Source organism: Enterobacter sp. (assembly GCF_977039595.1).
In genome coordinates this window covers 1-57,671 of sequence record NZ_CDRQYH010000001.1, presented here as the reverse complement: position 1 = coordinate 57,671, position 57,671 = coordinate 1, and the positions used below count along the sequence as shown (strand labels likewise).

Annotated in this window: 49 protein-coding genes and 1 pseudogene; 34 read left to right on the top strand and 16 right to left on the bottom strand. The window is 55.6% G+C overall.

What is annotated here, in order from left to right; genetic code table 11:
* Positions 1-30: 30 nt before the first annotated feature.
* The 4 genes from gluQRS to thpR form a co-directional block, all read right to left on the bottom strand.
* Positions 31-921: a tRNA glutamyl-Q(34) synthetase GluQRS gene (gene gluQRS, locus ACWYRJ_RS00250; protein WP_149367699.1), complete on the bottom strand. Its 891-nt coding sequence runs from the start codon at positions 919-921 to the stop codon at positions 31-33.
* Positions 922-980: 59 nt separating this feature from the next.
* Positions 981-1,436, bottom strand: coding sequence for an RNA polymerase-binding protein DksA (dksA, locus tag ACWYRJ_RS00245; RefSeq protein WP_001155232.1), 456 nt, complete (start codon positions 1,434-1,436; stop codon positions 981-983).
* A gap of 176 nt (positions 1,437-1,612) precedes the next feature.
* Entirely contained in the window at positions 1,613-2,317 is a 705-nt protein-coding gene (gene sfsA, locus ACWYRJ_RS00240; protein ID WP_023310436.1) for a DNA/RNA nuclease SfsA, read from the bottom strand.
* Positions 2,307-2,861 carry an RNA 2',3'-cyclic phosphodiesterase gene (gene thpR / locus ACWYRJ_RS00235; RefSeq protein WP_455507229.1) on the bottom strand — a complete coding sequence of 185 codons (555 nt, stop codon included), beginning with the start codon at positions 2,859-2,861 and terminating at the stop codon, positions 2,307-2,309. The genes sfsA and thpR overlap by 11 nt, the downstream gene beginning before the upstream one ends.
* A 73-nt stretch (positions 2,862-2,934) precedes the next feature.
* Here thpR and hrpB point away from each other — a divergent pair, with 73 nt between their 5' ends.
* From hrpB to fhuB, 6 genes are all read left to right on the top strand, one after another.
* On the top strand, positions 2,935-5,364 hold the full coding sequence (hrpB, locus tag ACWYRJ_RS00230) for an ATP-dependent helicase HrpB (RefSeq protein WP_455507228.1): 2,430 nt from the start codon (positions 2,935-2,937) through the stop codon (positions 5,362-5,364).
* A gap of 144 nt (positions 5,365-5,508) precedes the next feature.
* A complete protein-coding gene (mrcB, locus tag ACWYRJ_RS00225; protein ID WP_455507227.1) occupies positions 5,509-8,034 on the top strand; it encodes a bifunctional glycosyl transferase/transpeptidase in 2,526 nt (841 codons plus the stop codon).
* A 235-nt stretch (positions 8,035-8,269) separates the two neighbouring features.
* Positions 8,270-10,525 carry a ferrichrome porin FhuA gene (gene fhuA / locus ACWYRJ_RS00220; protein WP_111964006.1) on the top strand — a complete coding sequence of 752 codons (2,256 nt, stop codon included), beginning with the start codon at positions 8,270-8,272 and terminating at the stop codon, positions 10,523-10,525.
* Between the two features lie 50 nt (positions 10,526-10,575).
* Entirely contained in the window at positions 10,576-11,373 is a 798-nt protein-coding gene (gene fhuC / locus ACWYRJ_RS00215; protein ID WP_455507226.1) for a Fe3+-hydroxamate ABC transporter ATP-binding protein FhuC, read from the top strand.
* Positions 11,373-12,263, top strand: a complete 891-nt coding sequence (fhuD, locus tag ACWYRJ_RS00210) for a Fe(3+)-hydroxamate ABC transporter substrate-binding protein FhuD (RefSeq protein WP_455507225.1) — start codon at positions 11,373-11,375, stop codon at positions 12,261-12,263. The genes fhuC and fhuD overlap by 1 nt, the downstream gene beginning before the upstream one ends.
* Positions 12,260-14,242, top strand: a complete 1,983-nt coding sequence (fhuB, locus tag ACWYRJ_RS00205) for a Fe(3+)-hydroxamate ABC transporter permease FhuB (protein ID WP_455507224.1) — start codon at positions 12,260-12,262, stop codon at positions 14,240-14,242. The genes fhuD and fhuB overlap by 4 nt, the downstream gene beginning before the upstream one ends.
* Positions 14,243-14,331: 89 nt before the next feature.
* Here the strand turns inward: fhuB and hemL are convergent, their stop codons facing one another.
* On the bottom strand, positions 14,332-15,612 hold the full coding sequence (hemL, locus tag ACWYRJ_RS00200) for a glutamate-1-semialdehyde 2,1-aminomutase (protein WP_223581275.1): 1,281 nt from the start codon (positions 15,610-15,612) through the stop codon (positions 14,332-14,334).
* Positions 15,613-15,789: 177 nt separating this feature from the next.
* On the opposite strand from hemL, the gene clcA reads away from it, so the two are divergent.
* Together clcA and erpA are read left to right on the top strand one after the other, a co-directional pair.
* The gene (clcA, locus tag ACWYRJ_RS00195; protein ID WP_136195597.1) at positions 15,790-17,190 is read left to right on the top strand and encodes a H(+)/Cl(-) exchange transporter ClcA; all 1,401 of its coding nucleotides are present in this window, start codon (positions 15,790-15,792) and stop codon (positions 17,188-17,190) included.
* Positions 17,191-17,269: 79 nt separating this feature from the next.
* Positions 17,270-17,614 (top strand): iron-sulfur cluster insertion protein ErpA, encoded by a 345-nt coding sequence (erpA, locus tag ACWYRJ_RS00190; RefSeq protein ID WP_008501923.1) that lies wholly within the window; start codon positions 17,270-17,272, stop codon positions 17,612-17,614.
* A 92-nt stretch (positions 17,615-17,706) separates the two neighbouring features.
* On the opposite strand, the gene ACWYRJ_RS00185 is transcribed toward erpA, so the two are convergent.
* Genes ACWYRJ_RS00185 through mtnN form a run of 3 tightly spaced genes read right to left on the bottom strand, consistent with a single transcriptional unit; the run spans position 17,707 to position 19,849 of the window.
* Positions 17,707-18,330: a TRIC cation channel family protein gene (locus ACWYRJ_RS00185; RefSeq protein ID WP_115876409.1), complete on the bottom strand. Its 624-nt coding sequence runs from the start codon at positions 18,328-18,330 to the stop codon at positions 17,707-17,709.
* Positions 18,331-18,357: 27 nt separating this feature from the next.
* A complete protein-coding gene (gene btuF / locus ACWYRJ_RS00180) occupies positions 18,358-19,158 on the bottom strand; it encodes a vitamin B12 ABC transporter substrate-binding protein BtuF (RefSeq protein WP_111963999.1) in 801 nt (266 codons plus the stop codon).
* Positions 19,151-19,849: a 5'-methylthioadenosine/S-adenosylhomocysteine nucleosidase gene (gene mtnN, locus ACWYRJ_RS00175; protein ID WP_111963998.1), complete on the bottom strand. Its 699-nt coding sequence runs from the start codon at positions 19,847-19,849 to the stop codon at positions 19,151-19,153. Before mtnN ends, btuF begins: the two co-directional genes overlap by 8 nt.
* An 82-nt stretch (positions 19,850-19,931) precedes the next feature.
* On the opposite strand from mtnN, the gene dgt reads away from it, so the two are divergent.
* The 3 genes from dgt (at position 19,932) to cdaR (ending at position 24,318) form a co-directional block, all read left to right on the top strand.
* The gene (gene dgt, locus ACWYRJ_RS00170) at positions 19,932-21,446 is read left to right on the top strand and encodes a dGTPase (protein ID WP_111963997.1); all 1,515 of its coding nucleotides are present in this window, start codon (positions 19,932-19,934) and stop codon (positions 21,444-21,446) included.
* Between the two features lie 131 nt (positions 21,447-21,577).
* Positions 21,578-23,014: a serine endoprotease DegP gene (gene degP, locus ACWYRJ_RS00165; protein ID WP_111963996.1), complete on the top strand. Its 1,437-nt coding sequence runs from the start codon at positions 21,578-21,580 to the stop codon at positions 23,012-23,014.
* A 146-nt stretch (positions 23,015-23,160) separates the two neighbouring features.
* On the top strand, positions 23,161-24,318 hold the full coding sequence (cdaR, locus tag ACWYRJ_RS00160) for a DNA-binding transcriptional regulator CdaR (protein WP_045327810.1): 1,158 nt from the start codon (positions 23,161-23,163) through the stop codon (positions 24,316-24,318).
* Between the two features lie 92 nt (positions 24,319-24,410).
* Here the strand turns inward: cdaR and ACWYRJ_RS00155 are convergent, their stop codons facing one another.
* From ACWYRJ_RS00155 to map, 4 genes are all read right to left on the bottom strand, one after another.
* Positions 24,411-24,797: a DUF3461 family protein gene (locus ACWYRJ_RS00155; protein WP_014168696.1), complete on the bottom strand. Its 387-nt coding sequence runs from the start codon at positions 24,795-24,797 to the stop codon at positions 24,411-24,413.
* 111 nt (positions 24,798-24,908) lie between these two features.
* Positions 24,909-25,733, bottom strand: a complete 825-nt coding sequence (dapD, locus tag ACWYRJ_RS00150) for a 2,3,4,5-tetrahydropyridine-2,6-dicarboxylate N-succinyltransferase (RefSeq protein ID WP_008501915.1) — start codon at positions 25,731-25,733, stop codon at positions 24,909-24,911.
* Between the two features lie 32 nt (positions 25,734-25,765).
* A complete protein-coding gene (gene glnD / locus ACWYRJ_RS00145; protein ID WP_455507223.1) occupies positions 25,766-28,441 on the bottom strand; it encodes a bifunctional uridylyltransferase/uridylyl-removing protein GlnD in 2,676 nt (891 codons plus the stop codon).
* 63 nt (positions 28,442-28,504) lie between these two features.
* Entirely contained in the window at positions 28,505-29,299 is a 795-nt protein-coding gene (map, locus tag ACWYRJ_RS00140) for a type I methionyl aminopeptidase (RefSeq protein WP_455507222.1), read from the bottom strand.
* A 321-nt stretch (positions 29,300-29,620) separates the two neighbouring features.
* Between map and rpsB the strand changes: the two genes are divergently transcribed.
* From rpsB to tilS, 20 genes are all read left to right on the top strand, one after another.
* Positions 29,621-30,346, top strand: a complete 726-nt coding sequence (gene rpsB, locus ACWYRJ_RS00135) for a 30S ribosomal protein S2 (RefSeq protein ID WP_003856207.1) — start codon at positions 29,621-29,623, stop codon at positions 30,344-30,346.
* 117 nt (positions 30,347-30,463) lie between these two features.
* Positions 30,464-31,315 (top strand): translation elongation factor Ts, encoded by an 852-nt coding sequence (gene tsf, locus ACWYRJ_RS00130; RefSeq protein WP_014882627.1) that lies wholly within the window; start codon positions 30,464-30,466, stop codon positions 31,313-31,315.
* A gap of 150 nt (positions 31,316-31,465) precedes the next feature.
* Positions 31,466-32,191, top strand: coding sequence for a UMP kinase (gene pyrH / locus ACWYRJ_RS00125; RefSeq protein ID WP_008501910.1), 726 nt, complete (start codon positions 31,466-31,468; stop codon positions 32,189-32,191).
* Between the two features lie 167 nt (positions 32,192-32,358).
* Positions 32,359-32,916: a ribosome recycling factor gene (gene frr / locus ACWYRJ_RS00120; RefSeq protein WP_008501909.1), complete on the top strand. Its 558-nt coding sequence runs from the start codon at positions 32,359-32,361 to the stop codon at positions 32,914-32,916.
* Positions 32,917-33,009: 93 nt separating this feature from the next.
* On the top strand, positions 33,010-34,209 hold the full coding sequence (gene ispC / locus ACWYRJ_RS00115; RefSeq protein WP_111963995.1) for a 1-deoxy-D-xylulose-5-phosphate reductoisomerase: 1,200 nt from the start codon (positions 33,010-33,012) through the stop codon (positions 34,207-34,209).
* Between the two features lie 186 nt (positions 34,210-34,395).
* Positions 34,396-35,154, top strand: a complete 759-nt coding sequence (ispU, locus tag ACWYRJ_RS00110) for a (2E,6E)-farnesyl-diphosphate-specific ditrans,polycis-undecaprenyl-diphosphate synthase (protein WP_024907522.1) — start codon at positions 34,396-34,398, stop codon at positions 35,152-35,154.
* A 12-nt stretch (positions 35,155-35,166) separates the two neighbouring features.
* Positions 35,167-36,024 (top strand): phosphatidate cytidylyltransferase, encoded by an 858-nt coding sequence (gene cdsA / locus ACWYRJ_RS00105; protein ID WP_455507221.1) that lies wholly within the window; start codon positions 35,167-35,169, stop codon positions 36,022-36,024.
* A gap of 11 nt (positions 36,025-36,035) precedes the next feature.
* The gene (gene rseP / locus ACWYRJ_RS00100; RefSeq protein ID WP_111963994.1) at positions 36,036-37,388 is read left to right on the top strand and encodes a sigma E protease regulator RseP; all 1,353 of its coding nucleotides are present in this window, start codon (positions 36,036-36,038) and stop codon (positions 37,386-37,388) included.
* A 29-nt stretch (positions 37,389-37,417) separates the two neighbouring features.
* Entirely contained in the window at positions 37,418-39,835 is a 2,418-nt protein-coding gene (gene bamA / locus ACWYRJ_RS00095; RefSeq protein WP_111963993.1) for an outer membrane protein assembly factor BamA, read from the top strand.
* Positions 39,836-39,957: 122 nt separating this feature from the next.
* A complete protein-coding gene (skp, locus tag ACWYRJ_RS00090; protein WP_045907838.1) occupies positions 39,958-40,452 on the top strand; it encodes a molecular chaperone Skp in 495 nt (164 codons plus the stop codon).
* Positions 40,453-40,455: 3 nt separating this feature from the next.
* On the top strand, positions 40,456-41,481 hold the full coding sequence (gene lpxD / locus ACWYRJ_RS00085) for a UDP-3-O-(3-hydroxymyristoyl)glucosamine N-acyltransferase (RefSeq protein ID WP_111963991.1): 1,026 nt from the start codon (positions 40,456-40,458) through the stop codon (positions 41,479-41,481).
* A 102-nt stretch (positions 41,482-41,583) separates the two neighbouring features.
* On the top strand, positions 41,584-42,039 hold the full coding sequence (gene fabZ, locus ACWYRJ_RS00080) for a 3-hydroxyacyl-ACP dehydratase FabZ (RefSeq protein ID WP_010426706.1): 456 nt from the start codon (positions 41,584-41,586) through the stop codon (positions 42,037-42,039).
* Between the two features lie 3 nt (positions 42,040-42,042).
* Positions 42,043-42,831, top strand: a complete 789-nt coding sequence (gene lpxA, locus ACWYRJ_RS00075; protein WP_023310462.1) for an acyl-ACP--UDP-N-acetylglucosamine O-acyltransferase — start codon at positions 42,043-42,045, stop codon at positions 42,829-42,831.
* The gene (gene lpxB / locus ACWYRJ_RS00070) at positions 42,831-43,979 is read left to right on the top strand and encodes a lipid-A-disaccharide synthase (protein WP_455507220.1); all 1,149 of its coding nucleotides are present in this window, start codon (positions 42,831-42,833) and stop codon (positions 43,977-43,979) included. Before lpxA ends, lpxB begins: the two co-directional genes overlap by 1 nt.
* A complete protein-coding gene (rnhB, locus tag ACWYRJ_RS00065; protein ID WP_008501897.1) occupies positions 43,976-44,572 on the top strand; it encodes a ribonuclease HII in 597 nt (198 codons plus the stop codon). The genes lpxB and rnhB overlap by 4 nt, the downstream gene beginning before the upstream one ends.
* Before the next feature lie 38 nt (positions 44,573-44,610).
* Entirely contained in the window at positions 44,611-48,093 is a 3,483-nt protein-coding gene (gene dnaE, locus ACWYRJ_RS00060) for a DNA polymerase III subunit alpha (RefSeq protein WP_455507219.1), read from the top strand.
* Positions 48,094-48,105: 12 nt separating this feature from the next.
* A complete protein-coding gene (accA, locus tag ACWYRJ_RS00055; protein ID WP_111963988.1) occupies positions 48,106-49,065 on the top strand; it encodes an acetyl-CoA carboxylase carboxyl transferase subunit alpha in 960 nt (319 codons plus the stop codon).
* Between the two features lie 100 nt (positions 49,066-49,165).
* Positions 49,166-51,298 (top strand): lysine decarboxylase LdcC, encoded by a 2,133-nt coding sequence (locus ACWYRJ_RS00050; RefSeq protein WP_455507218.1) that lies wholly within the window; start codon positions 49,166-49,168, stop codon positions 51,296-51,298.
* 65 nt (positions 51,299-51,363) lie between these two features.
* Complete coding sequence (locus ACWYRJ_RS00045; protein WP_023334583.1) at positions 51,364-51,753, top strand: VOC family protein; 390 nt, start codon at positions 51,364-51,366, stop codon at positions 51,751-51,753.
* A 58-nt stretch (positions 51,754-51,811) separates the two neighbouring features.
* Positions 51,812-53,101 carry a tRNA lysidine(34) synthetase TilS gene (gene tilS, locus ACWYRJ_RS00040; RefSeq protein ID WP_455507217.1) on the top strand — a complete coding sequence of 430 codons (1,290 nt, stop codon included), beginning with the start codon at positions 51,812-51,814 and terminating at the stop codon, positions 53,099-53,101.
* A 28-nt stretch (positions 53,102-53,129) separates the two neighbouring features.
* On the opposite strand, the gene rof is transcribed toward tilS, so the two are convergent.
* A complete protein-coding gene (gene rof / locus ACWYRJ_RS00035; RefSeq protein WP_008501890.1) occupies positions 53,130-53,390 on the bottom strand; it encodes a Rho-binding antiterminator in 261 nt (86 codons plus the stop codon).
* Positions 53,377-53,577, bottom strand: coding sequence for a YaeP family protein (locus tag ACWYRJ_RS00030; protein ID WP_008501889.1), 201 nt, complete (start codon positions 53,575-53,577; stop codon positions 53,377-53,379). The genes rof and ACWYRJ_RS00030 overlap by 14 nt, the downstream gene beginning before the upstream one ends.
* A 196-nt stretch (positions 53,578-53,773) precedes the next feature.
* Between ACWYRJ_RS00030 and ACWYRJ_RS00025 the strand changes: the two genes are divergently transcribed.
* The 3 genes from ACWYRJ_RS00025 to nlpE are packed head-to-tail and all read left to right on the top strand — an operon-like array spanning position 53,774 to position 55,471.
* Positions 53,774-54,319, top strand: a complete 546-nt coding sequence (locus tag ACWYRJ_RS00025; RefSeq protein WP_023310470.1) for a YaeQ family protein — start codon at positions 53,774-53,776, stop codon at positions 54,317-54,319.
* Positions 54,316-54,738, top strand: a complete 423-nt coding sequence (gene arfB, locus ACWYRJ_RS00020; protein ID WP_032649720.1) for an alternative ribosome rescue aminoacyl-tRNA hydrolase ArfB — start codon at positions 54,316-54,318, stop codon at positions 54,736-54,738. Before ACWYRJ_RS00025 ends, arfB begins: the two co-directional genes overlap by 4 nt.
* Positions 54,739-54,772: 34 nt before the next feature.
* Entirely contained in the window at positions 54,773-55,471 is a 699-nt protein-coding gene (nlpE, locus tag ACWYRJ_RS00015) for an envelope stress response activation lipoprotein NlpE (protein ID WP_111963985.1), read from the top strand.
* 48 nt (positions 55,472-55,519) lie between these two features.
* On the opposite strand, the gene proS is transcribed toward nlpE, so the two are convergent.
* Positions 55,520-57,238: a proline--tRNA ligase gene (gene proS / locus ACWYRJ_RS00010; protein WP_111963984.1), complete on the bottom strand. Its 1,719-nt coding sequence runs from the start codon at positions 57,236-57,238 to the stop codon at positions 55,520-55,522.
* A gap of 112 nt (positions 57,239-57,350) precedes the next feature.
* Positions 57,351-57,671, bottom strand: a pseudogene (locus tag ACWYRJ_RS00005) (tRNA (N6-threonylcarbamoyladenosine(37)-N6)-methyltransferase TrmO); the annotation flags it as partial.

The following is a 57,671-nucleotide window of genomic DNA, read 5'->3' as shown; positions in this document are numbered from 1 at the left end:
AGTGTGTTTTGTTATGAAAAAAGCGGCTAATCATAGCTCAGCGCAACGCATTTGAGAATGCTGGATTTTTGGCACTGCCGCGAGCGTCCAGTTGGCAACGGCCATTTTCAGCAGTTCGTCAATACGCAGATCCTGCCATTCGTTGGTTACATTCTGGTTGAGAAACCGCAGCGCGTCGATCAAAACAGGGCGCGGATCGCCCTCTGGCAGGGCCGGGGCGTGGTTCTGCTTTGACAATTTTAAGCCCTGCGCATTAACCGCCAGCGGCAGATGAATGTAATCCGGCGCCGTCCAGCCAAACTGGTGATAAAGCGAAATTTGTCGCACGGTGGGCTCGACCAGGTCCGCCCCGCGCACAATCTCCGTCACGCCCTGAAAACGATCGTCGACGACCACGGCCAGGTTGTAGGCGAAAAGGCCGTCACGACGGTGAATAATAAAATCCTCACGCGCCAGACGTTCATCGGCATGAATCTCACCGGAGAGGAGATCGTTAAAGCGCGTCACCGGGGAGCGCTGCTTGATGCGCACGGCGGCATTTTCCGGGGGAAGGTTGAGCGTACGACAGTGGCCATCATAGACCCCTCCTACGCTCTGGATACGGGCGCGGGTGCAGGTGCAGTTATAGGAAAGCCCCCGATCTCGAAGCCAGGCCAGACGTTCCCGATAAGCATCGTGACGTTTTGACTGCCAGAGAACCTCGTCATCCCAGTGAAGACCGTAATGTTCCAGCTGACGCAGAATAGTCTCTGCTGCACCGGGAACTTCACGCGGAGGGTCAATATCTTCAATGCGGACAAGCCATTTTCCCAGGCGGGCGCGAGCCTGCAGGTAGCTGCCGAGCGCGGCAATTAATGAGCCGAAGTGTAATTCACCGGAAGGAGATGGCGCGAAGCGCCCAATATAGTGTGATTCAGACATATCAACAGTAACAAGGCGGGAGAGACTCCCGCCTTTGGAGTGTGTAAACAGCGCTGGTGTTAACCGGCCATCTGTTTTTCGCGGATTTCGGCCAGCGTTTTACAGTCGATGCACAAATCGGCGGTTGGACGCGCTTCCAGGCGACGAATACCGATTTCAACACCGCAGGATTCGCAGTAGCCAAAATCTTCGTCTTCGACTTTTTTCAGCGTTTTCTCGATCTTTTTGATCAGTTTGCGTTCGCGGTCACGGTTACGCAGTTCGAGGCTGAACTCTTCTTCCTGAGCGGCACGGTCTACCGGATCCGGGAAGTTGGCAGCTTCATCCTGCATATGAGTAACGGTGCGATCGACTTCATCCCTGAGTTGATTACGCCATGCTTCAAGAATACGCTTGAAGTGCGACAGCTGGGCTTCGTTCATATACTCTTCGCCCGGCTTCTCTTGATACGGCTCCACCCCAGCGATGGCGAGAATACTCAGGGACGATGTTTTACGGTTTTGCCCTTCTTGCATGTTGCTTCTCCTTAACACGCACTATCGATCCCCGTGTTGGGGGAAAAATCAGGTCGCTATAAATAGCAGATGCTTTTCCGTATGGCAATTATCTAAACGTAACACTTGACAAGCCTGTGAGGAAAAGCGTATTTGCGCACGCGGCCAGAACACTTATTCGTCAATCGTCTAATCCCTTATAAGACAATGGGAAGAGAGGATCTCAGAGTCATATTATCGGCAGAAAGTTCCGCTTTATAAGCGAAAACCTCTACCCCCTGCTTTTGTGCCTCATTCAACAATTGCGCGTATTTAGGGTCAATATGGCGGGCAGGGGAGAAACGTTCAATGGCTGAATGCAACACCGCAAACAGCAATACGGCGCGTTTGCCCGCCGCCGCAACACTCATTAGCTCTCGCAGATGCTTCTGGCCACGTAGCGTTACCGCATCCGGGAAGTAGCCATTTTCCTGTTCCGCTAACGTCACTGATTTCACTTCAATATAGCACTCCGGCCTGTCTTCCGCCTGTAACATGAAGTCAATTCTGCTGCCCTCATCGCCATATTTCACTTCACTTTTATGCGTGCCATATCCCACCAGTTCGGGGATTGTGCCAAGGGTCAGCGCTTCCTTAACCAGCTGATTGGCGCGCTGGGTATTAACGCAAATAAATGCCCCGTTTTGAGTTTCGGTCATTTCCCAGGTATGGGCATATTTCCGTTTACTATTTTCTGATGTGGAATACCAGACCCTGTCACCCGGCGTCGCACATCCCGTCATGGCACCGGTATTGGGGCAGTGCAGGGTGAGCTGAACCCCTTCGGGGGTAATCACATCGGCGAGGAAGCGTTTGTAGCGTTGGATTAACGTGGCGTGCTGCAGAGGAGGACTAAACTTCATCAGAATTCCTTTCGGTGTTGCCCAGCGTCCAGCGCTGTAGCGGCGTATAGCGGGTGCGTCCCTGTGCAAAGACGGATTCATAAAGCGCGAATGTGTTGACCGGAAACGCCCAGTGAAAACCCGGCGGCGGGATGGCAATGGCCTGACCGGCATCGCGCAGCAGCGTGATATGCGGATGAAACGGCTGTGGGCTCTGATAACAGCCGCTGCGCGCCGCCTGCGCGCGCAGCATGTTCGCCAGCTGCAATAATCCGCGCGGCGGCTGGCGCGTTCCCAGCCAGACCACGCGCGAACGCAGCCACTGACCCGCGTCGTCAAGTTGCAGCGTAAATTCCGGCTGGGCAATACGCCCGGCCATTGCGGCTAATGCCCGCTGTTTTTCGGCGCTGACGTCGCCCAAAAAGGCCAGCGTCAGGTGCAGGTTAGCCGCCGCAACAGGACGGCCCGCTTCCGGCGCGAAGTTGTCAGCACGCCAGCGAACAATTTGACGCTGTATCGTGGTGGGCAATTCAATGGCAAAAAACAGCCGTTTCGACTCAGGCATACGGAGAACTCGGTAATGATATGCGCCGATGCTACAATGTACGCCGACTAATGTTAACCCTCTGGAGCTGTTAGTGTCCTCATTGCCGGTCGCCGCCGTTCTTCCTGACCTTCTCGCTGCCTTACGCCACTCCCCGCAGGTTTTGCTGAATGCCCCGACGGGGGCGGGTAAGTCCACCTGGCTGCCGCTGCAGATTCTGAAAGACGGGAACATCAGCGGGAAAATTATCCTGCTGGAGCCGCGCAGGCTGGCCGCGCGCAACGTGGCGCAGCGCCTGGCGGAGCTGCTGAATGAAAAACCGGGCGAAACGGTAGGTTACAGGATGCGTGCCGAGACCTGCGTTGGCCCGACCACGCGTCTTGAAGTGGTCACCGAGGGCATTCTTACCCGTATGCTGCAAAACGATCCGGAGCTGAACGGCGTTGGGCTGGTGATCCTGGATGAATTCCACGAGCGCAGCCTGCAGGCGGATCTGGCCCTCTCGCTGTTGCTGGACGTTCAGCAGGGGCTGCGCGACGATCTCCGGCTTTTGATAATGTCGGCCACGCTGGACAATGAGCGGCTACGGCAGGAGCTACCCGATGCGCCTGTTATCAGCTCTGAAGGGCGGGCGTTTCCCGTTGAACGCCGCTATCAACCGCTTCCGACCCATCAGCGTTTTGACGAAGCGGTCGCCATCGCAACCGCAGAACTGCTGCGTCAGGAACCCGGCTCGCTGCTTCTGTTTTTGCCGGGTGTCGGTGAGATCCAGCGCGTGCAGGAACAGCTTTCTACCCGCGTAGGCGGCGATGTGCTGCTTTGCCCGCTTTACGGCGCGCTGTCGCTGCAGGATCAGCGTAAAGCTATCCTTCCTGCCCCGGTTGGGCAGCGCAAGGTGGTGCTGGCAACCAACATTGCTGAAACCAGTTTGACCATTGAAGGTATTCGCCTGGTGGTGGATAGCGCGCAGGAGCGGGTAGCAAGCTTTGACCCGCGTACCGGGCTGACTAAACTCCTGACGCAGCGCATCAGCCAGGCGTCGATGGTGCAGCGCGCTGGCCGAGCGGGGCGTCTTGAGCCGGGTATCTGCCTGCATTTGACCAGCGCGGAACAGGCTGAACGTGCTGCACAGCAAAGCACGCCAGAAATTTTACAAAGTGATTTGTCTGGTCTGGTGATGGATCTGCTGCAGTGGGGCTGTCCGGATCCTGAACAGCTTACCTGGCTTGATTCTCCCCCTGTCGTTAACCTCGCCGCTGCGCGCACGTTGCTGACGCAGCTTGGCGCGCTGGAAGGCGAGCGTCTGACGGCGCGCGGCCAGAAAATGGCAGCGCTGGGCAACGATCCGCGTCTGGCCGCGATGCTGGTGGCTGCGCAAGGGGAAGATGAAATTGCCACGGCGGCAAAACTGGCGGCTATTCTTGAGGAGCCGCCGCGTGGAGGCAACAGCGATCTGGGGCAGGCTTTTTCGCGCAATCAGGGAAACTGGCAGCAGCGGGCGCAGCAGTTGTGCAAACGCCTGAATAGCCGGGGAGGAGCGCCTGACAGCGATAAGATTGCCTTCCTGCTGGCCCAGGGCTTCCCTGACAGGATTGCGCGTCGGCGCGTGCTGGACGGTCGCTACCAGCTGGCAAACGGCATGGGTGCGATGCTGTACAGCGATGACGCCCTGACGCGTCATGAGTGGCTGATTGCGCCGCTCCTGCTGCAGGGCAGCCATTCTCCGGATGCGCGTATCCTGCAGGCGATAGCCGTAGATATTGACGCCCTGACGCGTACCTGTCCGCAACTGCTTCAGCAATCTGATACCGTGGAGTGGGATGACGCCCAGGGCACGCTTAAGGCGTTTCGTCGCAGCCGGATTGGAAAGCTGACGCTTGGAACGAAGCCGCTGGCGAAGCCGTCGGAAGAAGAGCTCCATCAGGCCATGCTGAACGGCATTCGGGAAAAAGGGCTGAACGCCCTGAACTGGACGCCGGAAGCGGATCAGTACCGCATTCGTCTGCACTGCGCCGCGAAGTGGCTACCGGAATACGGTTGGCCTGCGGTGGATGACGAGACGCTGCTTGCTACGCTTGAGCGCTGGCTGCTGCCGCAAATGAGCGGCGTACACTCCCTGCGAGCCCTTAAGGCGCTTGATGTTAAGACCGCGTTACAGAATTTACTGGACTGGTCATTACGTCAACGTCTGGATAGTGAACTGCCAGGGCATTACACTGTGCCGACCGGAAGCCGGATTGCCATCCGTTATCATGAGGATAATCCGCCGGCGCTGGCGGTTCGGATGCAGGAAATGTTTGGTGAAGCCACCACGCCGTCCATTGCGGAAGGGCGCATGCCGTTAGTGCTTGAGCTGCTGTCCCCTGCGCATCGTCCATTGCAAATCACCCGAGATTTGGGGGCGTTCTGGGCGGGAAGCTACCGTGAAGTGCAGAAAGAGATGAAGGGGCGATACCCCAAACATGTCTGGCCGGACGATCCGGCGAATACGGCGCCGACGCGGCGAACAAAGAAATATTCGTGAAAGGGGAGTGCGGCCTGATGCCCTCACCCCGCCCCTCTCCTGCGGGGAGAGGGAGAAAACACATTTTGAGAGATTTCTTCTTTCACAGGCCTGTGAAAGAAAAGAAAATCTGGCCTTTGCGCCTGAAAGTTGCGGAGAAAAAGCATGGCGGGGAATGACCGCGAGCCAATAGGACGTAAGGGAAAACCAGCGCGTCCGGCGAAAGAAAAGGTAAGCCGTCGTCGCCTCAGAGATGAGGACTATGACGATGACTATGAAGACGATTATGAGGATGAAGAACCGATGCCGCGTAATGGAAAAGGCAAAGGGCGTAAGCCTCGGGGCAAGCGCGGCTGGTTCTGGCTGCTGCTGAAGCTGTTTATTGTTTTTGTCGTGCTGATGGCGATTTACGGCGTGTATCTCGATCAGAAGATCCGCAGCCGTATCGACGGTAAAGTCTGGCAGCTACCTGCGGCAGTGTATGGCCGTATGGTGAACCTTGAGCCAGATATGTCCATCACTAAGAACGAGATGGTTAAACTGCTGGAAGCCACCCAGTATCGTCAGGTGTCAAAAATGACGCGCCCTGGCGAATTTACCGTGCAGTCGAACAGCATTGAGATGATCCGTCGTCCGTTTGATTTCCCGGACAGCAAAGAGGGTCAGGTGCGCGCGCGTCTGACCTTTGACGGCGATCGTCTGGATACCATCGAGAACATGGATAACAACCGTCAGTTCGGTTTCTTCCGTCTCGATCCGCGTCTGATCACCATGCTTTCGTCAGCAAACGGCGAGCAGCGTCTGTTCGTGGCGCGTAATGGCTTCCCGGATCTGCTGGTCGATACCCTGCTGGCAACCGAAGACCGTCACTTCTACGAGCACGATGGCATCAGCCTCTACTCGATTGGTCGTGCGGTGCTGGCTAACCTGACTGCCGGTCGGACCGTGCAGGGGGCGAGTACGCTGACCCAGCAGCTGGTGAAGAACTTGTTCCTCTCCAGCGAACGCTCTTACTGGCGCAAAGCGAACGAAGCCTACATGGCCGTGCTGATGGATGCGCGCTACAGCAAGGATCGTATCCTTGAGCTGTACATGAACGAGGTCTACCTCGGTCAGAGCGGCGATAACGAAATCCGCGGCTTCCCGCTGGCGAGCCTGTACTACTTTGGTCGCCCGGTGGAAGAGCTGAGCCTGGACCAGCAGGCGCTGCTGGTGGGCATGGTGAAAGGGGCGTCCATTTATAACCCGTGGCGTAACCCGAAACTTGCGCTGGAGCGTCGTAACCTGGTGCTGCGTCTGCTGCAACAACAGCAGGTGATCGACCAGGAGCTGTACGACATGCTGAGCGCGCGTCCACTCGGGGTTCAGCCGCGCGGTGGGGTGATCTCGCCTCAGCCTGCGTTTATGCAGCTGGTGCGTCAGGAGCTGCAAAGCAAGCTTGGCGATAAGGTCAAAGATCTCTCCGGCGTGAAGATCTTCACCACCTTTGACTCCGTGGCGCAGGATGCGGCAGAAAAAGCAGCGGTAGAAGGCATTCCGGCGCTGAAGAAACAGCGTAAGCTCTCCGATCTGGAAACCGCGATGGTGGTGGTTGACCGTAACACTGGCGAAGTTCGCGCGATGGTGGGCGGTGCCGAGCCGCAGTTTGCTGGCTATAACCGCGCCATGCAGGCGCGTCGCTCAATCGGTTCTCTGGCAAAACCAGCAACCTATCTCACTGCCCTGAGTCAGCCAAATCAGTATCGCCTGAATACCTGGATTGCGGATGCGCCGATCTCCCTGCGCCAGCCCAACGGCCAGGTCTGGTCACCGCAGAACGATGATAAACAGTTCAGCGGGCAGGTCATGCTGGTGGATGCGTTGACCCGTTCCATGAACGTGCCAACGGTGAACCTGGGCATGTCGCTGGGACTGCCAGCGATTGTCGATACCTGGCAAAAACTTGGCGTGGCGAAAGATCAGCTGCACCCGGTACCGGCGATGATCCTGGGCGCGCTTAACCTGACGCCGATCGAAGTGGCGCAGGCGTTCCAGACCATTGCCAGCGGGGGTAACCGCGCGCCGCTGTCTGCCCTGCGTTCGGTGATTGCCGAAGATGGCTCCGTACTGTATCAGAGCTTCCCTCAGGCGGAGCGTGCAGTTCCTGCTCAGGCCGCCTATATGACGCTGTGGACGATGCAGCAGGTAGTGCAGCGCGGTACCGGGCGTCAGCTGGGTGCGAAGTATCCGGGCCTGCATCTGGCAGGTAAGACCGGGACCACCAACAATAACGTCGATACCTGGTTTGCCGGGATTGATGGCCGTGAAGTGGTGATCACCTGGGTAGGCCGCGATAACAACCAGCCGACCAAGCTGTACGGGGCGAGCGGGGCGATGTCGATTTACCAGCGCTATCTGGCAAATCAGTCCCCGGTGCCGCTGAACCTTGTCGCGCCGGAAGATATCGTCGATATGGGCGTGGACAGCTCCGGTAATTTCGTCTGCGGCGGCGGGATGCGTACGCTCCCTGTCTGGACCGCAAACCCGGACTCGCTGTGCCAGCAAAGCCAGCCAGAACAGCCAACGGGTAACCCGTTCGACCAGTCTTCTCAGCCACAGCAGCCGCAGCAGCAACAGCCGCAGCAGCAGAATGAGAAGAAAGAAAGCGACGGTGTTGCGGGCTGGATTAAAGACATGTTCGGCGGTAACTAACCTTGTAAAGCCCTCTTCCCCGGAAGGGGGTTTTTTTTACCCGTAGACCTCATTTCGTTAACCCTCGTTTTAACTCTGATTAACCCTTCGTTTTCTCTTGATGATTTCTTAAACCCTTAATTCTCATAGGGCCGCTTACTGCTTGCTATGCAACCAGCGTTTCGCATATTATTCTGGCGCTCATAATAATAATTCTCGTTTACGTTATCATTCACTTTCACATCAGAGATTCAACATGGCGCTTTCCAATACTGCTCAGCCAATGAACACGTCGCTGCGTAAACTCGCGGTCGTCGTCGCTACAGCGGTTGCCGGCATGTCAACTTATGCACATGCTGCCGAAACCCCGAAAAAAGAAGAAACCATTACGGTAACAGCAGCTCCTGCGGCACAGGAAAGTGCCTGGGGCCCTGCTGCTACCATCGCCGCAAGGCAATCCGCGACCGGAACCAAAACGGATACCCCTATTCAAAAGGTTCCGCAGTCTATTTCTGTCGTCACTGCCGAAGAGATGGCGCTGCATCAGCCGCGCTCGGTGAAAGAAGCCCTGAGCTATACGCCGGGCGTTGCGGTAGGCACGCGCGGTGCGTCTAACACCTATGACTATCTGATTATTCGCGGCTTCGCAGCCGATGGTCAGACGCAGAATAACTACCTCGACGGCATGAAAATGCAGGGGAACTTCTATAACGACGCGGTGATTGATCCGTATATGCTGGAGCGCGCCGAGATCATGCGCGGTCCGGTTTCCGTTCTGTACGGCAAAAGCAGCCCTGGCGGGTTGCTGAACATGGTCAGTAAGCGCCCAACAACCGAGCCCCTGAAAGAGATCCAGTTCAAAGTGGGCACGGACAGCCTGTTCCAGACCGGGTTCGACTTTAGCGATGCAATCGACGATGACGGCGTTTACTCTTACCGTTTAACGGGCGTTGCGCGTTCTAATAATTCCCAGCAGGAAGGTAAGGGCGAGCAGCGTTACGCCATCGCGCCATCGTTCTCCTGGCGTCCGGATGATAAAACCACCTTCACGTTCCTCTCCTATTTCCAGAACGAGCCTGAAACGGGCTACTACGGCTGGCTGCCAAAAGAGGGAACGGTTGATCCGCTGCCGAACGGCGATCGTCTGCCGACGAACTTCAACGAAGGCGCGAAGAACAATACCTATTCCCGTAACCAGAAAATGGTGGGATACAGCTTCGACCACGAGTTCAACGATACCTTTACCGTGCGTCAGAACCTGCGCTATGCGCAGAATAAAACTTCCCAAAACAGCGTCTACGGCTACGGCATGTGTTCCGATCCGCTCTACTCGAGTAATCCGGCATCCAGCCCTTGCGCGAGCGTTCCTCAGTCGCAGTGGGGTCATACGCTGACTCGCCAGTATGTGATCGATAATGAGAAGCTGGAAAACTTCACTGTTGATACGCAGTTGCAGAGCAAGTTCGCGACAGGTTCACTCGATCATACTCTGCTGACTGGGGTGGATTTCATGCGCATGCGTAATGACATCGACTCGTGGTTCGGCTATGCCGGTTCCGTTGCGCCATCTGATATCTATAACCTCGATCGTAGCGATTTCGATTTCGGTTCACATCCTGGACCGTCAGGTGCCTATCAGGTGTTGAACAAGCAAAAACAGACCGGCGTTTACGCTCAGGATCAAATTGAGTGGGACAAAGTCCTGGTAACCCTGGGCGGTCGTTATGACTGGGCCGATCAGGAATCCTACAACCGCGTGACGAACACCACCTCCAAACGTGATGATACCCAGTTCACCTGGCGCGGTGGCGTTAACTACCTGTTTGATAACGGTGTAACCCCGTACTTTAGCTATAGCGAGTCGTTTGAACCGGCTTCTCAGACCGGAGCGAACGGCAACGTCTTTGCACCGTCTAAAGGCAAACAGTACGAAGCGGGCGTGAAATACGTGCCGAACGATCGTCCGATCGTCGTCACCGGTGCGTTGTACCAGTTGACCAAAACCAACAACCTGATGGCGGACCCGGCGGGCTCCTTCTTCTCGGTACAGGGCGGTGAAATCCGCGCGCGTGGCGTAGAGGTGGAAGCGAAAGCGGCCCTGTCTGCGAGCGTTAACCTGGTAGGTTCTTATACCTATACCGATGCCGAATACACCACAGACACCACTTATAAAGGCAACACGCCTGCTCAGGTTCCAAAACACATGGCATCGCTGTGGGGTGATTACACGCTGTTTGACGGTGCGCTGTCTGGCCTGACGCTGGGTACCGGCGTGCGTTACACGGGTTCAAGCTATGGCGATCCGGCGAACTCCTTCAAAGTAGGCAGCTACACCGTTGTCGATGCGCTGGTCAGATACGATCTGGCACGCGTTGGCATGGCTGGCTCAAACGTCGCGCTACACGTGAACAACCTGTTCGATCGTGAGTACGTTGCCAGCTGCTTTAATACTTACGGCTGCTTCTGGGGTGCTGAACGTCAGGTTGTTGCCACCGCGACCTTCCGCTTCTAATCTCTCTTCGGGCACGGTTCGCCGTGCCCTTTTTATTTAAGTTGGCTGATATGCAGGATAATCAAACGCAACCCGACACCACCTTTACGCTTAACCATCTCTCCTTTCGCGTACCCGGGCGCACCTTGCTGCATCCGCTCTCTTTGACGTTTCCCGCAGGTAAAGTCACTGGCCTGATTGGTCATAACGGTTCCGGTAAATCTACGCTGCTCAAGATGCTGGGGCGCCATCAGCCGCCTTCTGAAGGCGATATTCTGCTGGATGACCAGCCGCTGGAAAGCTGGAGCAGCAAAGCGTTTGCCCGCAAAGTGGCCTATCTGCCGCAGCAGCTGCCGCAGGCGGAAGGGATGACGGTGCGTGAGCTGGTGGCAATTGGGCGTTATCCCTGGCACGGGGCGCTTGGGCGCTTTGGCGTTGCTGACAGAGAGAAAGTGGAAGAGGCGATTGCGCTGGTCGGGCTGAAACCGCTGGCGCACCGTCTGGTGGATAGCCTGTCCGGCGGCGAACGCCAGCGCGCGTGGATTGCGATGCTGGTGGCGCAGGACAGCCGCTGCCTGCTGTTGGATGAGCCAACCTCCGCGCTGGATATCGCCCATCAGGTCGACGTCCTGGCGCTGGTGCATCGCCTGAGCCAGCAGCGTGGCCTGACGGTCATTGCGGTCCTGCACGATATCAACATGGCCGCCCGCTATTGTGACTACCTCGTCGCGCTGCGCGGGGGCGAGATGATTGCCCAGGGTACACCATCCGATCTGATGCGCAGCGAAACGCTGGAACATATTTACGGTATTCCGATGGGTATTCTGCCTCACCCGGCCGGGGCTGCACCGGTGAGCTTTGTCTACTGATGCTGAATAACACACGCATTAGCCGCCGTCGCCTGCTGACGGCGATGGCCCTTTCACCGCTGCTGTTAAAAATGAATACGGCGCGTGCTGCCACCGTCGATCCGCACCGTATTGTGGCCCTGGAATGGCTGCCGGTCGAACTGATGATGGCGCTCGGCGTCACGCCCTACGGCGTCGCGGACATTCCCAACTATAACCTCTGGGTGAACGAGCCGAAGCTGCCGGACTCGGTGATCGACGTCGGCCTGCGAACTGAGCCAAATCTCGAACTGCTCACCCAGATGAAACCCTCGTACCTGTTCTGGTCTGCGGGCTACGGTCCCTCAGAGGAGGTCATGGCGCGCATTGCGCCCGGGCGCGGATTCGCTTTCAGCGACGGTAAAAAACCGCTTGCCGTAGCGAAAAATTCGATTAACGAGATGGCGCATTTCCTCAACCGCGAGGCGGAGGCCAAAAAACACCTCGACGAATTTGATGCCCTGATCGACTCCCTGAAGCCGCGCTTTGCTCACCGGGGCGATCGTCCGCTGCTGATGGTGACGCTGCTGGATGCCCGCCATATGCTGGTCTTCGGTAAAAACTGTCTGTTCCAGGAGGTGCTGGACAGCTTCGGCATTCGTAATGCCTGGGAAGGGGAGATGACGTTCTGGGGCAGTACCGCCGTGGGTATCGACCGTCTGGCGGCGTTTCGCGACGTGGACGTGCTGTGTTTCGACCACGGCAACGAACGCGACATGCAAACCCTGATGGCGACTCCGCTCTGGCAGGCGATGCCGTTTGTGCGCGAGAAGCGCTTCCAGCGCGCTCCGGCGGTCTGGTTCTACGGCGCGACGCTGTCGGCCATGCATTTTGCCCGCGTGCTTGATAACGCTCTGGGAGGTAAAGCATGAGTACGCGTATCGCCCGTTTCCCGGCGCTTCTGCTGATGCTGATTTTTCTTGCCGCGCTGGCGTTAACCGGGTTCAACCTCTCTACAGCGTTACCACGCGCGCAGTGGGGGGCCGCTCTGGCCTCGCCGGATATCGACAATATTCAGCAGATGCTGTTCCACTACAGCCTGCTGCCGCGTCTGGCAATCTCCCTGTTAGTCGGTGCCGGTTTAGGGCTGGTGGGCGTGCTGTTCCAGCAGGTTTTACGTAACCCGCTGGCAGAGCCAACCACGCTCGGCGTCGCGACCGGCGCGCAGCTTGGGATCACCATCACCACGCTGTGGGCGCTGCCGGGAGCGTTAACCTCGCAGTTTGCAGCACTCGCGGGGGCGTGCGTGGTGGGCGCGCTGGTCTTTGGCGTGGCCTGGGGCAAACGCCTTTCTCCCGTGACGCTTATCCTGGCCGGGCTGGTGGTGAGCCTGTACTGCGGGGCGATTAACCAGCTGCTGGTGTTGTTCCATCACGATCGGCTGCAAAGCATGTTCCTGTGGAGTACCGGCACGCTCACCCAGACCGACTGGAGCGTTGTGCTGCGCCTGTGGCCGCAGCTGGCTGGCGGTGTCGTGCTGACGCTGCTGCTCCTGCGCCCTCTGACGCTCATGGGGCTGGACGATGGCGTGGCGCGCAATCTCGGTCTGGCCCTGTCGCTGGCTCGTCTGGCGGCGCTGACGCTGGCGATCGTATTGAGCGCCCTGCTGGTGAACGCGGTCGGCATTATCGGGTTTATTGGCCTGTTTGCGCCGCTGCTGGCGAAAATGCTCGGCGCGCGTCGCCTGCTGGCGCGTCTGATGCTGGCGCCGCTCATTGGGGCGCTGATCCTCTGGCTTTCCGATCAGCTCATTCTCTGGATGGCGCAGGTATGGAGGGAAGTGTCTACTGGCTCTGTGACCGCGCTTATCGGGGCGCCGCTGCTGCTGTGGCTGCTCCCGCGCCTGCGCAGCATGAGCGCACCGGCGATGGACGCTGGCGACAAAGTCTACGCTGAACGTCAGTCGGTGCTGTGGTTTAGCCTTGCCGGTCTGGCGGTGCTGATTATCGCCTCGTTCGCGGCGCTATCATTCGGCCGCGATGCCTCGGGCTGGCACTGGGCAACGGGCGATTTACTCAACGACCTGCTGCAGTGGCGCTGGCCGCGTATCTTTGCTGCGCTGATCGCAGGGGTAATGCTGGCGGTAGCGGGGTGCATTATTCAGCGTCTTACCGGCAACCCGATGGCGAGTCCGGAAGTGCTTGGGATCAGCTCTGGCGCCGCCTTTGGCGTGGTGCTGATGCTGTTCTTTGTGCCGGGCAATGCGTTTGGCTGGCTGATGCCTGCCGGCAGTCTCGGTGCGGCAGTTACGCTGCTGATTATCCTGATTGCCGCCGGTCGCGGCGGGTTTTCACCGCACCGCATGCTGCTGGCGGGAATGGCGCTCAGCACCGCGTTCACGATGCTGCTGATGATGCTGCAGGCGAGCGGCGATCCGCGTATGGCGAAGATTCTGACCTGGATTTCCGGCTCAACGTATGGCGCCACCGGCAGCCAGGTGATCTGGTCCGGGATGGTGATGGTCGTGCTGCTGGCGATGGTGCCGCTGTGCCGACGCTGGCTGACTATTCTGCCGCTCGGCGGCGAAAGCGCGCGTGCGGTGGGAATGGCGCTGACGCCAGCGCGTGTGGCCTTGCTGCTGCTGGCGGCGTGCCTGACGGCGACGGCAACCCTGACGATTGGACCGCTGAGCTTTGTCGGGTTAATGGCGCCGCACATTGCCAGAATGATGGGATTTCGCCGGACGATGCCGCATATTGTTATGTCGGCCCTGACGGGCGGGGTCATGCTGGTGTTTGCGGACTGGTGCGGAAGAATGGTGTTGTTCCCGTATCAGATCCCGGCGGGTCTGCTGTCGACCTTTATCGGTGCGCCGTACTTTATTTATCTGTTGAGAAAGCAGAGTCGGTAATAAAAGCAAACGGCAATCTTTAGATTGCCGTTTTAGTGTTTGCTCCCTCTCCCCGTGGGAGAGGGGGGGAGGGCATCAAGCCGCACATCTTACAGCTTCGCAAACACCTTACGCGCGGCGTCGATGGTGTTGTTGATATCATCTTCGCTGTGCGCCACGGACATAAAGCCCGCTTCGAACGCTGACGGTGCCAGATACACGCCTTCTTCCAGCATCAGGTGGAAGAAGCGCTTGAAGCGCTCAACGTCGCACTTCACCACGTCCTGATAGCAGGTCACGGTTTTCGCGTCGGTGAAGAAAATCCCGAACATCCCGCCTACGTGGTTAACCACCAGCGGAATGCCGGCCTCTTCTGCCGCTTCCAGCAGGCCGTTTGCCAGCTGCGTGGTACGGTCGGTCAGGGTTTCGTGAATGCCTGGCTGAGCCACTTCGGTCAGGCATGCAAAGCCCGCCGCCATGGCGATTGGGTTACCGGAGAGCGTGCCCGCCTGGTAAACCGGGCCGGTTGGCGCCAGAGCTTCCATCACGTCCTTACGACCACCGAATGCGCCGACTGGCATGCCGCCGCCGATGATTTTGCCGAGGCAGGTCAGGTCCGGCTCGACGTCGTAGTAAGACTGGGCACCCGCCAGCGCCACGCGGAAGCCGGTCATGACTTCATCGATGATCAGCAGCGCGCCGAACTCGTCGCACAGGGCACGCAGACCCGGCAGGAAATCAGGCTGCGGTGGAATGCAGTTCATGTTGCCCGCAACTGGCTCAACGATGATGCAGGCGATCTCCTGCGGATACTGCTCGAACGCCGCGCGAACGGTGTCCAGATCGTTGTAGGTGCAGGTCAGGGTATGCTTCGCGAAATCTGCCGGTACGCCCGGGGAGTTCGGCTGGCCGAGCGTCAGCGCGCCGGAACCGGCTTTCACCAGCAGGCAGTCCGCATGACCGTGGTAACAGCCTTCAAACTTGATGATTTTATCGCGGCCGGTAAAACCGCGCGCCAGGCGGATGGCGCTCATGGTGGCTTCGGTACCGGAGTTCACCATACGCACCATGTCCATGGTAGGCACCAGTTCGGTAACCAGCTCCGCCATTTTCACTTCCATTTCGGTTGGCGCACCGAAGCTCAGGCCGCGCTGGGCGGCTTCAATTACCGCGTTACGAATTGCCGGGTGGTTGTGACCCAGCACCATCGGGCCCCAGGAGCCGACGTAATCGATATAGGCTTTGCCATCGACATCATACAGATACGCGCCGTCAGCACGTTCGATAAACAGCGGCGTACCGCCCACGCCGGTGAAGGCGCGCACAGGTGAGTTCACGCCACCCGGAATAAGCTCGCGGGCTGCACTGTAGAGGTTTTCAGACTTGCTCATGGCGTCGTTCCTGGTTCGTATAAAATGGTTAAGCCCACTATTCTAAGTGATTCGGGGTAGGTTATGAAATTTTTAGCCGGGTAATGCTTTAAGATTTGTTAAGTAATTTTCAGGAGACGGTAGGGCAGTCTCTGGTAAAATCCTCGCGGCTTTTTGTATGACGAATAAGAACAGGACATGAAATCAGATTCTCCGTCTTTTGAAGAACAACAGTTTACGCGCGCCCAGCACCGAATCAGCATTCGGCGGCTGCTTAACCGCGATAAAACGCCGCTGGCGATCCTGCTGGCTGCTGCCGTGGTGGGAACACTCGCCGGGCTGGTGGGCGTGGCTTTTGAAAAAGCGGTTAATGCCGTGCTCAACTGGCGAGTGGGCACCGTGGCCGGTTTCGCCAATAGCGAATGGCTGGTCTGGGTGTGGGCATTCGGGCTGTCTGCGCTGTTTGCCATGGTGGGGTATTTTCTGGTGCGTAAATTCGCGCCGGAAGCGGGGGGATCGGGCATCCCGGAAATTGAAGGCGCGCTGGAGGAGCTGCGTCCGGTGCGCTGGTGGCGTGTGATTCCGGTTAAATTCATCGGCGGCATGGGAACTCTGGGCGCGGGCATGGTGCTTGGGCGGGAAGGACCCACGGTACAGCTGGGGGGAAACGTCGGCCGCATGGTAGGCGATCTGTTTCGGATGCGCAGCGCCGAAGCGCGCCATACGCTGCTGGCAACCGGCGCGGCGGCGGGGCTTTCAGCCGCGTTTAACGCGCCGCTGGCGGGCATTTTGTTCATCATCGAAGAGATGCGCGCGCAGTTTCGCTACAACCTGATCTCGATTAAAGCGGTGTTTACCGGCGTCATTATGTCGAGCATCGTGTTTCGCATTTTTAATGGCGAGGGCGCGGTTATTGAGGTGGGTAAACTGACCAACGCGCCGGTCAACACCCTGTGGCTTTATCTGATCCTCGGCATGATTTTTGGCGTGGTGGGTCCGCTGTTTAACACCTTTATCCTGCGCGCTCAGGATATGTTCCAGCTCATTCACGGCGGCAACACGACGAAATGGGTGCTGATGGGGGGGCTGCTGGGCGGCATGTGCGGCGTGCTTGGGTTCATCGAGCCGAATGCCGCGGGCGGCGGGTTCGGGCTGATTCCCATTGCGGCTGCGGGGAATTTCAGCGTGGGCCTGCTGCTGTTTATGTTTATTTCAAGAGTCATCACGACGGTGCTGTGCTTCTCCTCCGGCGCGCCCGGCGGGATTTTCGCCCCGATGCTGGCGCTGGGTACGCTGCTCGGGACCGCGTTTGGTATGGCGGCTGAAGCGGGGTTTCCCGCCTATCATCTTGACGCCGGGACGTTTGCCATCGCCGGAATGGGGGCGCTGCTGGCCGCGTCCCTTCGTGCGCCGTTGACCGGGATCGTGCTGGTACTGGAGATGACGGACAATTACCAGCTCATTTTGCCAATGATCATTACCTGTCTCGGCGCGACACTATTAGCCCAGTTCCTGGGTGGAAAACCGTTATACTCCACCATCCTTGCGCGTACCCTGGCGAAACAAGAGGCGGAGCGGGCCGCCGCGCAGAATACTTGAATGAATTACCAGGGTATTAGATAATGACGAAAAGAATTGGGTGAATTTTACCCAATAGCAGTATTCATGGGAGCATAAGATGAGTGATGACGTAGCTGTGCCGCTGGAATTTACCGAAGCAGCAGCCAATAAAGTGAAAACCCTGATTGCCGACGAAGACAATCCGGATCTGAAACTGCGTGTTTATATTACCGGTGGTGGCTGCAGCGGCTTCCAGTATGGTTTTACCTTTGACGACCAGGTTAACGATGGCGATATGACTATCGAGAAACAGGGCGTCGCGCTGGTGGTTGACCCGATGAGCCTGCAATATCTGGTGGGCGGTTCGGTGGATTACACCGAGGGTCTGGAAGGTTCGCGCTTTGTGGTCACTAACCCGAATGCGACAAGCACCTGTGGGTGTGGATCTTCGTTCAGTATCTAAGAGAGTGCGGGCTGATGCCCTCACTCCGGCCCTCTCTCACAGGGAGAGGGAGAAATACTAAAAACGGTAACCTGACGGTTACCGTTTTGCTTTTATCTTGCATTATCATCCAGCGCAAACGTCGGCAGCTTCAGGTGCCAGCGTATCGCCGCTAAACGTATCACCAGCGTCACGACCATCCCCAGCATTGCGGCGTTTTCCAGCGGAATTGCAAAGGTGTAGTACGCGGTCGCGTGGACAATGCCGCCCGCAATACAGGCCGTCGCGTAAATTTCAGTACGCAGGATCATCGGCACTTCACGCGCCAGAATGTCGCGAATGATGCCGCCGCCCACGCCGGTTAATACGCCCATGCAGATTGCCACCATCGGACCGGTGCCCGCATTAAACGCCTTATTGACGCCAATACCGACAAACACGGCCAGACCGACGGCATCCAGTACCGGCAATATCCATTTTGGTAATCGGCGGGGCTGGCGAACCAGCACAATGGTTAACAGGCAGGTGACCATTGCGACCACCAGATCGGTCGGATCTTTCACCCAAAACACCGGCCCATTCGCCAGCGCCATATCGCGGATAGTCCCGCCGCCGACGGCGGTCACAACGCCCAGCACCAACACGCCAAACGGATCCATGCGTAGTTTTCCGGCGAGCAGGACGCCGGAGATAGCAAAAACGGCTGTGCCAAGAATATCCAGCCAATAAACGAGCATCGTTAAATCCTCGAAAAGGGTCTTATGTTAGTGACTCTCTGCCAGCGCGGCACAGAGCTGTTTTGCGGCGAGGATAATACGCGGGCTGGCGCGTTCAAACCAGTCGCTGTTGAGAGGTATCACCGGTATTTTTAGCTGCCTTTGCCAGAATTGCTCAATTTTGGGAATTTCGCTCGCATTTCCGACCACGACGATGGCCTGTGGCTGGCGCGCCAGAACCTGCTCACGGCTTACCTGAGGCCACGGCACCCGGCTGGCTGCAAAGATGTTTTCACCGCCACAGACTTCCAGCACCTGGTTCTGAATCGACCCTTTCCCGGTGGTAAACAGCGGCTGGCTGCCAAACTGAAGGAAGATGCGCTTTTTAACAGGGGTATCGTATCGGGATTTCAGCGCCGCATAGTCGCTCAGCATCTGTTTTGCCGCGGCCTCTGCTTTTTTGGGCGTAGGGCTATAGGGTGCCAGGGCGCGGAGCGCCTGAGCGACCTGCTCAATGCTGACGGCATCTATCCACATCACTTTTATGCCGAGGGAAGTGAGCTGGTTGACCTGCCGCTCGGCGTTGCCGCCACGCCAGGCCAGCACGAGATCCGGTTTAAGCGCCACGATGCGCTCAAGGTTCATCCCCTGCCAGGTTGCTACTTGTTCAATACCCGCGGCCTGCGGTGGGTAATCCGAAAAGCTGCTCACGCCAACGGGGGTGATCCCGGCGGCAAATGCCAGTTCCGTATTCGCGGGAGAGAGGGTAATTACGCGCGGTAGCGCATAGAGCCACAGCGGTGCGAAAAGAAGCAGGGCGGCAAGCGCCCTGAGGGTATGTTTAGCCACGTGCCAGATTCTGCACCAGGCGTTCCACCATCACGGTGGACTGTTTTGCCGCAACGGTCAGAAACTCGTCGAAGCTGATGTGGGACTGCTGGTCTGCCACGTCAGAGATGGCGCGAACCACCACAAACGGTACGCTGAAGTTATGGCAAACGTGAGCAATCGCGGTCGCTTCCATCTCAACGGCTACCGCCTGAGGGAAGTTATGACGGATTTTCGCCAGACCCACGGAACCATTGATGAACGCATCACCGCTGACAATCAGACCGCGTACCGCGTTGAGGTTGAGCTCTGTAATGCAGGTCTCTGCCGCCGCAATCAGTTTGTCGTCAGCCTTAAATCCTGCCGGGCAGCCAGGAAGCTGGCCGTACTCGTAACCGAACGCGGTGACGTCCGCATCGTGATAGCGCGCTTCGTCGGAAACAACGATATCACCCACCTTCAGCGTCGGCGCCAGGCCGCCCGCAGAGCCGGTATTAATGATTACGTCCGGCTTGCAGCGCTCAAGCAGCAGGGTGGCACCCAGCGCCGCAGCGACTTTACCGATGCCTGATTTCAGCAGAGCCACGTCAACACCGTTTAGCTGACCGGTATAGATCTCACAACCACCCAGAGAGAGGGTCTGACGGTTCTCAATTTTGTCACGCAGGAGCGTAACTTCTTCTTCCATTGCACCAATAATGCCGATTTTCATAGATTTACTCGCGATGTGCCTTGTTAAGATGCATAGTCTATCATGCGGTTAAGGGGAAACGCATTCTCATGCGGGGGAGCACATGTCACCAATCGATTTTCGCACCAAAATTAACTGGCACCGACGTTTCCGTTCGCCGCAGGGCGACAAGAGCGAACATGAGATCCTGCGTATCTTCGAAAGCGATCGCGGGCGGATCGTTAACTCGCCCGCCATCCGCCGTCTGCAGCAAAAGACCCAGGTCTTTCCGCTGGAACGTAACGCCGCGGTGCGCACGCGTTTAACCCACTCCATGGAGGTGCAGCAGGTCGGGCGCTACATTGCGAAGGAGGTTTTGAGCCGTCTTAAAGAGCAGCGTTTACTAGAAACCTATGGTCTGGACGAGCTGACGGGGCCTTTTGAGAGCATCGTTGAGATGGCCTGCCTGATGCATGACATCGGCAACCCGCCTTTCGGTCACTTTGGTGAGGCGGCTATCAATGACTGGTTTAAACAACGGCTTTACCCTTCGGATGCGGTGAGCCAGCCGCTGAGCGACGATCGCTGCATCGTACGCGATTTACGCCTGCGTGAAGGCGAAGAGGGGCTGAACGATCTGCGCCGCAAGGTACGTCAGGATCTCTGTCATTTTGAGGGCAACGCGCAGGGGATCCGTCTGGTCCACTCCCTGATGCGCATGAACCTGACCTGGGCACAGGTCGGCTGCATTCTAAAATATACGCGCCCCGCGTGGTGGATGGGGGATCCCCCCGCGTCCCACAGTTATTTAATGAAAAAACCGGGCTATTACCTTTCCGAAGAGGCCTATATTGAGCGGCTGCGTAAAGAACTTTCATTGACGCCAAACGGTCGTTTTCCATTGACCTGGATTATGGAAGCCGCCGATGATATCTCCTATTGCGTGGCCGATCTGGAAGATGCCGTTGAGAAAAGAATTTTCAGCGTCGAGGAGCTTTATCAGCATCTTTATGCGGCCTGGGGTACTCACGAAAAAGGCTCGCTGTTTGCGCAGGTTGTAGAAAATGCCTGGGAAAAATCGCGGTCAAATACATTAAGCCGCAGTACGGAAGACCAGTTCTTTATGTATTTGCGGGTCAATACATTAAATAAACTGGTGCCATACGCGGCGTCGCGCTTTATTGATAATTTGCCGCTCATTTTCAGCGGGGAATTCAACCACGCGCTGCTGGAAGATGACAGCAGTTTCAGCCAGCTCCTTGAGCTCTATAAACATGTTGCGATGCGGCATGTATTCAGCCATCCGGATGTCGAGCAGCTAGAGCTGCAGGGCTATCGGGTAATCAGTGGGTTGCTGGAAATTTATTCCCCATTGCTCCAGCTTTCGGTCGACGAATTCAGCGAGCTGGTGGAACACGAGCGCGTGCGCAGAATACCCATCGAATCGCGGCTTTATCAAAAACTCTCTACCCGGCATCGTCTGGCGTATGTCGAAGCGATTGGCAAGGTGGAACGCAACTCTCCCGAATGGCCAGTGATGGAATATTATTATCGCTGCCGTCTTATCCAGGACTATATCAGCGGAATGACGGATTTGTATGCCTGGGATGAATACCGCAAGCTGATGGCGGTGGAATAATCCCGGAGTTTTGTAAAGACGACCAATAAATTTTTACCTTTTCCATAAACTTATCGCCGGAACTAAGCGGTATAAAACGAATCTGAGTTACACAGCAATTTTGCGTTACCTGTAAATCGAGATTGAGAAACATGAAAAAAACCACATTAGCAATGAGTGCACTGGCTCTGAGTTTAGGTTTAGCGCTGTCTCCTCTGACTGCTACTGCAGCCGAGACCGCGTCGTCGGCAGCAACCGCGCAGCAGATGCCAAGCCTGGCACCGATGCTCGAAAAAGTGATGCCATCGGTGGTGAGTATTAACGTTGAGGGCAGTACGACCGTCAATACGCCGCGTATGCCGCGTAACTTCCAGCAGTTCTTCGGCGACAACTCGCCGTTCTGCCAGGACGGTTCGCCATTCCAGAGCTCTCCGTTCTGTCAGGGCGGAGGTGCCGGGGATGACAGCCAGGGCGGCGGCCAGCAGCAGAAGTTCATGGCGCTTGGCTCGGGGGTAATTATTGATGCGGCGAAAGGCTACGTCGTTACCAACAACCACGTTGTCGATAACGCTAACAGCATTAAGGTTCAGCTGAGCGATGGCCGCAAGTTCGACGCCAAAGTGGTGGGTAAAGACCCGCGCTCCGACATCGCGCTGATCCAGATCCAGGATCCGAAAAACCTGACGGCGATTAAAATTGCCGACTCCGACGCGCTGCGCGTGGGTGACTACACCGTGGCGATCGGTAACCCGTTTGGTCTGGGTGAAACCGTGACATCCGGTATCGTCTCTGCACTGGGGCGTAGCGGCCTTAACGCGGAAAACTACGAAAACTTCATCCAGACGGATGCAGCGATCAACCGCGGTAACTCCGGCGGTGCGCTGGTGAACCTGAACGGTGAGCTGATCGGTATCAACACCGCGATCCTGGCACCGGACGGCGGCAACATCGGGATCGGCTTTGCTATCCCAAGTAACATGGTGAAAAACCTGACCGCGCAGATGGTGCAGTATGGCCAGGTGAAACGCGGTGAGCTGGGTATCCTCGGGACTGAGCTGAACTCCGAGCTGGCGAAGGCGATGAAAGTTGACGCCCAGCGCGGGGCATTCGTCAGCCAGGTGATGCCGAATTCCTCTGCGGCGAAAGCGGGCATTAAAGCGGGGGATGTGATCACCTCCCTGAACGGTAAACCGATCAGCAGCTTTGCCGCCCTGCGTGCCGAAGTGGGCTCCATGCCGGTTGGCAGTAAAATCACCCTCGGCCTGCTGCGCGACGGTAAGCCGGTTAACGTGAGCCTGGAGCTGCAGCAGAGCAGCCAGAATCAGGTGGATTCCAGCACCATCTTCAGCGGGATTGAAGGTGCCGAGATGAGCAATAAAGGCGCAGACAAAGGCGTGGTGGTGAATAACGTGAAAGCGAATTCACCGGCAGCTCGTATCGGCCTGAAAAAAGGCGATGTGATCATGGGAGCTAACCAGCAGCCGGTTAAAAACATCGCTGAACTGCGCAAAATTCTCGACAGCAAGCCTTCCGTGCTGGCGCTGAATATCCAGCGTGGCGATACCTCTCTTTATCTGCTGATGCAGTAATCCTCTGAAGCCCCTGTTCGCAGGGGCTTTCTCGTTTCTGTGACTGTAACCACAACTCCATACTTCTCCCTCTCTCTTTGTGCATTCGCACAATGCAGCCGTCGCTGAACTTCCCTATGCTTGAGCTCTGCTCACGGGAGGGTTCTATGGCTGGCTGGCATCTTGATACCAAAATGGCGCAGGATATCGTGGCGCGCACCATGCGCATCATCGATACCAATATCAACGTGATGGATGCTCGCGGGCGCATTATCGGCAGCGGCGATCGCGAGCGTATTGGGGAATTGCACGAAGGTGCGCTGCTCGTGCTTTCTCAGGGGCGGGTAGTGGATATCGACGATGCGGTAGCGAAACACCTGCACGGCGTCCGTCAGGGGATCAACTTACCGCTGCGTCTTGAAGGTGAGATTGTGGGGGTAATCGGCCTCACCGGTGAGCCTGAGTCACTGCGAAAATACGGTGAGCTGGTCTGCATGACGGCGGAGATGATGCTCGAGCAGTCGCGCCTGATGCACCTGCTCGCTCAGGACAGCCGCCTGCGCGAAGAGCTGGTGATGAACCTTATTCAGGCGGAAGAGCATACGCCTGCACTGAGTGAATGGGCCCAGCGTCTGGGGATCGATCTGAACCAGCCGCGCGTGGTGGCGGTCATTGAGGTCGATAGCGGCCAGCTGGGCGTAGATAGCGCGATGGCCGAGCTGCAGCAGCTGCAAAATGCGCTGGCAACGCCGGAACGCGATAACCTGGTGGCGATCGTTTCTCTGACGGAAATGGTGGTGCTCAAACCGGCGCTCAATGCGTTTGGCCGCTGGGATGCAGACGATCATCGTCGTCGCGTGGAGCTGCTGATCTCCCGGATGAAGGAGAATGGTCAGCTGCGTTTTCGCGTTGCGCTGGGCAACTACTTTACCGGGCCGGGCAGTATCGCCCGCTCCTGGCGTACCGCGCGAACCACCATGATGGTGGGCAAGCAGCGGATGCCGGAGAGCCGCAGTTATTTCTATCAGGATCTGATGCTGCCGGTGCTGCTCGACAGCCTGCGCGGGGGCTGGCAGGCCAATGAGCTGGCGCGGCCATTAGCGCGTCTGAAAGCCATGGACAACAACGGCCTGCTGCGCCGGACGTTGCAGGCATGGTTCCGCCATAACGTGCAGCCGCTGGCGACCTCGAAGGCGCTGTTTATTCACCGCAATACCCTGGAGTATCGGTTAAACCGGATTTCGGAGCTGACGGGGCTGGACCTGGGGAATTTCGACGACAGGCTGCTGCTGTATGTGGCGCTGCAGCTGGACGAGCAGAGATGACTGAGTGCGGTCTGGTGGCCTCACCCCATCCCTCTCCCACGGGGAGAGGGCGCAAACACTAAAAACGGCAATCAAGGATTGCCGTTTTGCTTTTATTTCCGGGTTAATTTCTCAAGATCCGCTTCAATCTCGCTGATCTTGTTAGTTACAACGCTTTCAAGGTGACGCAGATCGTCAAGGATCTTACGCTTGAGATCGACTTCGGTACGGTCGCGCTGGCAGATCTGATCGAGTTCATCGATCACATAGCGCAGGTTAGGGCTGATTTCCTGTACTTCTTTGTATCCCTGACCTACGCCGTCAGCAACAACGGTTTTACGCTGGCGTGGGTATTTAAACTTCACGCTTTTGGCGAAAAACTCTCCTTTGTCCTTGTGAAAATAGATTTTCAAAATATCGTTGTTGGCTTCCTGGCGGAGGCTGTAACGATCAATTTCATCAGGATTGGTAATGCCCAGACTTTTCAGATTATCGTACATAGCGGTACCCTTGATCTCAACATAACCTTTGAATAATTAACGAAAAAATCTATTTTCGCCACCCTAAGATATAAAAAAAGCGGGGTTGCCCCCGCTTTTTGTTATACCCGATTAATCGATGGTGCGCAGCAATTCATTGATGCCCACTTTACCGCGCGTTTTCGCATCCACTTTCTTCACGATAACCGCACAGTAGAGGCTGTATTTGCCATCTTTTGACGGCAGGTTACCGGAAACCACTACGGAGCCCGCCGGAACGCGACCGTAGTGAACTTCGCCGGTTTCACGGTCATAAATACGGGTGCTCTGACCGATGTAAACGCCCATGGAGATCACGGAGCCTTCTTCAACGATCACGCCTTCTACCACTTCAGAGCGCGCGCCGATGAAGCAGTTGTCTTCGATGATGGTCGGGTTAGCCTGCAGTGGCTCCAGAACACCACCGATGCCCACGCCGCCGGACAGGTGAACGTTTTTACCGATCTGCGCGCAGGAACCGACGGTCGCCCAGGTGTCAACCATCGTGCCTTCGTCAACGTAGGCACCGATGTTCACGTAGGATGGCATCAGCACGGTATTGCGTGCGATGAAGGCGCCCTGACGCACAGCCGCAGGCGGTACCACGCGGAAACCTTCTTTCTGGAAACGCGCTTCGTCGTAGTCAGCGAATTTCATTGGCACTTTATCGAAGTAGCGGCTTTCTGCTCCGTCGATAACCTGGTTATCGTTGATGCGGAAAGAGAGCAGCACGGCTTTCTTCAGCCATTGATGAGTGACCCACTGACCGTCGATTTTTTCTGCCACGCGCAGCGCGCCGGAATCCAGAAGGGAAATCACCTGGTTTACCGCTTCACGGGTCACGGTATCCACATTTGCCGGGGTAATCTCGGCGCGACGCTCAAAAGCGGACTCAATAACGTTCTGTAACTGCTGCATTGTTTACTCTTTCCATTTCACTAAAAAACATATCACCCTTTATCGTTTGGATTGAGGGCTGCTGTCAACCGTTGTTGCACTTCAAGCTGCAGGTCATTATTAAGGGCACGCCGGTCGGCGGTGGCGATTATAAATAAATCTTCTACTCGCTCGCCAATCGTTGTAATTCGGGCCCCATGAAGCGAAATTCCCAGATCGGCAAAAACCTGGCCGACGCGGGCAAGCAGCCCTGGCTGGTCGAGCGCGATCAGCTCCAGGAACGATTTTCGGTCGGTGTGGGTCGGCAGGAAATTGACCTCGGTATCGACGGTAAAGTGGCGCAATTTCGCAGGCTGGCGACGCGGCTGCGGAGGCTGCCAGCTGCGCTGGGTAATCGCCTGCTCCAGGCCAAAACGTATCCCGTCATGCCTGTCCGCCGAGAGCGGGCTGCCGTCCGGCTCAAGCACGATAAAGGTGTCCATGGCCATGCCGTCGCGGGTGGTGAAAATTTGCGCGTCGTGAACGCTCAGATTACGCCTGTCCAGCTCGGCGCAGACCGCAGCAAACAGATAAGGCCGGTCCGGGCTCCAGATGAAAATCTCCGTTCCGCCGCGCGTGGCCTGCGGGCTTAGCAGGATCATCGGCTGGGACAGATCTTGCTTGAGCAGGTGCCGAGCGTGCCACGCCAGCTGGTTTGGGCTGTGGCGGACAAAATAGTTGGCGCGGCAGCGGGCCCAAATCTGATGTAGCGCCTCTTCATCAATGTTATCCATCCGCAGCAGCGCCAGCGCCTGCAGCTGGTGATGACGTACGCGCTCGCGCATGTCCGGCGTGTTCTGCATCCCGCGACGCAGCTGTTTTTCTGTGGCGAAGTACAGCTCGCGCAGCAGGCTCTGCTTCCAGCTGTTCCACAGGGTTTCGTTGGTGGCGCAAATATCCGCCACCGTCAGGCAGACCAGATAGCGCAGACGGTTTTCAGTCTGAACCTCTTCGGCGAACTGCTTAATGACCTCCGGGTCCTGAATGTCTCGGCGCTGCGCGGTAACCGACATCAGCAGGTGATGGCGAACCAGCCAGGCCACCAGCTGCGTTTCACGCGAGTTCAGGCCGTGCAGTTCGGCAAATTTCAGTACGTCCTGCGCGCCCAGCACCGAATGGTCACCGCCGCGACCTTTGGCGATATCGTGGAACAGGGCGGCAATCAGGATCAGTTCCGGATGGGTCAGGCGCGGCCACAGCTCCACGCACAGCGGGTGGCGGGAGCGCGTCTCTTCTTTCGCAAAGCTCTCCAGCTTGAGCATCACGCGGATCGTGTGTTCATCCACCGTGTAGGCGTGGAACAGATCGAACTGCATCTGCCCGACGATGTGCGACCACTGCGGCATATAGGCCCACAGCACGCTGTGACGGTGCATCGGCAGCAGCCCACGACTGACGGCACCCGGGTGGCGGAGCATGCTCAGGAACAGCGAACGCGCTTCCGGGATAAAGCACAGCGGCTGCGTCAGATGACGACGCGCATGGCGCAGATGGCGCAGGGTGGTAGAGTAGATGCCTGTGATGGTGCTGTTGCGCACCATGGTATAGAACATCCGCAGAATCGCTTCCGGCTCGCGAATGAACAGCGTTTCGTCGCGCAGATCGATAAGCGTGCCGCGCAGCTGGAATTCGTCATCAATCGGGCGCGGCTTTTCGTCGGCCGTCAGGGCCAAAATGGCCTCGTCGAACAGCTGCAACAGCATCTGGTTTAGCTCGGTCACCCGACGGGTGACGCGGAAGAAATCCTTCATCATGTGCTCAACCGGCTCGTTACCTTCGCCCTGGTAATTCAGGCGCTGAGCCACGCTGAGCTGGCGGTCAAACAGCAGACGGTTATCGTAGCGCGTAACTTCCAGATGCAGGGCAAAGCGGATGCGCCAGAGCAGGTGCAGACACTCGTTTAGCTCGTTACGCTCGGCCTCGGTTAAGAAGCCGAAGCCGACCATCTCGTCCATCGAGGTGGCGCCAAAATGGCGGCGGGCGACCCACTGTAAAGTGTGGATGTCGCGCAGGCCGCCGGGGCTGCTTTTTATATCCGGTTCAAGATTATAGCTGGTGCCGTGATAGCGCTGGTGGCGCTGGTTTTGCTCCTCGACCTTCGCGGCGAAGAACTTTTCTGACGGCCAGAAGCCGTCGCTGAAGATGTGTTTTTGCAGCTCCAGGAACAGGGCGACATCACCAATCAGCAGGCGGGTTTCAATCAGGTTGGTAGCGACGGTCAGGTCCGATAACCCTTCCAGCAGGCACTCTTCCAGGGTGCGCACGCTGTGGCCGACTTCCAGCTTCACGTCCCAGAGCAGCGTCAGCAGTTCGCCAATTTTTTGCGCCTGTTCGTCCGGCAGCTTTTTGCGGCTTAAGATCAGCAGATCGATATCGGAAAGCGGATGCAGCTCACCGCGGCCATAGCCCCCGACGGCAACCAGCGCAACATCACTGATTTGCCCAAACCCGTAATCGATCCACAGGCGCTGCAGCAGCTGGTCGATAAATTCGGTGCGCGCTTCAATGAGCTGCTCGGCCGACACGCCTGCGTCGAACGCGCTGCCCAGCCAGCGATGGAAAACATCCATATGGGCTTTAATATGCGCGCAGGTCAGCTCGTGCGACGGCCAGACGCCCGGGTTATCGGGCTGGTCGGGGAGGGTGGGAAGTGCTGTGTTAGCATACTGTTCGGGTAAAAGATTACTCATCGTGCGCCACCCATAAGAAAAAGCTATAGCCATTAAAAAAGCCGGCATTTGCCGGCTTTTTTATCATTCGTCGTGCGTCAGTATCGCCGGGATGGTGTCATCCTTGCGCAACGTCATAATTTCGCAGCCGTTGTCTGTTACCACAATAGTATGCTCGTACTGTGCAGACAAGCTTCTGTCTTTGGTTTTCACTGTCCAGCCGTCTTTCATGGTACGGATGCGGTAATCACCCGCGTTGACCATCGGCTCAATGGTAAAGGTCATGCCTTTTTGCAGCACCACGCCGCCGTCGTCTGCATCATAGTGCAGAACCTGCGGCTCTTCATGGAAGACGCGACCAATGCCGTGACCGCAGTACTCGCGAACCACGGAGAAACCTTCTGCTTCCACAAACTTCTGGATTGCCGCACCGATGGTACGCAGGCGAATACCCGGTTTAACCATTTTCAGCGCCAGATAGAGGCTCTCTTGCGTCACTTTGCACAGACGCTCGCCAAGAATAGTCGGCTTGCCAACGATGAACATTTTTGAGGTGTCACCGTGGTACTCGTCTTTAATGACGGTCACGTCGATGTTAACGATGTCGCCGTCTTTCAGCAGTTTCTCATCGTCCGGAATACCGTGACACACCACTTCATTAATAGAGATGCAGACGGATTTCGGGAAACCGTGGTAGCCGAGGCAGGCGGAAACCGCGTGCTGCTCGTTCAAGATATAGTCGTTACAGATACGGTCCAGTTCACCGGTGCTGACGCCCGGCTTCACGAACGGCTCGATCATTTCCAGCACTTCCGCGGCCAGACGACCGGCGACGCGCATCTTTTCAATTTCTTCAGGTGTCTTAATAGAGATAGCCATGTAATCTGTCCATCGGTGTCGATTTTTTCGACAATACTAGTCTAAGTGTCGTCAATGGTATCAGTCAGGCACGCTCCGTGCCAAATTGAGAATCATTAACAGCACACTCCGCCAACAACTGTTGGTTTCTGGTCGTGTTTTGTGGTATAAAGCGCGCCGGACTTCCGATCCATCTCAGATACACAGGCTGGACGGAAGCGACAAATCTCACTTTGTGTAACAACACACACGTATCGGCACATATTCCGGGGTGCCCTTTGGGGTCGGTAATATGGGATACGTGGAGGCATAACCCCAACTTTCAATATAGAGGTTTTAAACATGGCAACTGTTTCCATGCGCGACATGCTCAAGGCTGGTGTTCACTTTGGTCACCAGACCCGTTACTGGAACCCGAAAATGAAGCCTTTCATCTTCGGCGCACGTAACAAAGTTCACATCATCAACCTTGAGAAAACTGTACCAATGTTCAACGAAGCCCTGGCTGAGCTGAACAAGATCTCTTCCCGTAAAGGTAAGATTCTGTTCGTTGGTACTAAGCGCGCTGCAAGCGAAGCTGTGAAAGATGCTGCTAACAGCTGCGACCAGTTCTTCGTGAACCATCGCTGGTTGGGCGGCATGCTGACCAACTGGAAAACTGTTCGTCAGTCCATCAAGCGCCTGAAAGATCTGGAAACCCAGTCTCAGGACGGTACTTTCGACAAGCTGACTAAGAAAGAAGCGCTGATGCGCACTCGTGAACTGGACAAGCTGGAAAACAGCCTGGGCGGTATCAAAGATATGGGCGGCCTGCCAGACGCGCTGTTCGTAATCGATGCAGACCACGAGCACATCGCTATCAAAGAAGCTAACAACCTGGGTATCCCGGTATTCGCTATCGTTGATACCAACTCCGATCCGGACGGTGTTGACTTCGTTATCCCGGGTAACGACGACGCAATCCGTGCTGTTAGCCTGTACCTGAGCGCTGTAGCTGCTACCGTTCGTGAAGGCCGTTCCCAGGATCTGGCTTCTCAGGCGGAAGAAAGCTTCGTAGAAGCTGAATAATAAGGTTTTACCCCTTATTAGTACCGTGTATGAATAGGGGCCCATTACCGGCCCCTTTTTTCAATTTACACTGTTTGGCCCCCGGCCGGGCAGTTCACATCTCCCGAGGATTTAAGAATGGCTGAAATTACCGCATCCCTGGTAAAAGAGCTGCGCGAGCGTACTGGCGCAGGCATGATGGATTGCAAAAAAGCGCTGACTGAAGCGAACGGCGACATCGAGCTGGCAATCGAAAACATGCGTAAATCCGGTGCGATCAAAGCAGCTAAAAAAGCAGGCAACGTTGCTGCTGACGGCGTGATCATCACTAAGATCGACGGCAACTACGGCATCATTCTGGAAGTTAACTGCCAGACTGACTTCGTTGCTAAAGATGGCGGTTTCCAGGCATTTGCTAACAAAGTTCTGGACGCAGCTGTTGCTGGTAAAATCACTGACGTTGAAGTTCTGAAAGCACAGTTCGAAGAAGAACGTGTTGCGCTGGTTGCTAAAATCGGTGAGAACATCAACATCCGTCGCGTATCTTCTCTGGAAGGTGACGTTCTGGGCTCTTACCAGCACGGTGCACGTATCGGTGTTCTGGTTGCGGCTAAAGGCGCTGACGAAGAGCTGGTTAAACAGCTGGCAATGCACATCGCTGCAAGCAAGCCAGAATTCGTTAAGCCAGAAGACGTGTCTGCTGAAGTGGTTGAGAAAGAGTACCAGGTTCAGCTGGACATCGCGATGCAGTCTGGTAAACCAAAAGAAATCGCAGAGAAAATGGTTGAAGGCCGCATGAAGAAATTCACCGGTGAAGTTTCTCTGACTGGCCAGCCATTCGTAATGGACCCAAGCAAGTCTGTTGCTCAGCTGCTGAAAGAGCACAACGCTGACGTAACTGGCTTCATCCGCTTCGAAGTGGGCGAAGGCATCGAGAAAGTTGAGACTGACTTCGCAGCAGAAGTTGCTGCAATGTCCAAGCAGTCTTAATGATTGAAAAGGAGCCGCCTGAGGGCGGCTTCTTTTTGTCACCCGTCACAGGAAATCAGACAGGCTCCAGTATCGCTGTACTGATTTGCGGCATATCATGTCGCCAGAATTAACCCCCATCTTAATCGTTGACAGTCTCAGGAAAGAAACATGGCTACCAATGCAAAACCCGTGTACAAACGCATTCTGCTTAAGCTGAGTGGCGAAGCGCTGCAGGGATCGGAAGGCTTCGGTATTGACGCAAGCATCCTTGATCGCATGGCACAGGAAATCAAAGAACTGGTCGAACTGGGTATCCAGGTTGGCGTGGTCATTGGCGGTGGCAACCTTTTCCGTGGTGCTGGTCTGGCGAAAGCGGGGATGAACCGCGTTGTGGGCGACCACATGGGTATGCTGGCAACCGTGATGAATGGCCTGGCGATGCGTGATGCGCTCCATCGCGCCTATGTGAACGCCCGCCTGATGTCCGCTATTCCACTGAATGGCGTATGCGATAATTACAGCTGGGCAGAAGCCATCAGCCTGCTGCGCAACAACCGTGTGGTGATCCTCTCCGCCGGTACGGGTAACCCGTTCTTTACGACCGATTCCGCTGCCTGTCTGCGCGGTATCGAGATCGAAGCCGATGTGGTACTGAAAGCGACCAAAGTTGACGGCGTGTTTACTGCCGACCCGGCAAAAGATCCTTCTGCCACCATGTACGATCAGCTGAGCTACAGCGAAGTGCTGGATAAAGAGCTGAAAGTGATGGATCTTGCCGCCTTCACGCTGGCTCGCGACCACAAACTGCCGATCCGTGTCTTCAACATGAACAAACCAGGCGCACTGCGTCGCGTGGTCATGGGCGAAAAAGAAGGCACTTTGATCACGGAATAATTTCCGTTGACGATAAATACAGGTAAGATTCCGCTTTATTTTGTAGTGGTATCTTACCCGGGCACGCCTTTGGCGTTGTCATGAATTAAACGCGACTATACTTAGCACACCTGTAGCGCTGTGCTGGCGGATAGTCTGCCTGAGACAAGTTTTCAAGGATTCGTAACGTGATTAACGACATCAGAAAAGATGCTGAAGTACGCATGGAAAAATGCGTAGAAGCGTTCAAAACCCAAATCAGCAAAATCCGTACTGGCCGTGCTTCTCCAAGCCTGCTGGATGGCATCATTGTTGAGTACTACGGTACGCCAACTCCTCTGCGTCAGCTGGCGAGCGTAACGGTAGAAGATACCCGTACGCTGAAAATCAACGTGTTCGATCGTTCTATGGGCCCGGCGGTTGAGAAAGCGATCATGGCGTCTGACCTTGGTCTGAACCCAAGCTCTGCGGGTGCTGACATCCGCGTTCCACTGCCACCGCTGACCGAAGAGCGTCGTAAAGACCTGATCAAAGTGGTACGTGGCGAAGCTGAGCAGGGTCGTGTATCCGTGCGTAACGTCCGTCGCGACGCGAACGATAAAGTAAAAGCGCTGCTGAAAGAAAAAGAGATCAGTGAAGATGACGATCGTCGTTCTCAGGACGACATTCAGAAAATGACCGACGCTGCCATCAAGAAAATTGATGCGGCGCTGGCAGATAAAGAAGCGGAACTGATGCAGTTCTGATTTCTGTCGTACACTGATAAACGCCGTTCAGAGGGACTTCGGGTCTTGCTGGCGGCGTTTTGCTTTTATCTGGTCTAACTTTTCGGGCATCCCATGAAGCATTTAACACTCCTCGGCTCAACTGGTTCCATCGGTTGCAGCACTCTCGACGTTGTTCGCCATAATCCTGAACTTTACACCGTGACAGCGCTGGTGGCCGGTAAGAATGTGCAGCGAATGGTTGAGCAGTGCCTGGAGTTTACGCCCCGCTATGCGGTGATGGATGACGAAGAGAGCGCGCGTCTGCTCAGAGCACGGCTGATAGAACAGGGCAGCCGAACCGAGGTGCTGAGTGGCCAACAGGCGGCCTGCGAGATGGCGGCGCTGGATGAGGTGGATCAGGTGATGGCGGCCATTGTCGGGGCGGCAGGATTATTGCCGACGCTTGCCGCGATTGATGCCGGTAAGGACGTTCTGCTGGCCAATAAAGAGTCGCTAGTCACCTGCGGACGCCTGTTTATGGACGCGGTGAAGCAGCGCGGCGCGCGTCTTCTACCGGTCGACAGCGAGCACAACGCGATTTTTCAGAGTTTACCGCAACCTTTTCAACAGAACCTGGGGTACGCTGACCTGGAGCAGAATGGTGTAGTGTCGATTCTGCTTACCGGGTCTGGTGGCCCGTTCCGTGAGACGCCACTGTCTGAACTGCGCGCCATGACGCCGGATCAGGCGTGCCGTCATCCGAACTGGTCGATGGGGCGTAAAATCTCCGTTGACTCTGCCACCATGATGAACAAAGGTCTGGAATACATTGAAGCGCGCTGGTTGTTTAATGCGTCAGCGAAACAGATGGAAGTACTGATTCACCCGCAATCGGTCATTCATTCGATGGTGCGTTATCAGGATGGCAGCGTGCTGGCGCAGTTGGGCGAGCCGGACATGCGTACGCCGATTGCCCATTCAATGGCGTGGCCAAATCGAGTGAAATCCGGCGTGAAGCCGCTTGATTTCTGCAAGCTAAGTTCCCTGACGTTCAGTGAACCAGATTACGATCGCTATCCTTGTCTGAAGCTTGCGATGACTGCCTTTGACCAGGGGCAGGCGGCGACAACGGCACTTAATGCAGCCAATGAAATTACCGTTGAGGCATTTCTGAATCAGCAAATTCGTTTTACCGATATCGCGTCGTTAAATTTATCGGTACTGGAGATGATGGATTTGCGCGAACCACAAAGCGTGGAAGAGGTGCTGGCGGTGGATGCAGCTGCGCGTAATATTGCGCGCCAACAGGTGACACGTCTCGCAAGCTGGTGATAAAGCAAGCACTAGTCGTCGTGCTATTTGTTAGCGTTGGGCTTCAGTGATATAGTCTGCGCCACCTGATCGCAGGTATTTGACTTAATGTGGTCAGGTGAGCCGTGGTTTGACACGGCTTTTTTATGTATAGGCTTCAGTATTCCTGAGTACCGTTAAATCCTTTTCAGGGACAAAAAACGCGTTATGTTGTCTGCGAATCAACCAATAAGCGAAAATTTGCCAGCTCATGGCTGCCGTCATGTAGCAATCATTATGGATGGCAATGGCCGCTGGGCGAAAAGACAAGGGAAGATACGAGCCTTTGGGCATAAAGCGGGGGCGAAATCCGTTCGCCGCGCCGTTTCTTTTGCCGCCAACAACGGCATTGATGCGTTAACGCTCTATGCTTTTAGCAGTGAAAACTGGAATCGGCCTCTGCAGGAAGTGACTGCGTTGATGGAATTGTTTGTGTGGGCGCTAGACAGCGAAGTAAAAAGCCTGCACCGCCACAACGTCCGCCTGCGTATCATTGGCGATACCAGTCGTTTTAACTCACGTTTGCAGGAACGGATTCGTAAAGCAGAAGCGCTGACGGAAAATAATACCGGTCTTACGCTGAATATTGCGGCGAATTACGGCGGACGCTGGGATATTATCCAGGGCGTTCGGCATCTAGCCGAACAGGTTCAGGAAGGGCTGTTGAGACCCGACCAAATTGATGAAGAGGCGCTGAGCAAGCAAATCTGCATGAATGAACAGGCTCCCGTGGATTTGGTAATTAGGACAGGGGGGGAACATCGCATAAGTAACTTTTTGATATGGCAAATTGCCTATGCCGAACTTTACTTTACGGATGTTCTTTGGCCCGATTTTGATGAACAAGACTTTGAAGGTGCGCTGCATGCCTTTGCCAATCGAGAGCGTCGTTTCGGCGGCACCGAGCCTGGTGGCGACAAAGCCTGATGGGGGTAGCTTTTGCTGAAGTATCGCCTGATTTCCGCTTTTGTATTAATACCCATTGTCATTGCGGCGCTGTTTTTACTGCCCCCGGTGGGATTCGCTATTGTCACGCTGGTGGTGTGTATGCTCGCCGCGTGGGAATGGGGACAGTTTAGCGGCTTTACCTCGCGCACTCAGCGAGTATGGCTTGCGGTACTTTGTGGCTTTATCCTGGCCATAATGCTGTTTACGTTGCCTGAATATCACCATGATATTCATCAGCCACTGGTTGCCGGTTCCTTGTGGATATCGTTGGCCTGGTGGGTTGCCGCGCTGTTGCTGGTTCTTTTTTATCCAGGTTCTGCGGCATTATGGCGTAATTCAAAGGTGCTGCCACTGATTTTTGGTTTGCTCACAATTATTCCTTTTTTCTGGGGTATGGTTGCGCTGCGAGCCTGGCACTACGACGAAAACCACTACAGCGGTGCGATCTGGCTGCTTTATGTAATGATTCTGGTCTGGGGTGCTGACTCCGGGGCCTATATGTTTGGTAAACTGTTTGGCAAACATAAGCTGGCACCGAAGGTTTCTCCGGGCAAAACCTGGCAAGGATTCATCGGCGGCCTGTTTACGGCAGCGATCATCTCCTGGGGCTACGGCGTCTGGGCGAATCTTGAAGTGGCACCGTCAATACTGCTGGTGTGCTCGATTTTTGCTGCGCTTGCCTCCGTGCTCGGTGATTTGACCGAAAGTATGTTTAAGCGCGAAGCAGGGATTAAGGATAGCGGACACCTGATTCCAGGGCATGGCGGTATACTGGATCGCATTGATAGCCTGACAGCGGCTGTTCCAGTGTTTGCGTGTTTGCTTTTACTGGTATTCGGGACGATTTAACGGAAGGTTTTATGCTGAGCATTCTCTGGAATCTGGCGGCGTTCATTGTTGCACTGGGTGTACTGATTACCGTGCATGAATTTGGCCATTTCTGGGTTGCTCGCCGCTGTGGCGTGCGCGTAGAGCGGTTTTCCATCGGTTTTGGTAAATCACTCTGGACGCGCACAGATCGTCATGGCACAGAGTTTGTCATCGCCCTTATTCCGCTGGGCGGCTACGTCAAAATGCTCGACGAACGCGTCGAGCCTGTCGCTCCTGAGCTGCGACACAGCGCATTCAACAATAAAACCGTTGGACAACGCGCCGCCATCATTGCTGCCGGACCGGTAGCCAACTTCATCTTTGCGATTTTTGCGTACTGGCTGGTGTTTATCATCGGCGTCCCTGGCGTACGTCCTGTAGTGGGTGAAATTGCCCCCAACTCCATCGCGGCGAGTGCGCAAATTACATCCGGGATGGAACTTAAAGCGATTGATGGCATCGAAACCCCTGATTGGGATGCCGTGCGACTGCAGCTGGTAGCCAAAATTGGCGATCCGCAGACCACCATCAGCGTATCGCCGTTTGGTTCTGATACGCGTCAGGACAAAGTACTTGATTTACGCCACTGGCGTTTCGAGCCAGACAAAGAGGATCCCGTCGCTGCGCTGGGCATTCGTCCGCGCGGCCCGCAGATCGAGCCGGTATTAGCCGAAGTACAGGCAAATTCGGCAGCGAGCAAAGCGGGTTTGCAAGCGGGCGACAGGATCGTTAAAGTCGATGGTCAACCATTAACAGAGTGGATGACCTTTGTTACTCTGGTGCGCGATAATCCGGGAACGTCTCTCGCGCTGGAAGTTGAAAGGCAGGGTAGTCCGCTTTCGCTGACGCTGATTCCGGATACGAAGTCGGTCGGCAAAAAGGCAGAAGGGTTTGCAGGCGTTGTGCCAAAAGTGATCCCGCTGCCAGATGAGTACAAGACAATACGCCAGTATGGGCCGTTCAGCGCCATCCTTGAAGCCACGGATAAAACATGGCAACTGATGAAGCTGACGGTCAACATGTTGGGGAAATTGATAACCGGTGATGTGAAACTGAACAACCTCAGTGGGCCAATTTCGATTGCTCAGGGGGCTGGGATGTCAGCGGAATTCGGGGTGATTTACTATCTCATGTTCCTCGCGCTCATTAGCGTGAACCTTGGGATAATCAACCTGTTCCCGCTTCCCGTTTTAGACGGGGGTCATCTGCTGTTTTTAGCGATTGAAAAGCTAAAAGGCGGACCGGTATCCGAGCGAGTTCAAGACTTTAGTTATCGCATTGGCTCGATTCTGCTGGTGCTGTTAATGGGGCTTGCACTTTTCAATGATTTCTCTCGGTTGTAAGAGAGTGTTAGGAAGAACGCATAATAACGATGGCGATGAAAAAGTTGCTCATAGCGTCGCTGCTGTTTAGCAGCGCCACCGTATACGGTGCTGACGGGTTCGTAGTGAAAGACATTCATTTCGAAGGCCTCCAGCGTGTCGCCGTTGGTGCGGCCCTCCTCAGTATGCCTGTACGCCCCGGCGATACGGTTAATGATGATGATATCAGTAACACCATCCGTGCTCTGTTTGCCACCGGCAACTTTGAGGACGTTCGCGTCCTGCGCGATGGTGATACGCTGCTGGTACAGGTAAAAGAACGTCCAACGATCGCCAGTATCACTTTCTCCGGTAACAAGTCGGTGAAAGATGACATGCTCAAGCAAAACCTTGAAGCATCGGGTGTTCGTGTGGGTGAATCTCTGGACCGCACAACCCTTTCAGACATTGAAAAAGGTCTGGAAGACTTCTACTACAGCGTCGGTAAATACAGTGCCAGCGTGAAAGCGGTTGTCACTCCGCTGCCACGTAACCGTGTTGACCTGAAGCTGGTCTTCCAGGAAGGTGTTTCTGCGAAGATCCAGCAGATCAACATTGTCGGCAACCATGCGTTCAGCACCGACGAACTGATCTCCACCTTCCAGCTGCGCGATGAAGTGCCATGGTGGAACGTGGTAGGCGATCGCAAATATCAGAAACAGAAACTGGCGGGCGACCTTGAAACCCTGCGCAGCTACTATCTCGATCGTGGCTATGCGCGTTTCAACATCGACTCGACTCAGGTCAGTCTGACTCCGGACAAGAAAGGCATCTACATCACGGTTAACATCACCGAAGGCGAGCAGTACAAGCTTTCTGGTGTTGAAGTGAGTGGTAATCTGGCGGGGCATTCTGCCGAAATCGAATCGCTGACCAAAATTCAGCCAGGCGACCTGTATAGCGGTTCCAAGGTAACCAAAATGGAAGACAGCATCAAGAAGCTGCTCGGCCGCTATGGTTATGCCTATCCGCGCGTACAGACTCAGCCTGAAATCAATGATGCGGATAAAACCGTTAAGCTGCATGTGAATGTTGATGCGGGCAACCGTTTCTACGTGCGTAAGATCCGCTTCGTCGGTAACGACACCTCCAAAGATTCCGTTCTGCGTCGCGAAATGCGTCAGATGGAAGGCGCATGGTTGGGTAGCGACCTCGTTGATCAGGGTAAAGAGCGTCTGAACCGTCTGGGTTATTTTGAAACGGTGGATACCGATACCCAGCGCGTACCGGGCAGCCCGGATCAGGTTGATGTCGTTTATAAAGTGAAAGAGCGCAACACCGGTAGCTTCAACTTCGGTGTGGGCTACGGTACTGAAAGCGGCGTCAGCTTCCAGGTCGGCGTGCAGCAGGATAACTGGCTGGGTACAGGTTACTCTGTCGGTATTAACGGCACCAAAAACGACTACCAGACCTACTCCGAGTTCTCTGTAACTAACCCATACTTCACCGTTGACGGTGTGAGCCTGGGCGGTCGTATTTTCTATAACGACTTTAAAGCAGACGACGCGGATCTGTCTTCTTACACCAACAAGAGTTACGGTGTAGACGGTACGCTTGGCTTCCCGGTTAACGAATACAACACCCTGCGTGCGGGCTTAGGTTACGTGCATAACGACCTGTCCAACATGCAACCTCAGGTGGCGATGTGGCGTTATCTGGACTCTATCGGCCAGTCAACCAGCAAAACTGGTCATGACAATGGCTTCGCGGCGGATGACTTCACCTTTAACTACGGTTGGACCTATAACCGTCTCGACCGCGGCTACTTCCCAACGGAAGGTTCTCGCGTCAACCTGAACGGTAAAGTTACAGTTCCGGGTTCCGATAACGAGTTCTATAAGGTCACGCTTGATACCGCATCCTACTTCCCGATCGATGACGATCATAAGTGGGTGGTTCTGGGTCGTACCCGTTGGGGCTATGGCGATGGTCTGGGTGGCAAAGAACTGCCGTTCTATGAAAACTTCTATGCGGGTGGCTCCAGCACCGTTCGTGGTTTCCAGTCCAACAACATTGGTCCGAAAGCGGTTTACTACGGCGGGAACGACAAAGATAACTGTAATAAGTCTTCCTCTTCCGAAGTCTGTAGCTCTGATGACGCGGTGGGCGGTAACGCCATGGCCGTTGCCAGCCTGGAGTTCATCACGCCAACGCCGTTTATCAGTGATAAATACGCGAACTCGGTCCGTACGTCCTTCTTCTGGGATGCAGGTACCGTGTGGGATACCAACTGGCAGAATACTGCCCAGATGCGCGCAGAGGGCGTTCCAGACTACAGCGATCCGAGCAATATTCGCATGTCTGCCGGTATCGCATTACAATGGATGTCACCGCTGGGGCCGTTGGTCTTCTCTTACGCCCAGCCGTTTAAGAAATACGATGGAGACAAAGCGGAGCAATTCCAGTTTAACATTGGTAAAACCTGGTAATAATCCGCTGCAAAGGAATGCGTTGGCAGTGTAGCGCTGACAACTGGCGATCGGTAACACGGTCGCCTTGCCACGCAAAGAACGGTACCTTCTGGTGCCAATGGGATGGTAAGGAGTTAATTGTGAAAAAGTGGTTATTAGCTGCAGGTCTCGGTTTAGCGATGGCAACTTCTGCTCAGGCAGCAGACAAAATTGCAATCGTCAACATGGGTAATTTGTTCCAGCAGGTTGCACAGAAAACAGGTGTTTCTGCGACTCTGGAAAACGAATTCAAAGGCCGTGCAAGCGAACTGCAGGGTATGGAAAACGATCTTCAGTCCAAAATGCAGCGTCTGCAGCGTGATGGTTCTACCATGAAAGCAAGCGACCGCAGCAAGCTGGAAAAAGACGTAATGGCTCAGCGCCAGACGTTCTCCCAGAAAGCGCAGGCTTTCGAGCAGGATCGTCAGCGTCGTTCTAACGAAGAACGCGGCAAGCTGGTGACTCGCATTCAGACCGCTGTTAAAGCAGTGGCTGCCGATCAGAGCATCGATCTGGTTGTTGATGCGAACGCCGTTGCTTTCAACAGCAAAGATGTTAAAGACATCACTGCTGATGTTCTGAAACAGGTTAAATAAGTAATGCCTTCAATTCGACTGGCTGATTTAGCTCAGCAGTTGGATGCAGAATTACACGGTGATGGCGATATCGTCATCACCGCTGTTGCGTCCATGCAATCTGCTAAAGCTGGCACGATTACCTTCATGGTAAGCCCTAAGTACCGTGAGCAACTGGCTCAATGCCAGGCGTCAGCTGTTGTACTGACGCAGGACGATCTTCCATTTGCCACTGTAAGCGCACTGGTAGTGAAAAACCCCTACCTGACGTATGCACGCATGGCTCAAATTCTCGATACCACGCCGCAGCCGGCCCAGAACATTGCTGCCAGTGCAGCGATTGATGCGACGGCCCGGCTTGGTAACAACGTCGCCGTTGGCGCGAATGCGGTTATCGAATCCGGCGTTGTGCTGGGCGATAACGTCGTCATTGGCCCTGGTTGCTTCGTTGGGAAAAATACGAAAATCGGCGCCGGAACCCGTTTATGGGCCAACGTGTCCGTTTATCATGACGTTGAAATTGGCGAAAATTGCCTCGTCCAGTCCAGCACCGTGATTGGTTCAGATGGCTTTGGTTACGCTAACGATCGCGGTAACTGGGTTAAGATCCCGCAGCTTGGTCGCGTTATTATTGGCGATCGCGTAGAGATCGGCGCCTGTACCACCATTGACCGTGGCGCGCTTGACGACACGATCATTGGCAATGGTGTTATCATCGATAACCAGTGCCAGATTGCGCATAACGTTGTGATTGGCGACAATACCGCGGTTGCGGGTGGCGTCATCATGGCAGGCAGCCTGAAAATTGGCCGTTATTGCATGATTGGCGGCGCGAGCGTGATTAATGGCCATATGGAAATATGCGACAAGGTCACTGTGACGGGAATGGGCATGGTAATGCGTCCTATCACTGAACCTGGCGTCTATTCCTCGGGCATTCCGCTACAACCCAACAAGGTATGGCGTAAAACAGCAGCTCTGGTGATGAACATTGATGATATGAACAAGCGCCTCAAGTCTCTTGAGCGTAAGATCGATCAACAAGATTAAGCGTCATCCGTTTAACGCTATTTTTCCCGGCCTGTCGGCTTTCTAATAAACCGGCAGGCCGTGTTATTATTGTTATCAGTACATTTTGACAGGAAGAGTATTTTGACTACTGACACTCATACTCTGCATATTGAAGAGATTTTAGAACTTCTGCCGCACCGCTACCCGTTTCTGCTGGTAGACCGTGTGCTGGATTTTGAAGAAGGTCGTTTTCTGCGCGCAGTGAAAAATGTTTCCGTGAACGAGCCGTTCTTCCAGGGGCACTTCCCTGGTAAGCCTATCTTCCCGGGTGTGTTGATTCTGGAAGCGATGGCTCAGGCTACCGGTATTCTGGCGTTTAAAAGCGTCGGTAAACTGGAGCCAGGTGAGCTGTATTACTTCGCGGGTATTGATGAAGCGCGCTTTAAGCGCCCTGTCGTGCCTGGTGATCAGATGATCATGGAAGTCACTTTTGAAAAAACGCGTCGTGGCCTGACTCGCTTCAAAGGCGTAGCGCTGGTTGACGGCAAAGTTGTTTGCGAAGCGACGATGATGTGTGCTCGTAGCCGGGAGTCCTGATACGTGATTGATAAATCGGCCTTTATTCATCCTACCGCTATTGTGGAAACCGGTGCCATCATTGGCGCTAACGTCCATATTGGCCCGTTTTGTATTGTTGGACCCCATGTCGAAATTGGTGAGGGTACAGTACTGAAATCTCACGTTGTCGTGAACGGTCACACGACCATTGGCTGCAATAACGAGATCTATCAGTTCGCTTCCATCGGCGAAGTTAACCAGGATCTGAAATATGCTGGTGAGTCGACCCGACTGGAAATTGGCGATCGTAACCGTATTCGCGAAAGCGTCACCATTCATCGTGGAACAGTACAGGGTGGTGGGTTGACGAAGGTGGGCAGCGATAACCTGTTTATGGTTAATGCGCATATTGCGCACGACTGTACCGTAGGTGACCGCTGTATTCTTGCCAACAACGCAACGCTGGCAGGACACGTATCGGTTGATGACTTCGCAATTATTGGCGGCATGACCGCAGTCCATCAGTTCTGCATCATTGGTGCGCACGTGATGGTTGGCGGATGCTCCGGTGTGGCGCAGGACGTCCCACCGTATGTGATTGCGCAGGGCAACCATGCCACGCCGTTTGGCGTGAACATCGAAGGCCTCAAGCGTCGTGGTTTTAGTCGCGAAGCGATTACTGCCATCCGCAACGCGTACAAACTGCTGTACCGTAGCGGTAAAACGCTGGAAGAGGCGAAGCCGGAAATTGCCGAGCTGGCGAATAAGCACCCGGAAGTGAACGCGTTCATGGAATTCTTTGACCGTTCCACAAGGGGTCTGATTCGTTAATGGTCGACAGTCGTCCGCTTACGATAGCCCTGGTCGCCGGAGAAACCTCCGGCGATATTCTTGGTGCCGGTCTCATCCGCGCGCTTAAGGCGCGTGTACCCAATGCTCGTTTTGTCGGCGTTGCTGGCCCGCTAATGCAGGCCGAAGGCTGTGAAGCCTGGTATGAAATGGAAGAGCTCGCCGTGATGGGCATCGTTGAGGTGCTGGGGCGGCTACGCCGTTTGCTGCACATTCGCGCCGATCTCACCCGTCGTTTTACCGAACTCAAACCCGATGTGTTTGTTGGTATCGATGCGCCTGATTTCAATATTACCCTCGAAGGGAATCTGAAAAAGCAGGGTATCAAAACGATTCACTACGTCAGTCCGTCCGTCTGGGCGTGGCGACAGAAACGCGTTTTCAAAATCGGACGATCCACCAACCTGGTGCTGGCTTTTCTGCCTTTCGAAAAAGCGTTTTACGACAGATTTAATGTTCCGTGCCGTTTTATCGGTCATACCATGGCTGATGCGATGCCCTTGGATCCGGATAAAAACGCGGCGCGCGACGCGCTGGGCATCCCGCATGATGTGCACTGTCTGGCACTGCTGCCAGGCAGTCGTGGCGCAGAAGTTGAGATGCTGAGCGCCGATTTCCTCAAAACAGCGCAAATTCTTCGCCAGACCTGGCCGGATCTTGAAGTGGTTGTTCCCCTGGTGAATGCCAAACGCCGCGAGCAGTTTGAGCGTATCAAAGCGGAAGTCGCCCCGGATCTACACGTCCGTCTTCTGGACGGCAAAGGGCGGGAAGCGATGTATGCGAGCGATGCCGCGCTGCTGGCCTCCGGCACGGCGGCGCTGGAATGCATGCTGGCGAAATGCCCGATGGTGGTCGGTTATCGCATGAAGCCGTTCACTTTCTGGCTGGCAAAGCGTCTGGTGAAAACGGATTATGTCTCCCTGCCGAACCTGCTTGCCGGGCGCGAGCTGGTGAAAGAGTTGCTGCAGGATGAGTGCCAGCCGCAGGCGCTTGCCGATGCGCTGCTGCCGCTGCTCGCCAACGGCAAGACCAGCCACCAGATGCACGATACCTTCCGCGAACTGCATCAACTGATCCGCTGTAATGCTGATGAGCAAGCGGCCGATGCGGTGCTGGAGTTAGCAAAATGATGGAATTTGTTTATCCTCACACCCATCTTGTGGCGGGCGTGGACGAAGTGGGTCGTGGTCCGTTAGTCGGGGCAGTGGTGACCGCTGCGGTGATCCTCGATCCGGCTCGGCCGATCGTCGGGCTGAACGACTCTAAAAAATTGTCTGAAAAGCGCCGGCTGGCGCTGTTTAGTGAGATTCAGGAGAAGGCGCTGGCCTGGAGCCTGGGGCGCGCTGAACCGCATGAAATAGATGAACTGAATATTTTGCACGCCACGATGCTGGCGATGCAGCGTGCGGTAGCGGGCCTGAAAATTTCCCCGGAATATGTCCTGATTGACGGCAACCGCTGTCCGGCATTGCCCATGCCTTCAATGGCGGTAGTCAAAGGCGATAGCCGGGTCGCAGAAATTAGCGCAGCTTCTATTATTGCCAAAGTGACGCGCGACGCTGAAATGGCCGCGCTGGACCTCACTTACCCTCAGTACGGTTTCGCCCAGCACAAGGGGTATCCCACACCTTTCCACCTGGAGAGGCTGGCTGAACATGGCGCAACCGAACACCACCGGCGCAGTTTCGGCCCGGTGAAACGCGCGCTGGGACGGGTGTCCTGAATCAATACGCAAGCAATTAAGTAACGCGGAATCTGAAGATGGCTGAACCACGTTTCGTACACCTGCGGGTGCATAGCGACTACTCCATGATCGATGGGCTGGCGAAGACCGGGCCGCTGGTAAAAAAGGCGGCCTCCCTTGGCATGCCTGCGCTGGCGATCACCGATTTTACCAACCTGTGTGGCCTGGTGAAGTTCTACGGAACAGCGCACGGCGCGGGGATAAAGCCCATCGTCGGCGCGGATTTCCACGTGCAGAGCGACCTCATCGGGGATGAACTGACGCAAATCTCCGTGCTGGCGATGAACAACACGGGTTACCAAAACCTCACGCTGCTTATCTCAAAAGCCTATCAGCGCGGATATGGTGCGCTGGGCCCGTGGATCGACCGCGACTGGCTGGCCGAGCTCAACGAAGGGCTGCTGCTGATCTCCGGTGGCCGTATGGGTGACGTCGGCAAATCACTGCTGCGCGGTAACAGCGCGCTGGTGGATCAATGCGTCTCGTTCTACGAAGAGTATTTCCCGGATCGTTATTATCTGGAGTTGATCCGCACCGGTCGCCAGGACGAAGAGAGCTATCTTCATGCGGCGGTCGCACTTGCGGAAGAACGCGGTCTGCCCGTCGTCGCGACAAACGATGTACGCTTTCTCGAACCGGGAGATTTTGACGCGCACGAAATTCGCGTGGCGATCCACGATGGCTTTACGCTCGACGATCCGAAGCGGCCGCGTAATTACTCCGCTCAACAGTACATGCGCAGCGAGGAGGAGATGTGTGAACTCTTCTCCGATATTCCCGAAGCGCTGGAAAACAGCGTAGAGGTCGCCAAGCGCTGCAACGTTACCGTCCGCCTCGGTGAATACTTCCTGCCGCAGTTCCCGACGGGTGACATGACAACGGAAGATTTCCTGGTCGCGAAATCAAAAGAAGGTCTGGAAGAGCGTCTGGAATTCCTGTTCCCGGATGAAGAAGAGCGTAAAAAGCGTCGTCCTGAGTATGACGAACGCCTGGACATTGAACTCCAGGTGATCAACCAGATGGGCTTCCCGGGCTACTTCCTGATCGTTATGGAGTTTATCCAGTGGTCGAAAGATAACGGCGTGCCGGTCGGGCCAGGGCGTGGCTCCGGTGCAGGTTCGCTGGTGGCGTATGCGCTGAAAATTACCGACCTCGATCCGCTGGAATTCGACCTGCTGTTCGAACGTTTCCTCAACCCGGAACGTGTCTCGATGCCCGACTTCGACGTCGACTTCTGCATGGAGAAACGCGACCAGGTGATTGAGCACGTGGCCGATATGTACGGCCGTGACGCGGTATCGCAGATCATTACCTTCGGTACGATGGCGGCAAAAGCGGTTATCCGCGACGTGGGCCGCGTGCTGGGCCACCCGTACGGGTTTGTCGATCGCATTTCTAAGCTGGTGCCGCCCGATCCGGGCATGACGCTGGCAAAAGCGTTTGAAGCCGAGCCGCAGCTGCCTGAAATCTACGAGGCGGACGAAGAGGTCAAAGCGCTGATCGACATGGCGCGCAAGCTTGAAGGCGTCACGCGTAACGCCGGTAAGCATGCGGGGGGCGTTGTTATTGCGCCGACCAAAATTACCGACTTCGCGCCGCTCTACTGCGATGAAGCCGGTGAGCATCCGGTTACTCAGTTTGATAAGAACGACGTGGAATACGCCGGGCTGGTGAAGTTTGACTTCCTCGGCCTGCGTACGCTGACGATCATCGACTGGGCGCTGAAGATGATCAACCCGCGCCGGGAAAAGCAGGGTCTTGAGCCGATAGACATTGCCGCCATCCCGCTGGATGACAAGAAAAGTTTCGACATGCTGCAGCGCTCGGAGACGACAGCCGTCTTCCAGCTTGAATCCCGCGGCATGAAAGATCTGATTAAACGTCTGCAGCCTGACTGCTTCGAAGATATGATCGCACTGGTCGCCCTGTTCCGTCCGGGCCCACTGCAGTCAGGGATGGTAGATAACTTTATCGACCGTAAGCACGGTCGCGAAGAGATTTCTTACCCGGACGTTCAGTGGCAGCACGAAAGCCTGAAGCCGGTACTGGAACCAACATACGGCATAATCCTGTACCAGGAACAGGTCATGCAGATTGCCCAGGTGCTTTCCGGCTATACCCTCGGCGGCGCGGACATGCTGCGTCGTGCGATGGGTAAGAAAAAGCCGGAAGAGATGGCCAAGCAGCGCTCCATTTTTGAAGATGGGGCGAAGAAAAACGGCGTTGACGGCGAGCTGGCGATGAAAATCTTCGACCTGGTGGAGAAATTCGCCGGGTACGGATTTAACAAATCTCACTCCGCCGCCTATGCTTTGGTGTCGTATCAAACGCTGTGGCTGAAGGCGCACTATCCTGCTGAATTTATGGCGGCGGTAATGACCGCCGATATGGATAACACCGAGAAGGTGGTTGGCCTGGTGGACGAGTGCTGGCGCATGGGACTCAAGATCCTGCCGCCGGATATTAACTCAGGGCTCTACCACTTCCACGTCAACGATGACGGAGAGATCGTTTACGGGATCGGCGCGATCAAAGGCGTAGGCGAAGGTCCGATCGAGGCGATCATCGAAGCGCGCAACAACGGCGGGTATTTCCGCGAACTGTTCGATCTTTGCGCCCGTACCGATACCAAAAAACTGAACCGTCGCGTGCTGGAAAAACTGATCATGTCCGGCGCGTTTGACAGGCTGGGGCCGCACCGCGCCGCGCTGATGAATTCCCTCGGCGACGCCCTGAAAGCGGCGGATCAGCACGCAAAAGCGGAAGCCATTGGTCAGGCGGATATGTTCGGTGTGCTGGCGGAAGAGCCAGAGCAGATCGAGCAATCCTATTCCAACTGCCAACCGTGGCCAGAACAGGTGGTACTGGATGGGGAGCGTGAAACGTTAGGCTTGTACCTGACGGGACACCCGATCAACCAGTACATTAAAGAAATTGAGCGCTATGTCGGCGGCCACAGGCTTAAAGACATGCATCCGACAGAACGTGGTAAAATCACCACGGCTGCGGGGCTCGTGATTGCTGCAAGGGTTATGGTCACCAAGCGCGGCAATCGTATCGGCATCTGTACGTTGGATGACCGTTCCGGGCGTCTGGAGGTGATGCTGTTCACCGACGCGTTGGATAAATACCAGCAATTGCTGGAAAAAGACCGCATACTTATCGTCAGCGGACAGGTCAGCTTTGATGACTTCAGTGGGGGGCTTAAAATGACCGCCCGCGAAGTGATGGACATTGACGAAGCCCGGGAAAAATATGCTCGCGGGCTTGCTATCTCGCTGACGGACAGGCAAATTGATGACCAGCTTTTAAACCGACTCCGTCAGTCTCTGGAACCCCACCGCTCGGGGACAATTCCAGTACATCTCTACTATCAGAGGGCGGATGCACGTGCGCGGTTGCGCTTTGGTGCAACGTGGCGTGTCTCTCCGAGCGATCGTTTACTGAACGATCTCCGTGGCCTCATTGGTTCGGAGCAGGTGGAACTGGAGTTTGACTAATACAGGAATACTATGAGTCTGAATTTCCTTGATTTCGAACAGCCGATTGCTGAGCTGGAAGCGAAAATCGATTCTCTGACAGCGGTAAGCCGTCAGGATGAAAAACTGGATATTAACATCGACGAAGAAGTGCATCGTCTGCGCGAGAAAAGCGTAGAGCTGACGCGCAAAATCTTTGCCGATCTTGGCGCATGGCAGGTGGCCCAGCTGGCTCGCCATCCACAGCGTCCGTACACCCTGGATTATGTCCGCCTGGCGTTTGACGAATTTGACGAACTGGCAGGCGATCGCGCATACGCTGACGACAAAGCTATCGTTGGCGGTATCGCGCGTCTGGACGGACGCCCGGTGATGATCATTGGTCATCAGAAGGGTCGTGAAACCAAAGAGAAAATCCGTCGTAACTTCGGTATGCCAGCACCAGAAGGCTACCGTAAAGCCCTGCGTCTGATGGAGATGGCTGAGCGTTTCAACATGCCAATCATCACCTTCATCGACACCCCGGGTGCATACCCTGGCGTGGGCGCGGAAGAGCGCGGTCAGTCTGAAGCCATCGCGCGCAACCTGCGCGAGATGTCTCGTCTGAAGGTGCCGGTCATCTGTACCGTTATCGGTGAAGGTGGCTCCGGCGGTGCGCTGGCAATTGGCGTGGGCGATAAAGTGAATATGCTGCAGTACAGTACCTATTCCGTTATCTCCCCGGAAGGCTGTGCATCCATTCTGTGGAAAAGCGCCGACAAAGCGCCGCTGGCTGCAGAAGCAATGGGCATCATTGCGCCACGCCTGAAAGAGCTGAAGCTGATCGATTCCATCATCCCGGAACCGCTGGGTGGTGCACATCGTAAGCCGGAAGTGATGGCAGCGTCTCTGAAAGCGCAGCTGCTGGCAGACCTGGCGGACCTGGACGTGCTGAGCACAGAAGATCTGCTCAACCGCCGTTACCAGCGCCTGATGACCTACGGTTACGCGTAAGCTTCACAATTATCTGAAAAGCCGCACACTGTTGCGGCTTTTTTTATACCTGCGGTTTAGCCGGGCTATGCTTAGCTAATGTTTTTAAAGGAGGAAGCCCATGAATATCATTGCCATTATGGGGCCACACGGCGTCTTTTATAAAGATGAGCCGATTAAGGAGCTGGAGCAAGCCCTGCAGTCGCGTGGGTATCAGCTAATCTGGCCGCACAACAGCGCCGACCTGCTGAAGTTCATCGAGCACAACCCGCGTATCTGCGGCGTGATCTTCGACTGGGACGAATATGATCTCGAACTGTGCAGCGACATCAACAAGCTGAACGAATACCTCCCGCTGTACGCATTTATTAATACTCACTCAACCATGGACGTCAGCGCCAATGATATGCGTATGGCGCTGTGGTTTTTTGAATATTCCCTCGGCGTGGCGGATGATATTGCGACCCGAATTCAGCAATACACGAATGAATATCTTGATAACATCACTCCGCCGTTTACCCGCGCGCTCTTCACCTACGTGAAGGAGGGGAAATATACCTTCTGTACGCCAGGCCATATGGCGGGGACGGCCTACCAAAAAAGCCCGGTGGGCTGCCTGTTCTATGATTTCTTTGGTGGCAACACGCTGAAAGCGGACGTGTCAATTTCGGTCACCGAATTAGGCTCTCTGCTGGATCACACCGGCCCTCATCTGGAAGCCGAAGAGTATATCGCCCGCACCTTTGGGGCCGAGCAGAGCTATATGGTGACCAACGGCACCTCAACCTCGAACAAAATCGTCGGAATGTATGCCGCGCCTGCGGGGAGTACCCTGCTGATTGACCGTAACTGCCATAAGTCGCTGGCGCACCTGCTGATGATGAGCGACGTTGTACCGCTCTGGCTGTCGCCCACGCGTAACGCGCTCGGTATTCTTGGCTGCATTCCGCGACGGGAGTTCACGCATGAAGTCATTGAAAGCAAGGTCGCGGCAGTGCCCGGCGCAGGCTGGCCTGTCCATGCGGTCATCACCAACTCGACCTACGACGGTCTGCTGTACAACACGAACTGGATCAAAAAGACGCTGGATGTGCCGTCGATCCACTTCGATTCCGCGTGGGTACCGTACACCAATTTCCACCCGATTTACGCGGGTAAAAGCGGCATGAGCGGCGAGCGCGTGCCGGGCAAAGTATTCTTCGAAACGCAGTCGACGCACAAAATGCTGGCCGCGTTTTCCCAGGCTTCGCTTATTCACATTAAAGGCGAGTACGACGAAGAGACCTTTAACGAAGCCTTTATGATGCATACCACCACCTCGCCGAGCTATCCGCTGGTGGCGTCTATCGAAACGGCCGCGGCGATGCTGCGCGGCAACCCGGGTAAACGTCTCATCAACCGTTCGGTGGAGCGCGCGCTGCATTTCCGTAAAGAGGTGCAGCGGCTGAAAGATGAAGCCGACGGCTGGTTCTTTGATATCTGGCAGCCGGAAGAGATTGATGAGGCAGAATGCTGGCCCGTCTCGCCCGGCGAAGACTGGCATGGCTTCCGGGATGCCGATAGCGACCATATGTTCCTCGACCCGGTAAAAGTGACGATCCTGACGCCGGGCATGGACGAGCAGGGCAGGATGAGCGATGAAGGTATTCCGGCCGCGCTGGTCGCGAAATTCCTTGATGAACGTGGCGTGGTGGTGGAGAAAACCGGTCCCTATAACCTGCTGTTCCTGTTCAGCATCGGGATCGACAAAACCCGGGCGATGGGATTGCTGCGCGGGCTGATGGAGTTTAAGCGAGCCTACGATCTCAACCTGCGGGTGAAGAACATGCTGCCGGATCTCTATGCGGAGGATCCTGACTTCTACCGTAATATGCGCATTCAGGATCTGGCCCAGGGGATCCACAGGCTGATCCGTCAGCACGATCTACCGCGTCTGATGCTTCAGGCGTTCGATGTCTTACCGGAGATGAAGTTTACCCCGCACAAGGCATGGCAGCGCCAGGTGAAAGGGGAGGTCGAAACCGTTGAGCTGGAAAACCTGGTCGGGCGCGTATCGGCGAACATGATCCTGCCCTACCCGCCGGGCGTACCGCTCCTGATGCCGGGAGAGATGATTACCGAAGAGAGTCGGGCCGTGCTCGATTTCCTGCTGATGCTCTGTTCGGTAGGGCGTCACTATCCCGGTTTTGAGACGGATATCCACGGTGCGAAGCGCGACGAAAACGGCGTTTACTGGGTGCGAGTCCTAAAATAAGGGTGACCGCTTGCATGGTGCGGGTTTTCGGTTGTAACGTTCAGGGATCATAAAAAGGAGAAGCTATGCTGGGTTTAAAAGCTGTTCATCATATTGCGATCATTGCGACCGATTACGCGAAAAGTAAGGCCTTCTACTGCGACATCCTTGGCTTTACGCTTATGAGTGAGGCCTACCGCGAGGAGCGTGACTCCTGGAAGGGCGACCTGGCGTTAAACGGGCAGTATGTGATTGAACTGTTCTCTTTTCCTTTTCCTCCTGCTCGTCCGTCCCGCCCGGAAGCCTGCGGCCTGCGCCATCTTGCCTTCAGCGTCGATGACCTGGATAGCGCAGTTAAGCATCTGGAAGCACACGGCGTGACGTGCGAAGCGATTCGCGTCGATCCGTTCACCGACAAGCGCTTTACCTTTTTCAACGACCCGGACGGCCTGCCGCTGGAGCTTTATCAGCAGTAATGTTCGTCCTGTGTGATAATGCCCGCTCAGTTCGGGCATTTTTTATGTGTAATTCCCTATGACCTTACCCGCTATCGCACAAGTCGTTTCACCGTACCGCCAGCTGCTGGTGGGGTTTAGCGGTGGCCTGGATTCCACCGTTCTGCTCCATCGCCTTAAGCGCTGGCGCGATCGGGAACCTGACGTCCAGCTCCGGGCGATGCATATTCATCACGGATTAAGTCCTCACGCAGAGGAGTGGGTGGCGCACTGCGAAGCCTTGTGTGCGGCCTGGGCGATCCCGCTCATCGTTGAACGCGTCATGCTTGCGGAGGAAGGGCTGGGCATCGAGGCGCAGGCACGTAAAGCCCGCTATGCCGCGTTTGCCGGGGCATTACGTACCGGAGAAGCGCTGGTCACGGCCCAGCACCTGGACGATCAGTGTGAAACCTTTCTACTTGCGCTTAAGCGGGGCAGCGGGCCAGCGGGGCTTTCTGCCATGCCGGCGCGTTCTGACTTTGCCGGTACAACGTTACTGCGTCCTCTGCTTGGCGAGACGCGCGCCTCGCTTGAAGCCTGGGCGCGAGAATATCAGCTGAACTGGATTGAAGATGAGAGCAACCGGGATGACGGCTATGACCGCAACTTCCTTCGTCTGCGCGTCCTTCCGCTTTTAAGCGAGCGCTGGCCGCATTTCGCCGACGCGACGGCAAGAAGCGCCATGCTGTGCGCCGAACAGGAGTCGTTGCTGGACGAGCTGTTGAGCGGCGAGCTGGCTGGGCTGATTTCTGCCGACGGAGGGCTGGCGATCGCCCCGATGCAAGCGATGAGCCCGGTACGTCGCGCCGCGCTGTTACGCCGCTGGCTGGCCTCTCATCATGCGGCAATGCCATCGCGGGCGATGCTGAGCCGTATCTGGGACGAAGTTGCCATGGCGCGGGATGATGCTTCCCCGTGCGTCCACCTGAATGGTTTTGACGTTAGACGCTATAAAGGGGAACTCTGGTGGATAAAGTCCATGCCCTCGCTGACTGATGTAGTGCTCGACTGGCTTTCTCCTGACGCACCGCTGGTATTGCCCGGTGAGGCAGGACGCGTTTCTCTCCTGTCGTCTGGTCATGTGCGGCTGCCGAAGCCCGGTGAACCGGTCACCGTGCGCTTCAAGGCTGGCGGCGTGCTGCATATTGTCGGGCGCAACGGGGGACGCAAGCTGAAGAAAATCTGGCAGGAGTGCAACGTGCCGCCGTGGCTGCGCGACACCACGCCGCTGCTGTTCTATGGTGAAACGTTGATTGCTGCGGCAGGGGTTTTCATTACGGAAGAGGGTTGGACAGAAGAGGGTGTCCGTTTTGAGTGGCAGAAAGCGTAACGGGCAGCCAGGCTGCCCGTTAGTGTCATCAGGATTCGCTCACCACGACGGTGCCGATTTGCGGGTGGCTGAAGCTGGCTATTTTGTCCAGGCGCAGCTCACGCGTCGCACCGGCATCTTCCACTATCAGGTATTCCACATTCTTGCGTGAAACCAGATCGCTGGCTTTTGCCTTCAACACTTCGCCATCTTTTAGCTCCAGCGTCAGTAATAAATGATGCTGGCAGGCGAGTTCGAGGTTGTCATAGTCATCACAATTGATGGGTTGATAAGTATCATTCATCGACATAATCGCTCACCAGTAAATTCGCCGCAGCATATGCAGCTTTTTCCCTGACCGACTCTGAAAGGCTCTCATCAGAGGCCACTTCATTAAGCACTTTCAATACACAGCCCAACGCGTCCGGGACATACCCCAGATCTCCGCTGGCGATTTCCGCATACCGTTTGCGAATTAACTCACAATAATTATTCACATCCCCTCCCGCCAGCGCACTGACTTACTGTGAGATATCATTAAGCCTACGAAGATAAACTCGGTTTAGCAAGGTGACTATACCATACTCATTTAAGCAATATCAGCGCCTTGATAGCGGTGTATTTATCACCCCATAACAGCCTTTTGCCGCGGTTTTCGCTACAATGAGTGCCTGATTCGAATGGAGTTCTCTCATGGCGCTGAAAGCGACAATTTATAAAGCAGTGGTCAATGTGGCCGATCTTGATCGCAACCAGTTCCTCGACGCGTCGCTTACGCTGGCACGCCATCCCTCCGAAACCCAGGAGCGCATGATGCTGCGCCTGCTGGCGTGGATTAAGTACGCCGACGAGCGTCTGCAGTTTACCCGTGGGTTAAGCGCAGAAGACGAGCCTGAAGCCTGGCTGCGCAACGATCATCTGGGTATCGACTTGTGGATCGAACTCGGCCTGCCTGACGAGCGCAGAATTAAGAAGGCCTGCACCCAGTCCGCTGAAGTGGCTTTATTCGCGTATAATCAGCGCGCTGCGGAGATTTGGTGGCAGCAGAACAAGAGCAAGTGCGGACAGTTTAAAAATCTCACGGTCTGGTATCTGGATGATGAGCAGCTGGCTCAGCTGAGCGAGTTTGCCAGCCGGACCATGGTGTTGCAGGCAACGATTCAGGATGGTGCCATCTGGCTCTCTGATTCTCAGAATAATCTGGAAATTCATTTGACGGCGTGGCAACCGGCCTCATGATCGTCTTGTCCCGAAACGTCAGCATTCCTGACAACGAGCTGGAGATCACCGCCATCCGTGCTCAGGGGGCCGGTGGGCAGCACGTCAACAAGGCGTCGACGGCTATCCATTTGCGTTTTGACATTCGGGCCTCGAGCCTGCCAGAGTATTATAAAGAAAGCCTGCTTGCTGCCAGTCATCACCTGATCACCAGCGATGGTGTGATTGTGATCAAAGCCCAGGAGTACCGCAGCCAGGAGCTCAACCGGGAAGCGGCGATAGCCAGGTTGGTGGCGGTCATCAAAGAATTAACGGCAGTACAAAAAAGCCGCCGGGCAACGCGGCCAACCCGCGCATCGAAAGAGCGTCGGCTGTCCTCGAAGGCCCAAAAATCCACAGTGAAAGCACTACGCGGTAAAGTTCGTCGCCCAACAGAGTGACGAAAGGGAACACAATTTTCATAAGGAATTCATTGTGAAAAAAGCATTATGGTCAGCGCTGGCAGTGAGCACGCTGTTTGCGCTTTTCGGGTGTAACAACCGCTCCGAAACGCAGGTGTTACAACCCACGCAAACGGAAGAGTTAAAACCAATGCAGCAGAGCTGGCGCGGCGTATTGCCTTGCGCAGACTGCGAAGGCATTGAGACGTCTCTGTTCCTGCAAAAAGACGGCACCTGGGTAATGAACCAGCGCTATCAGGGCGCTAAAGAACCCTCGTCATTTGCAACTTACGGAACATGGGCGCGTACGGCTGAGAAGCTGGTTCTGACGGATACCTCCGGTGAGAAAACCTTTTTCCGCGCCAAAGGCGAGGGGATGGAGATGCTTGACCGCGAAGGCAACCCGATTGAATCCCAGTTCAACTACACGCTTGCGCCGGTAAAAGCGGCTCTGCCTGCCACGCCTATGGCAATGCGGGGGATGTACTTCTATATGGCGGATGCGGCGATCTTTACCGACTGCGCAACCGGCAGGAAGGTTAGCGTGGCAAACAATGCGCAGCTTGAACGTGATTACGCCGTAGCACGCGGTAATGACAGCAAGCCGGTATTGCTGACGGTTGACGGTCACTTTACGCTTGAACCAAACCCGGATAGCGGAGAGATGGTGAAAACGCTGGTGGCGGATAAAGGCGCGAAATTTATTGCGGGCAAAGACTGTAACAGTAAATAAGCTGACGTAGCACCATTAAAAAACCCCGCCTGAGCGGGGTTTTTTTGTTTAGCCTTTAATGGCTTTCACCAGGTAATCAAGGATGTCGCCGGTCTTGATCATCTGTTTTTCGCCGCTGCGACGGTATTTGTATTCAATCTCATCGCTGTCGAGGTTACGGTCGCCGATAACGACGGTGTGTGGGATGCCGATCAGTTCCATATCGGCGAACATCACGCCCGGACGCTCTTTACGGTCATCCATCAGCACTTCGATGCCCTGAGCGCGCAGCTCGGCATACAGCTTCTCGGCCAGCTCCTGCACGCGGTAAGACTTGTGCATGTTCATTGGCAGAATGGCGACCTGGAACGGCGCGATATTGTCCGGCCAGACGATGCCGCGCTCGTCGTAGTTCTGCTCAATCGCCGCAGCCACCACGCGCGTCACCCCGATACCGTAGCAACCCATGGTCAGGATCTGGTTACGGCCATCTTCGCCCTGAACGGCGGCGTTCAGCGCACGAGAGTATTTATCGCCCAGCTGGAAGATGTGACCGACCTCGATGCCGCGCTTAATCATCAGGGTACCCTGGCCGTCCGGGCTTGGATCGCCTGCGACCACGTTACGGATGTCAGCCACTTCCGGCGTCGCCACGTCGCGATCCCAGTTGATGCCGAAGTAGTGTTTACCGTCGATGTTCGCACCAGCGGAGAAGTCGCTCATCGCGGCTACCGTGCGGTCAATAACAACAGGCACCGGCAGATTGACTGGACCCAGTGAACCTGGACCCGCATTGACCACGGCGCGGATTTCCGCTTCCGTGGCGAACGTCAGCGGGCTGGCTACCTGCGGCAGCTTCTCGGCTTTCACTTCGTTCAGCTCATGATCGCCACGCACCAGCAGGGCAACCAGCGGGTAAGCGCTGCCTTCGGTGGATTTCACCAGCAGCGTTTTCACGGTTTTTTCGATCGGCAGATTGAACTGCTCAACCAGCTCAGCGATGGTTTTCGCGTTTGGCGTATCAACCAGCGTCATCTCTTGCGTTGCCGCAGCACGCGGTTCTTTTGGTGCCAGCGCTTCTGCAAATTCGATGTTCGCCGCGTAGTCTGAAGAGTCAGAGAAGATCACATCGTCTTCACCGCTCTGCGCCAGTACCTGGAACTCATGGGATGCGCTACCGCCGATGGAGCCGGTATCAGCCTGCACAGCACGGAAATCCAGACCCATGCGGGAGAAGATTTTGCTGTATGCCGCGTACATTGCGTCGTAAGTCTCTTGCAGTGATTCCTGAGAGGTATGGAAAGAGTAGGCATCTTTCATCAGGAATTCGCGAGAGCGCATGACGCCGAAACGCGGGCGAACTTCGTCACGGAACTTGGTCTGGATCTGGAAGAAGTTCAGCGGCAGCTGTTTGTAAGAGCTCAGCTCATTACGAATCAGGTCGGTAATAACTTCTTCATGCGTTGGGCCGAGAACGAACGGACGCTCGCCGCGATCGACGAAGCGCAGCAGTTCAGGACCATATTGTTCCCAACGGCCACTCTCCTGCCACAGGTCAGCGGGCTGAACCACAGGCATGGACACCTCGATAGCACCGGCGTTGTTCATCTCTTCACGCACGATGTTTTCGACTTTTTTCAGGACGCGCACGCCGGTCGGCAGCCAGGTATATAACCCGGAGGCCAGCTTGCGGATCATCCCGGCGCGCAGCATCAGCTGATGGCTGATCACTTCGGCGTCGGCAGGCGTCTCCTTCAGAGTGGAGAGCAGATATTGGCTAGTACGCATGTTGTTACGGTTCCATTTCGACGATTGGAACAGGCTGAAACACCAGCCTGACACAAAAAAAGTGGTTTAGTTTACCAGTGTGGTAAAGATGCCAAAAGAGAGGAGAACAAAATTACCTGGGTTCAAGGGCAAACACTTCAAAACCTGCCCCGGTGACGCGCCAGCGAACGTTAAAATCCATCAGCCAGACGGCGTACGTTTTTCCTGCTTCCTCTTCTTTACGGTAGGCCGGGCGCGGGTCCTGTGCCAGAACTTCGGTGATGAAATCCCGTAAGCGAGGATAGCGTTTCTCCAGCTGACCGAGCTGTGCGGTTATCTCAGGCGTAAAATACACCGGCATGTCCGCCTGTGGTGCGTCCTGAGCATAACTTGCACGAGCGTTCGGGAGCGCTTCGGCGAAGGGCAAATAGGGCTTGATGTCGATAACCGGCGT

Coding starts and splice junctions, on each gene's coding strand:
- gluQRS (WP_149367699.1), bottom strand. CDS start 921: ATGTCTGAATCACACTATATTGGGCGCTTCGCGCCATCTCCTTCCGGT.
- dksA (WP_001155232.1), bottom strand. CDS start 1,436: ATGCAAGAAGGGCAAAACCGTAAAACATCGTCCCTGAGTATTCTCGCC.
- sfsA (WP_023310436.1), bottom strand. CDS start 2,317: ATGAAGTTTAGTCCTCCTCTGCAGCACGCCACGTTAATCCAACGCTAC.
- thpR (WP_455507229.1), bottom strand. CDS start 2,861: ATGCCTGAGTCGAAACGGCTGTTTTTTGCCATTGAATTGCCCACCACG.
- mrcB (WP_455507227.1), top strand. CDS start 5,509: ATGGCGGGGAATGACCGCGAGCCAATAGGACGTAAGGGAAAACCAGCG.
- fhuA (WP_111964006.1), top strand. CDS start 8,270: ATGGCGCTTTCCAATACTGCTCAGCCAATGAACACGTCGCTGCGTAAA.
- fhuC (WP_455507226.1), top strand. CDS start 10,576: ATGCAGGATAATCAAACGCAACCCGACACCACCTTTACGCTTAACCAT.
- fhuD (WP_455507225.1), top strand. CDS start 11,373: ATGCTGAATAACACACGCATTAGCCGCCGTCGCCTGCTGACGGCGATG.
- fhuB (WP_455507224.1), top strand. CDS start 12,260: ATGAGTACGCGTATCGCCCGTTTCCCGGCGCTTCTGCTGATGCTGATT.
- hemL (WP_223581275.1), bottom strand. CDS start 15,612: ATGAGCAAGTCTGAAAACCTCTACAGTGCAGCCCGCGAGCTTATTCCG.
- clcA (WP_136195597.1), top strand. CDS start 15,790: ATGAAATCAGATTCTCCGTCTTTTGAAGAACAACAGTTTACGCGCGCC.
- erpA (WP_008501923.1), top strand. CDS start 17,270: ATGAGTGATGACGTAGCTGTGCCGCTGGAATTTACCGAAGCAGCAGCC.
- ACWYRJ_RS00185 (WP_115876409.1), bottom strand. CDS start 18,330: ATGCTCGTTTATTGGCTGGATATTCTTGGCACAGCCGTTTTTGCTATC.
- mtnN (WP_111963998.1), bottom strand. CDS start 19,849: ATGAAAATCGGCATTATTGGTGCAATGGAAGAAGAAGTTACGCTCCTG.
- dgt (WP_111963997.1), top strand. CDS start 19,932: ATGTCACCAATCGATTTTCGCACCAAAATTAACTGGCACCGACGTTTC.
- degP (WP_111963996.1), top strand. CDS start 21,578: ATGAAAAAAACCACATTAGCAATGAGTGCACTGGCTCTGAGTTTAGGT.
- cdaR (WP_045327810.1), top strand. CDS start 23,161: ATGGCTGGCTGGCATCTTGATACCAAAATGGCGCAGGATATCGTGGCG.
- ACWYRJ_RS00155 (WP_014168696.1), bottom strand. CDS start 24,797: ATGTACGATAATCTGAAAAGTCTGGGCATTACCAATCCTGATGAAATT.
- dapD (WP_008501915.1), bottom strand. CDS start 25,733: ATGCAGCAGTTACAGAACGTTATTGAGTCCGCTTTTGAGCGTCGCGCC.
- glnD (WP_455507223.1), bottom strand. CDS start 28,441: ATGAGTAATCTTTTACCCGAACAGTATGCTAACACAGCACTTCCCACC.
- map (WP_455507222.1), bottom strand. CDS start 29,299: ATGGCTATCTCTATTAAGACACCTGAAGAAATTGAAAAGATGCGCGTC.
- rpsB (WP_003856207.1), top strand. CDS start 29,621: ATGGCAACTGTTTCCATGCGCGACATGCTCAAGGCTGGTGTTCACTTT.
- tsf (WP_014882627.1), top strand. CDS start 30,464: ATGGCTGAAATTACCGCATCCCTGGTAAAAGAGCTGCGCGAGCGTACT.
- pyrH (WP_008501910.1), top strand. CDS start 31,466: ATGGCTACCAATGCAAAACCCGTGTACAAACGCATTCTGCTTAAGCTG.
- ispC (WP_111963995.1), top strand. CDS start 33,010: ATGAAGCATTTAACACTCCTCGGCTCAACTGGTTCCATCGGTTGCAGC.
- ispU (WP_024907522.1), top strand. CDS start 34,396: ATGTTGTCTGCGAATCAACCAATAAGCGAAAATTTGCCAGCTCATGGC.
- rseP (WP_111963994.1), top strand. CDS start 36,036: ATGCTGAGCATTCTCTGGAATCTGGCGGCGTTCATTGTTGCACTGGGT.
- bamA (WP_111963993.1), top strand. CDS start 37,418: ATGGCGATGAAAAAGTTGCTCATAGCGTCGCTGCTGTTTAGCAGCGCC.
- lpxD (WP_111963991.1), top strand. CDS start 40,456: ATGCCTTCAATTCGACTGGCTGATTTAGCTCAGCAGTTGGATGCAGAA.
- lpxB (WP_455507220.1), top strand. CDS start 42,831: ATGGTCGACAGTCGTCCGCTTACGATAGCCCTGGTCGCCGGAGAAACC.
- rnhB (WP_008501897.1), top strand. CDS start 43,976: ATGATGGAATTTGTTTATCCTCACACCCATCTTGTGGCGGGCGTGGAC.
- dnaE (WP_455507219.1), top strand. CDS start 44,611: ATGGCTGAACCACGTTTCGTACACCTGCGGGTGCATAGCGACTACTCC.
- accA (WP_111963988.1), top strand. CDS start 48,106: ATGAGTCTGAATTTCCTTGATTTCGAACAGCCGATTGCTGAGCTGGAA.
- ACWYRJ_RS00050 (WP_455507218.1), top strand. CDS start 49,166: ATGAATATCATTGCCATTATGGGGCCACACGGCGTCTTTTATAAAGAT.
- ACWYRJ_RS00045 (WP_023334583.1), top strand. CDS start 51,364: ATGCTGGGTTTAAAAGCTGTTCATCATATTGCGATCATTGCGACCGAT.
- tilS (WP_455507217.1), top strand. CDS start 51,812: ATGACCTTACCCGCTATCGCACAAGTCGTTTCACCGTACCGCCAGCTG.
- rof (WP_008501890.1), bottom strand. CDS start 53,390: ATGTCGATGAATGATACTTATCAACCCATCAATTGTGATGACTATGAC.
- ACWYRJ_RS00025 (WP_023310470.1), top strand. CDS start 53,774: ATGGCGCTGAAAGCGACAATTTATAAAGCAGTGGTCAATGTGGCCGAT.
- arfB (WP_032649720.1), top strand. CDS start 54,316: ATGATCGTCTTGTCCCGAAACGTCAGCATTCCTGACAACGAGCTGGAG.
- proS (WP_111963984.1), bottom strand. CDS start 57,238: ATGCGTACTAGCCAATATCTGCTCTCCACTCTGAAGGAGACGCCTGCC.